Raw genomic sequence first — 53,805 nt, 5'->3', positions numbered from 1 at the left:
CCTCCTTGAACTCTGCACTTATCCCCTTAAGTACCTTCTTACCTCGGAAGTATTTATACAGATCTTCTACACGTATCATGGTCTTTTAGCAAGGGGTTCTTTATCTATGAGCGTGCTGGGGTTAAAAACAAGTTAACTAAAAAGCTGTCGTAGAAGAGTAAGCTGATGGGGTACTTTTCAAAGAGCACAGAGCTGTAGGACACAGGTCTGTAAGGAGCATCGCAGATGTTGTCCCTGTTTAAGTCTAAACAACTGATGAGTTTATCTTAAATGAGATAAATCATATTGACATCTAATATCAGTTTCTGCATAAATGAGATACAATCTCAAACTCTATAAAGGAGGTTGACATGAGAAAGGTGCTTCTTTTAGGAGCCCTCTTTTCCAGCTTTGCTTTAGCTCAAACCACAGAAGACAAAATCCGTCAACTGGAGGAACAGATAAAAGCCCTCCAGCATGAGATACAAAGGCTAAAGGAAGAACAGGAAAGGAGTAAAAAGGAAGCTTCTGAAGAGAGTGAGGTCTTAAAGGAGGAGATAAGGAAGCTCAGGCTGGAAATCGCCATGCCTTCTGTGGAGTTTAGATCTTACTCAGGGCTTGGACCCGCGGCCTCTAAGGCGCTGTTCAACCCAAAGGGCGTGTCCGTAGGGGGTTACGGAGAGCTCACCTTTGAACACAACGACGTAGACAAAAGAGGTGGTGCCAAAAGCATAGCCGACATGCAAAGGTTCGTTGTGTACCTTGGCTATGCCTTTACAGAAAGACTGAAGTTTACCTCTGAGCTAGAGCTGGAGCATGCTTCAACCAGCGAAGAGCAAGGAACTGGAGGAGAATACTTTAAGGCTGAGCTGGCCATGCTTGATTACGCCTACAGGCCAGAGCTTGGCTTCAGAGGTGGCTTGCTCCTTATGCCTGTTGGTATCATAAACGAGGTTCACGAACCACCTACCTTTCCAAGCGCCCAAAGGCCCTTCCTTGAAAGGACACTTATCCCATCCACGTGGGAGGAGATGGGCCTTGGAATCTATGGCACCATAAAGAACGTAGACTACAGGTTTTACGTGACTAACGGTCTTATGATAAACGGAAATGAAAAAACGTCAAACACACGTATAATGCAATCTCTAAAACAAAGGGGAGCAAGGGCTGTCGCCGACAGGCTCGGCTTTACAGGTAGGATAGACCTTAAACTCCCTTACAACCTTAAGCTGGGTTCATCGTTCTTCTATGGAGATGTGCAGTCCAAGGGTGGAATGGATTCAAGCCTTGGCTTAAGGCGTGGCAGCAAGGTAGGCTCTGTTTTCCTGCTCTCTCCCCACCTCTGGTGGCAGTATGCGGGCTTTGACATCAGGTTCGTAGGGGCTTTTGTCAACTTTACGGATGCTAAAAGGATAGGACAGGATGCGGGCATAAACGGTTTTCCGTCAAAACAGCAAGGCTTCTACGTACAGGTCGCTTACGATCTTTTTAGACTCTTTGATATGAGTAATCAGGAGCTTTACCTCTTTGGTATCTACGAGAACATAGACACACACAAGGAGGTTCCTGATGGTTTTATAAAGCCGGTGGGGCATAGAAGGGACATATACAACCTGGGACTGTCCTACAAACCTCATCCACTGGTGGCCATAAAGACAGACTACGTAAGGATAAACTACAAGGACAACAAGAAGGATGAAAACGAGTACAGGCTTACCCTTGGTTTTATGTTCTAAGGGTGTGCCATGGCCAGGGCTCTTGCTCATGTTCCCCTCCTGAAGGAGGGGTCTTTATATTTATCCTCTATGTGTAGATGTTGGTTTTTGTTGATTGTTCTTATCTTTTTCTCCTTCGGCGGTTCAAGGGAGTTCCAAACCTTAGACAGAGCCCTCGCTCAGATATTCCCAGGTGCCAAGGTGGAGGTGAAGAATGTAGTGCTTACTCCCGAGCAGGTTAATGCCATAGAAGAGGCCTCTAAGGTAAAACTAAACAGCAGGCTTATCTCTTGGTACATAGCCAAAAGGAATGGACAGATAGTAGGCTACGCCTACGTAGACGTGCATACTGTAAGGACGCATCCCGAGACAGTCCTTTACGCCCTTGATTCAAAGGGTAGGATCCTTGCGATTGAGGTCCTTTCCTTCAATGAACCCTTGGAGTACATGCCCGATGAGGAATGGCTAAGGCAGTTCAAAGGAAAGTCAGGGGCAGATCCTGTCAGGCTAAAAAAGGACGTAATAAACATGACGGGTGCTACCCTCACCTCAAGGGCCATAACGGACAACGCCAGGAAGGTGCTTCATATGTGGAAGGTGCTGTTTGGGGGTGCTAGATGAGGTTTTTCGTATCTTCCAACATAAAGGAAAATAGGATGCTCTACTACATGCTCCTGCTCTTCCTTCTCTTTTCCGTGCTCTACTGGGTAAGCTCGTGGCTCTTCTTCTACACCAAGTATGGTTTTAGCCATGAGAGCCTCCTCAGATACTACTTTCAAGATCCTGAATCTCCGGAAAGGATATCCTTGGCCCAACTTTCGGAGGATATGCATGTGCATACCTTTCTAGATTCAATGTTCCTTCTCGTACTCAGCTCCTTGTTTTTGCAGACAAACTTTCCTGAAACCTTCAAGAAAGTCCTTAATGCTACAGCCTTCCTTACTGCCATACTGTACCACGCGTGGGATATGGTGATCTACTTTTTGGGACCTCACTGGGTGCTACCCAAGCTAGTACTCTTTGTACTTTTACAGCTTACGGTAGCCCTTTTGATAATCCTTAACTTTTTATTTCTCTTTTCAAACTCCAAGGGAGAAAAGGTAGGGATTTCCACTATAAGACTTATCCTTGTTTTATTCTCCTTGCTCTCCCTGCTCTTTATAGCATCCAGCTTTATGGCCTTCTTCTCCAAGATGGGCTTTGACCTACAGGGCATAAAAGACTACTACCTAGGAAACCCAGAGAGGTACATGAAACCCAAAACATGGGAGGGTATGTGGAAGGTCTTCCACCCTCACCTTCTTTCCATGCCCCTTTATCTGCTGACCGTTGGCCACCTTGCCCTGTTCAGCGACAGGAAAAAATACATAAACCTAATGACTGCACTGTCTTTTGTATTTGCTTTCCTTGACAATACCTCAGGTATAGCTATAAGGTACCTAAGCCCGCACTTCTCTTACGTAAAGCTTACTGCCTTCTTTGGTCTTCAAGCAACCCTGCTTTTCTTTATCTACCTTCTTCTTAGGGATTAAATGGGGAAGGCCCCCATCACAGTAGGGCCTTTACCTTTTGGACCACTTCGTCATAGTTGGGTTCTTGAGTTATCTCAGGAACAAGCTGCTTGTAAGCTATCTTTCCGTTTTTGTCCACTACGAAGACTGCCCTTGCAAGTATGCCTTTAAGGGCTCCCTCAGCTATTAGAACTCCGTACTTCTCCATGTCCCTGTACCTAAAGTCAGAGGCTACCGTTACATTCCCTATGTTGAAGCTCTCACAGAACCTCTTCTGTGCGAAGGGTAGGTCCATGGAAACAACGGTTACGTCTACGCCCTGCATACCAGCCATAAGCTCGTTGAACTTCTTAGTCTCTGTTTCACAGACTGGAGTGTCCAAAGATGGTACTGTTATTATCACCTGAACAACGCCCTTTGCTCCACCTACGGCCTTTTCCTGGAGGTCCTTAGTCACAACTACCGCAACGGGAGCATCATCACCCTCTTTCAGAGAAGGACCGCATAGGGTCACAGGGTTTCCCTTCAGTGTTACTTGTTCGGCCATGGCTAAACCTCCTGCAAATTTTTCTTAGATTTTATCCTATCCTGTTAGAGAACCTTTATGATATGGGTCAACTACCTTCTTAGAAATTCCTTCAATATCTTGGCATGATCGAAGACTAAAGAGTCCCAGGGGATATCTTCTAAGGGGAAAAGGTGTACTTCCTTGGCATCGCTTGAAGCCTTTGGAGTACCTTCGGCATCTATGACAAAAACTACAGACACCACATGAAACCTAAGGTCCCTGTTTGGGTCTGAAAAGACTCCCAGCAGATAGGCTATCTTACCTTCAAGGGATGTCTCTTCTTTTACCTCCCTTAGTACTGCCTCCTCGACACGCTCACCTACTTCAACAAAACCTCCTGGTAGAGCATACCCGTAGGGTGGGTTCTTCCTCTCTATGAGTACTATACCCTTGAACCTTTCTCCCTCCCACAACCTTACTATACCATCAACGGCAAGATATGGAGTGTTAGGTCTAAACATACCTAAGTATGGTCATGTCTCTCTGAGAACTTATTATCTTCATTAGCGCTTCGTAAGCCAGCTGGTACTTAGTATAATCCATAATACTTTTAGAGAGGTCTGCATCTTCCAAGTCAGACTTTTCTTTGTTTAAAACATCCCCCCTGTTCTCCTGCATAGGTTGAAGGTTTTTCACCTGGGAAAGGACAGCACCCACGTTAGATCTTTGATAGTCTATCCTTTCGTAGGACCTCGTTATAGCAAACACGTCTGAGTCATCTGGATGTATGCCTGCGTTCAGCTTATCTGCAATCCTCTTTACAACCTGCATGATGTTAGGATTAGTAAAACCCGAAGAAAGGTCACCCGTAGCTGTAGCCGATATGGGTGTAGATACAGTAGCCGGAGATAACATCAGAGAGTAACTTCCATCGGCATTCTGAGATACAAAGGCTACGAGCTTGCCCGCGTAGTTGGAGTTTATATAACTGACAAGCTCCGAAAGGTTTTGAGGTTGGCCCATACCCCCGTAGTTTACGCTGATAACATCAGTCCCTACCTGGATTGTAAGCGTACCTGGTGTAGTAAACGCAGCGTTTGGGTCGTTGGTGGAATAGTTTGATAAAAGGATGTTTGTCCCGAATACATCCTTGCCGGGTAGGAAAACAGAAACTTTGGTATTCTCTGAGATATTGACTTCAAAAGGTGTGCTTGAGGCTACGTAGTTTAGATTCTCATCAAAAGGTTTTGTAGTTAGTGATGAACCACCGAAGAGGTAATTCTGCCCTATCTTGTCGTTGGCGGTGTCTAATATGAAGGAAAGGGCTTTGTAGAAAGCCTGTGAAGTGGATGTAAGGGAGTTCACATCTACGGTGCTGTTTTTAGCCTGCAAAGTAAGAGAGTAAAGATTTTTCAGCTCGTTTTCGACGTTTCCCAAGTTTTTGTCTATAAAGGAAAGGTTTGTGTCAGCAAAGAGCCTTTTTTGAGCGTACTCGGAAAGTTGAGCTATTTCCTTCTTGAGGTCTGTGATGTTTAAAAGTGCTCCAGGATCATCAGATATGTGCTGTAGCCTTCTTCCTGTTGATATCTCTAGAGTTTTTTCTTCAAGTTTTTTTCTTATACTTGCATCCTGCTCTACAAACAGAGAAAAGAGTAGATTATCTGGTACCTTCATAGCCTTTCACCTCAAACCATGTTTAAAGTAGTTCTTATGAGTTCATCCATAGCGTTCACAATCTTTGCTAAGGCCTCGTAGCTCCTTTGCAACTCCATAGCTCGCATGAACTCTGCATCTATGGAAACACCCTGCATCTCTTGAAGCTTAGCATCCAAAGAGTTGAGCAGCGCAGATTCCCTGTCCTGTCTGTTCTTGAGTGAGTTTAAGTTTGATGAGACATCGTTTAAAAGGTTTTGGTACTGTCCTTTAACAGTGTTCCACCACTCTACTGAAAAACTGTCAAACTCATCAGCAAGGGAATAATCCATGTTCTGCAGCATGTCTGACACGTTTGGATTTAGGTCTATATCCCTTACAGAGGTTCCAGTAAAAAGTCCTTCGGCTTTGAATAACTTACCGTTTTGGTCTTGTATAGTGTAGTTTGGATCAGAGGCAACTACCTTGAGTGTGTATGTACCATCCGGATTGGCTACTACGGAAGCTGTAAAGCCAACGGCTGCTGCATTTATAGTGTTTGCAAGGTCATTCAAGGAATCTGTGGGGGAAGGGGTTATTATAACAGAGGAGCTGCCGTTCAGCGTAATGGGTTTGCTAATACCCAATGGAGCTGTAGGATTGCTGACGTTTTGGATGTAGTAGAAGGTATTACCATAACCCTGTCTTAATGGCACTTTCACCTGGCTGATGAGAGCTTTAGCCACGCTGTCAAGCTTATTCATATAGCTGCTTATGTCTTGGGAGAAGTCAAGCAACCCTTTAATCTTCCCAGAGGTAAGAAGGGAGCTTATGTCTACTTTGCTTCCATCCTTTGAATTCCAGTAGACCTTCCTTGAACCCCCATCGTAAGAAAGATCCCAACTTGTACCGTCTTCCACCAACACAAAGCCCTGTGAGGTCTCTACCCTTACCCTTCCCAGATCATCCTCTTGGACTCTTATGTTTATAAGCTGAGAAAGTTCCTTCAAGTACTGGTCCCTCTGGTCAAGGAGGTTTTTGTAATCCTGACCATTTGCGTAAGTCTGTGCATACTGTATGAGTATATCTTTGTTGAGCTCCGCTATCTTCTTGGTAAGATCGTTCACTTGGGATATGTAGTTTCTTAGGTTGTAGTCTATACCGTTATTTATCCTGTCCAAATCGTTTATCCTGTCCCTTAGGTAGGATACTAAGCTTTTGGCAGAATTGATAAGCTGAGCCTTAGCTCCTTCATTGGTAGGATCCTTCATAAGATCTTGGTAAGCTCCAAAGAGATCATTTATGTACTCAGTACCGCCCAGACCCTGTGTAAACTCTTGGAATATGTCCTCCACTTGAGAGTTACCGCTTACCCTCTCTTTAAGGTAGTAAACAGTAGAAAGCTTGTCGTTACGCAGGGAAAGATAGTAGAAGTTCTGAATCCTTTTGATAGTCTGTAGGTTCACACCTGCAGGAGCAAAGTTGGTTATAACAGGCTCTTCCTGAGCGTAATCGGGGTTGTTCGCGTTTAGTATATTCCTGTTGGTTATGTCTATGGCTTTCCTAAATACTTCCAATCCAGCCGAGATTACACCGAAGGTATACCCAAACATGCTCACATATTATTATCGGATCATTCTTCAAAAGATAAAGACCTCTTCACTAGCCCATCTTCTATGAGCAGAAGGCCAGAATCTACAAGCTTTAGGTAAACTCCCTCTCTGAGCTTTATAAGTTCATGTTTTCTTCCCGTGTCTTCAAAGAGGCATTCGGGAGAGCTCTGTTCTTGAGCTATACTTTGTGCAAGATTCAAGGCTTCTTCAGGCAGTAGGTATGGACCTTCAAGGTCTAACATCTTGGAAAACTCTTCTACAAGAAGGGAAGCAACCTCTTCAAAGGATACCATCCTGTTTAGCTCCCTCTCCAGCCACGTTAGATTCTCCCTAAGCGCCTCCTCCACAAAGCTAACAAACTCCTTGGGTAATCTAAAAAGCCTGGCCATAAGGTGGGTGTCAAAGTTCACGAGGACGTTTCCCACGAACACAAACATTCTCCCCACATCACACGCCCCCTGACCGCTTATCTTCCTTCCTTCCTTGGTCACAAGGTCATTTATAGGCCTGTAGTAGACCTCAAGACCTAGCCTTCTGTAAACCTCTATGACTGGCTTGGAGAACTTCCTGTAGGCTTCTTCCACTTTGAATGGAGCCTTGTGTCTATCTATAACCAGTTGGTAGAAGACCTGACCCTTCGAGAGCAAAACAGCACCTCCTCCTGTAATACGTCTCATGATGGGCACCTTCAGTTTCTGACATTCGTGGATATCTATAAGGTACTTGAGGTTGTCAAAGTAACCGAGGCTGAGGAAGGTGTCTTTTGGTTCCGTTATTATCAAACATTCCTGCCCTAGTTGAGCCATTGCTTGGAAAAGGGTGGCTGGCAAGAAACCTTCCAGCTCTTTTACTACGTAAAGCTTCATTCAGGCCTTGGGAAAAGGACAAGCTTTTCTTTTACTGTGTATTGGCTGTAAGTGTAAGGTCCCATCTGTGTGGGTATCTGGATACCCCCGAGGTTTTCAAGGGCTCTTTGCATCTTTCCAGGCATGAAAGGATAGAGAAGGCATATCAGAAGGAAGACACCATCCGTCAGCGTATACAGGACTTTTTGAAGCTTCTCTTGGTCCGTTTTTGCCAGAGTCCAAGGTGCCTGCTGGTCTACGTACTTGTTCAAGAAAGAAGAGAGCCTTAACACCTCCTCCAGAGCGTTGTAGAAGTCTACCCTCTGCATGCTTCTGTGGTAGCTTTCTACGACATCAAGTGCAAGGGTTTGATACTGTATGTCCTTTTGCCCACTTACTGAACCGCCTAAGTACTTGAGGTCCATGCTCCAAACTCTGCTGAAAAGGTTTCCTATTTCATTGGCAAGCTCCCCTGACAACCTCTTGATTATGGAATCTCTCCTAAGATCTCCGTCATCCCCGAAAGGCATATCCCTCAAGAGGAAGTATCTTATTTCGTCAAGTCCATAGGTCCTAACAAGGTCTAGAGGATGTACCACGTTACCGAGGGATTTGGACATCTTATGCCCCTCTACCTTCCACCAACCATGAGCAAACACCTTCCTTGGTAGCTCGTAACCTGTAGACATTAGAAAGGCAGGCCAATAAACAGCATGGAACCGTAATATGTCTTTACCCACTAGGTGTAGGTCTGCAGGCCAGTAATGTTTTCCCTCCACCGCAGATACGTAGTTAAACAGGGCATCAAACCATACGTATATGGTGTGGTCTGGATCAAAGGGTACCTGTATGCCCCATCTTACCCTCTGTCTGGGTCTTGTTACCGACAGGTCCTTAAGGCCTTGCCTTACAAAGCTTACAACTTCATTGAACCTGTATGATGGAAGCACAAATTCCTTTTGGCTTTCATAAAGTTCTAAGAGCCTATCCTGGTACTTGGAGAGCCTGAAAAAGTAAGAGGGCTCTTTTATGTACTCGCAGGGTTTAAGATGCGTTGGGCATACGTTTCCTTCTAAGAGTTCGGCCTCACTCTTGAACTCTTCACAACCTACACAGTACCAACCTTCATATTCTCCTAGGTATATGTCCCCTCTCTCGTAGCTTATCCTGAAGACTTCCTGTACGAACTTCACATGGTATGGGTCCGTTGTCCTTATGAAGTGGTCAAAGCTTATGTTTAGCTCCTTCCATAGGTTAATGAAGTTCTGGGCATTCTGGTCTACCAGTTCTTTTGGATGTATGCCCTTCTCCTCTGCAGCCTTCTGTATCTTTAGCCCATGCTCATCCGTCCCTGTCAAGAAAAAGACATCAAAGCCTCTTAGCCTGTAGTAGCGTGCCAGAGTGTCGGCAGCTATGGTTGTGTAAGCGTGTCCTATATGGGGCACGTCGTTCACGTAGTATATGGGCGTGGTAACGTAAAACTTCTCCATAGTAGTTAAGAGATTATATTGTAAGTTGTTAAGTAGTCTTATAATCATCAACATGAAGGTAAAACTTTTTTTGTTGTTGGGTATCCTGTTTACGTACCTCGTCATGGTATGGGGAGGTCTTGTAAGGACCACAGACTCTGGACTCGCCTGCCCCAGCTGGCCTTTGTGCTACGGTGACTTTAGCATACCTAAGGACCTCTCTGCAAAGCTCGAGATGGGGCACAGAACCATAAGCGGATTGGCTGGTGTGTTTGTCCTGCTTAGCTTCATCTACGTGTGGAGGCAATACAAGGGACTTCCCAAACTGACTTCAGCCATAGCTTTGTTTTTTACCCTCAGCGCCGCTTTTACTGGTATGAGGATGATAAAGGAAGAAACTCCACACCTTAAACACCTCTCACACATGTTCATAGAGTCCTTTCACATATACGAGTCTATGCTTGTACTCTTTGGACTTGTGCTTACATACAGGTTTCTCTACTCGCAAAGGTGGACAAGGGGTAGCATACCTCTATGGGCTTACGCTTTTGCCATAGCTACGATGCTTACTGGAGTACTAGTAAGGTACACTGGCTCAGGTGAGGCCTGTGGACATGAGTGGCCGACCTGTAACGGTTACCTTATACCTCCTATGGAAGACTGGCGGGTAGCTCTACAGTTCATCCATAGGAACCTCGCCTACACCACATGGCTTGCCTTTTTGATAGTCTTTCTTGCAGACAGAAACAGGATAACACTTATTACCTTCTTGCTCATAAACCTTCAATTTGTCTTTGCCATAAGCATGGTTCTGTCTGGTTTCTTTACACCCCTTGTTTTCTTAGATACAGCCTCAGGCTTTTTCTTGTTTGTATGGCTCACTTACCATGTAAACCTGAGCTTGGGCTCTAAAAGAGAGGTAAGGTTAGCATGGTGAAGTTAACAAAGGCTATATCATACACAACCACCATTAGAGACTACATAGCGCTTACAAAACCAGGTATTGTGCTACTCGTACTCATAACTACCTTGACGGGTATGTACTTCGCCAAAAGGGGAATACCAAACTTAGACCTTGTCCTATGGACCCTTGTAGGTACTGGCTTAGCATCTGGAGGCTCTGCAGTGCTCAACCAAGTGTTTGAGAAAGATATAGATGCCATAATGAGTAGAACCTCCAATAGGCCTATACCTTTGGGTGCGGTTCCACCATCGCATGCCCTTGTGTTTGGTATAACGCTCATAGTCATAGCCCTCCTGGTTATGTTCTACTTTACAAACCCTCTGGCCACATTCTTTACAGCCCTTGCAGCCTTTTGGTACTCAGTAGTCTACACGCTTATGCTCAAGAGAAAAACTCCTCTGGCCACTGAGATAGGTGGTGTTTCTGGTGCTCTGCCACCTGTCATAGGCTATACGGCTGTGTCCAACAGTTTGAGCGTAGAACCTTTGCTTCTGTTTCTCATAATGTTCGTGTGGCAACCTCCACACTTTTGGGTGCTAGCCATAAAGTACCTTGAAGATTACAAAAAGGCTAACGTTCCAGCGCTGCCAGTGGTAGCTGGCATACATCAAACAAAGCTAAAGACACTGCTCTACACAGCCTCCCTTTTACCCATAAGCCTTCTTCCCTCTGTCTACGGTATGGCAGGGAAGCTTTACTTCTTCTGTGCCCTAATCCTCAGCCTTGTTTACATCGCGGTAACCATATACGCCTTCTTCTTCAGGAAGGAAAAGTACATGCTGGTATTCTTCTATTCTATAATTTACCTTGCTCTGCTCTTTTCTTTGATGGTGTTTGACATGGTGAGATAACATGGAGAGAAAGCTTTTCCTACTGGCTATAACCTCTTTGGGTGTTGGTGGTTTTTTAGCCTTTGTTGTGGCAATGGCCCGCACACCTGGCGTATACAAGTACTTCCCCCCTAATTACTTCTACCACGCACTCGTAGGACACGTAGACCTAGCCATAGTTGTATTCTTGCTTACCTTCACCATGGTACTATGGCAAAGGTACTACCAAACAGTTCCACGCTTTAGCTACTACCTAGCTCTTGCTGGCTTTTTCCTTATAGCTGCTGCAGCTCTTGCAGGTCAGGGAAAGGCCGTCTCTAACAACTACCTTCCCACCATAGTGCATCCCCTTTTCTTCCTTGGAGCTGGTTCTTTTTTTGCAGGTTTCTGGATAGCTACCCTTTCAACCTTACCTAGGGCTATGAAAGATATATCTTCCACATATCCTGAAAAACATACCCTTTCGTTGACTGTAGCTTTATCCTTCCTTATGCTAGTAGCTTTTCTACTTTCTACCTTTAAAACAGGCTCTCACGATGAGGTTTATCTCTTCTACGAGAGGCTTTATTGGGCACCAGGCCACATACACCAGTACATAAACGGTGCTCTTCTCCTCTTCTGCTGGTACTACCTCTCAAAGAAAGACATCAAAATAGACAAGTTAAGATGGGTATCTGTGAGCTTTTTGTTGTTTGGTTCACTCTTGGCCTTGGTTCCCGTTCTCTTCCAGGACCCAGTATCCAGAGAGGCTAAGGTGTTTACCGAGGTGGCCTACGCGGTAGGCTTGGGCATTCCCATGTTTGTGCACGCCTTCTTCATACTCAAGGAAGCAGGTCTAAAGCCGGAAGGATTACATAAAACTGGACTTCTTCTCTCTATGAGTCTTTACTTTTTAGGCATAGCTATAGCCTATATGGGTTTTGGCCAGGATCTAAGGGTTCCTGCTCACTATCACGGAGCCGTGACCAGTTTAACCCTCTCCCTTATGATACTATCCTACGACTATCTTGTAGGAGAAGGTAAAAGGATAAAACTAAGTCTCTCTAAGCTACAGACGATTATGTACGGTGTTGGGATGATCCTCTTCGTACTGGGTCTGTACTTTGCGGGCAAAAGGCACGCTCCACGCAAAACCTACGGCACTGCCTATACTGATGACCCCTTCGTTCTGTTTTCCTTAGCTCTTATGGGTGTGGGAACCCTTTTGGCCGTGATATCTGGGATAATATTCGTTGTATACGTTCTGAAGAAATCTTTAGAGGTATCTGACCATGGAAGGTAAGCTTCTGTTGGACACTCTTGGCGCTATAACCATAGGTATAAGTGGGCTTTGCATAATAGCGGGCCTTGTCTTCATAAAGAAGAACCTCAGGGAGTACCACAAGAGAAGTATGATCACTGCATCCTTCTTTGCACTCATCTTTGTAGCCCTATACCTCATAAAGAACGCCCTCTACCCGCCTGAGAAGTACATGGGACCTTACAGGGGGCTTTTCCTTACCATACTGTGGTCGCATACCATACTCGCCTTGGTAAACTTTCCTCTAGCTGTCGTTACCTTGTTTTATGGACTTAAAGGACTACACCACAAGCATAGAAAGGTTGCTCCTATAACCGCCTTTGTGTGGATCTATGTAGCCTTTACTGGATGGTTGATTTACGTATTCATGAGATGGCTAAACCCATGAAGGTGTTTTTATCTTTATTCCTACTACTCTTAGGTATATCCTTTGCTAAGGACCTTATAGTGGTAAGCACGTACCCACTCTACTATCCAGTAAAGAACATAGTAAAAGATAGTTACAGAGTGGACGTACTCATCAAAACTTCTGGAGATCCCCATCACTACGAGCTTAACCCAGACGATATGAGAAGGCTTTCGCAGGCATCTTTGCTCATAACCTTAGGCGTGGAACCATGGGAGAGGAAGCTTATGGGCTACGCTAAGAGAACACTGGAGGCGAGAAATTGGGTATTCCTTGAAAAGGCTTACGGGCAGACAGATCCCCATTTTTGGCTTTCTCCCAAAAGGACCATAGCCTACGTCCAGGGCCTCAAGGGAGACTTCGTGGATGAAAACAAGAAGAGGCAGTACCTAAAGAAACTCTACGCCTTGGATCATGAATACAGAAAAGGCCTCTCATCGTGCAAGTTCAACCTCCTTGTGTCTACTCACCTTTCCCTAGGCTACCTGAAAGACTATGGCATTTCTTCCGTGGGTATAGCTGGGCTACATGCAGAAGAAGAGCCAAGACCCAAAGACCTGGCAAGATTGATAGACCTTATAAAAGAGAAGGGCCTAAGGTATATCCTGGTGGAGAAGGGTTTTAGCTCAGATGCCGTCAATAAGATAGCAAAGGAAGCAAGAGTTGAGGTACTTTACATAAACACCTCCATGTTGCCAGAGGGTAACAAAGACTACATAGATTTTATGCTTGAAAACCTTCAAACTTTGCGCAGAGCTTTAGAGTGCAGATGAATGAGATAATAAGGGTAGAAAACCTAACCTTTGCCTACCGAAGGGGAGAGTATCTTTTTAAGGACCTTAGCTTCTCAGTGTACAGGGGAGACTTCTTCTGCATAGTTGGACCAAACGGTGCTGGAAAGACAACCCTCCTTAAGATAATACTCGGCCTGATAAAAGCGCAAAGTGGCAGGATTTTAGTAAATAGCAAAAGGGTTGGGTACGTACCGCAGAGAATTTCTGTGGAAAGGTTCTTTACTGGAACCCCGGCGGAACTCTTCAGGGCTGTAGCACCAAAGCAGAAGGTAGGCTGGATCATAAGCTTTCTCCACCTTGAGAATGTCCTCCACAGGCCTTACGTAAAGCTATCTGGAGGCGAGCAACAGAAGGTACTTCTTTCTATTGCCTTCCTTAAGGATCCAGACCTTCTTATCCTCGATGAGCCCACGACTGGTTTGGATATACATGCCCAGGAGCATGTGGAAGAGTTCTTAAGGACTGCCCGTAAGGACAAAACCCTTGTAGTAGTATCCCACGACCTTGGTTTTGTAGTGAGGAACGCCACAAAGGTACTATGCTTGGGTATGCAAGAGTGCAGGCTGGTAGAGCCTCAGGATTTAAAAACCATGCTGGTGGACATATACGGACTGCACTGAACATGAGTGACCTTATATACTTCTGGCAAGGGATAGTTTCAGCCATACTGGTGAGCGTATCTGCATCCTTCGTAGGTGTTTACCTGACCCTCAGAAGGCTATCCATGCTAGGAGCAAGCATATCTCACTTTGCTTTTAGCGGTATAGCCATAGCTATAGTGATGGATCTGGATCCCTTTCTGTTTACACTCCTCTACGTGCTAGTTGCTGGGCTTGTAACAGAGTACCTCATAGAAGACAGAAGATTGCCTGCTGACACAGTTCTGTCATTAATCTTCTCCTTCGGCGTTGCCCTTTCCATAGTCATACTCGGACTAAGTGGCAAGCTTGGTACACAAATAGTTTCGTACCTGTTTGGTAGCCTTCTGACCACATCCACAAACGAGGTGCTTTACACCCTACTGGCATCACTCCTGACCATAGCCTTTCTGACTTTTAACTACAGACGTCTAATGCTGATGGTCTTCAGCGAGGACATAGCCAAGGTACATGGGATAAAAGTAAGGATCCTAAACTACATGCTTGTAGCACTCGCATGCATAAACATAGTACTTTCTATGAAAGCCTTAGGTCTACTCCTGGCCACTTCCTTCATATCAATACCGCCACTTGCTGCCCTTATGGTGGCCAACGCTTTTCTACAGACAATAGTGTTTTCTATTCTATTCTCTTTGATAGCAACACTGCTTGGAATCTTCACATCCTTCACTCTTAACGTGCCACCCAGCGGTAGTATAGTGATGTTTATGGTGGGTTTGTTTGTTTTACTTGTTATGTTCAAATTTACGTCTAAAGTTGTGAGATCATGAGGGTTTATAGCTTACAGTTTAAAGTAGCCTTTGGAAAGGTGGAAGAAAACCTAAAAATAGCAGAGGGATTTCTGAATCAGGTAGAAGAAGGATCTTTGGTAGTCCTTCCTGAGATGTGGCAGTGTGGTTTTGACTACGAAAATATGTATGAACATGCAAAGGCTACAGATCAGATAATAGAAAAGCTAGTAGAATACTCTGGCAAAAGAAAGCTCACCATAGTAGGGACGTATCCCGTACTCAAGGATGGAAGGCTTTACAACAGCGCAGTAATTATATCGGAGGGAAAGCTACTAGGTCAAAGGTCGAAGATAAAGCTCTTCCCTTTGTACGAGGAGAATAATCATTTCTCCCCTGGAGATGAAAACCCTGTGTTTTATACACCACACGGCCCAATAGGTATTCTCATATGCTTTGAGCTCAGATTTCCAGAGCTTGCGTTAGATCTAAGGAGAAAGGGTGCCAAGATCTTGGTTGTTCCCTCCATGTGGGGGTTAAGGAGGAAAGAGCATCTAAGAGTTCTGACACTTGCAAGAGCCTTGGATACACAATCTTTTCTCATACTAGCAAATGCCTACGGAAAGATAGGAGAGGAAGAGTACGCAGGATGTAGCGCCATAGTAGACCCTTGGGGAAGGCTTCTTGCCTACTCAGACTGGGGTGATACTCTTCTCTCCTCCTTCGTGGATTTAAAGCTAGTGGACGAGGTTAGAAAAGGTTTACCACTGTCTTAAAATATTCTCCGTGGTTGTGGGTGTACTTACTGTAGACCTGTACTTTCCAGAAAGTAGGTCCATTAAGGAGAAAAGGCAGTACCTTAGGTCTATAAAAGAGAGGATAAAGAACTCTTTTAACGTGTCAGTGGCCGAGGTAGACGGGCAAGATCTGTGGCAGAGATCTCTGTTAGCTGTAGTATGTGTGGGCGCGGAGAGGAGCATCGCCGAAGAGATCCTCGCTAAGGTCAGAAACTTCGTAGACAAGAGCTACCCCGAGTTCATCCTCTCCACGAGGGTTGAGTTCATAAACCTCTAGGTGTATACCTCTTCTAGCTTTACCACCTCTTCTGGATGAGCTATCCTTCCTAGTACAGCACTGGCAGCTACTACAGCAGGATTTGCTAGATAGGCTTCACTCTTAGGGTGACCCATCCTACCAGGGAAGTTCCTGTTGGATGTGGATATGCATCTCTCTCCTTCTGCTAGTATACCCATATGACCACCAAGGCATGGCCCGCATGTGGACACAGATACTACACAGCCAGCTTCAAGGAATATATCTATCAGTCCTTCTTTGAGGGCTTGCATATAAACCTTCTTTGAAGCTGGGATGACTATACATCTCACGTAAGGGTGTACCTTCTTACCCTTTAGGACCTTAGCCGCTATCCTAAGATCCTCCAACCTTCCGTTGGTACAAGAGCCTATGAAGGCCTGGTCTATGGTTATATGGGTAGATTCAGTAACGGGATGGACGTTGGAAGGAAGATACGGCCAGGCTACCAAAGGCTCTATGCTTCCTGCATCCCACTCGTACACAGAATGGTAATGAGCGTCTGGATCACTTTGGTATATCTTCCACGGTCTTTTTGCCCTTTGAGAAACGTACTCTATGGTCTTTTCATCTGGGGCTATGATACCGTTCTTTGCTCCTGCTTCTACAGCCATGTTGGTTATGGTAAGCCTCTGATCTATGGAAAGCTCCCTTATAGCCTCTCCTTCAAACTCCATAGCTCTGTAAAGAGCACCATCCACACCTATCTGGCCTATAGTGTAGAGTATGAGATCCTTACCGAAAACCCAAGGTTTTGTCCTTCCGTAGAAAATGAACTTCATAGATTCAGGAACCTTTAGCCAAATCTCTCCAGTAGCAAAAGCGTAAGCTATGTCCGTAGAACCTACACCAGTGGCAAAGGCACCGAGTGCACCGTACGTACAGGTATGAGAGTCAGCACCCACAACAAGGTCTCCAGGTACTACAAGTCCTTCTTCTGGAAGTATGGTGTGCTCTATACCTTCACCTTCTTGGAAGAACCACTTTATGTTGTGCTTCTTTACAAAATCCCTGACCATTTTAGCTTGCTCTGCAGACTTTATGTCCTTCGCAGGCACAAAGTGAGAGAGCACTAGAGCTATCCTTTCAGGGTCAAAGACCTTGTCTATGCCGTACTTCTCAAGCACCTTGATGGCTAGGGGTGCTGTCACGTCGTTGGCCATGGCAAGGTCTATCCTAGCCGTTATGAGCTCTCCCGGATAGACCTCTTTCTTACCTGCATGATCTGCCAGTATTTTTTCAGTTATAGTCATACCCACGGCTTACCTCCTCCTTAAGCTTCTACCCTACGCTCCTCCTTTATCCCCTTTTTATACTCTTCCTTCTTGCAACCATTTTTAACTTCAACACCATGAAGGCTTAGTATCTCAACTACTTCTTCACAAGTCATAGTCTCCTTTTCCAGCAGCTTTTTGACTATGGCCCTTATAGCATCAGCGTTCTCTTGGATGATGCTTTTTGTCTCTTCGTAGGCCTGTGTTAGGATCCGTCTTACCTCCTCGTCTATCTCCCTTCTTAGCTCCTCGCTTATGTCCACGTAGGTGCTTATTCCACCCAGGAAGGGGTTTGCGTTGCGTCTGACGGCTATGGGTCCGAGCCTTTCGCTCATGCCCCACATGGAGACAATCCTGTAGGCAAGGTCTGTAGCTCTCTGTAGGTCGTTCTCAGCTCCTGTGGTTATACCCTCTTTCCCGTAGAACACCTCCTCTGCAGCTCTTCCACCCATTAGGGTCAATATTCTACCGTAAAGGTCCCTCTTGTCGTACATGTACTTATCGTCTATAGGAAGTTGCTGAGTTACTCCAAGAGCCATACCTCTAGGAATTATGGATACTTTATGCAAAGCTTCCGAGCCAGGAACCATAAGGCTCATTATGGCGTGGCCTACCTCGTGGTAAGCTATCTTCTCCTTCTCCTCCTGGGACATAACCATGCCTTTCCTTTCCAGTCCCATGGTTATCCTATCAAGGGCCTCTTCTATGTCAGACATCTCTATGGCCTCTTTACCCTTCCTCGCCGCCAGTAGAGCGGCCTCGTTTAGTAGGTTCTCAAGGTCTGCGCCTGTAAACCCTGGCGTAGCTCTGGCTACTATCTCAAGGTCTACATCTGGAGCAAGCTTTTTGTTTCTTGCGTGTACCTTCAGTATCTCGTACCTACCCCTTAGGTCTGGTCTTGGTATGTATATCTGTCTGTCAAAACGACCGGGTCTTAATAAAGCAGGGTCCAGGATGTCCGGCCTGTTGGTGGCGGCTATGACTATTATCCCTTCGGAGGTATCAAACCCGTCCATCTCTACAAGAAGTTGGTTTAAGGTTTGTTCCCTCTCGTCGTGCCCTCCACCTAGGTTGAAGGCTCCCCTTGACCTTCCTACAGCATCTATTTCGTCTATAAAGATGATGCATGGCGCATGTCTTTTGGCAGTATCAAAAAGATCTCTCACCCTGGCAGCACCCACGCCTACAAACATTTCAACAAAGTCCGAGCCGGAGATGGATATGAAGGGAACATGAGCCTCACCAGCTATGGCTCTTGCCAGCAGAGTCTTGCCTACTCCAGGTTCTCCAAAAAGGAGAACCCCCTTAGGTGGTCTTCCACCAAGCCTTTGGAACTTGAGAGGGTCCTTTAGGTATTCTATTATCTCCTTTACCTCCTCCTTCACCTCATCCATACCCGCCACGTCCTGAAGGGTAACCTTTGGCCTTTCCTCTATGTAAACTTTTGCCCTACTCTTTCCAAAGCTGAAGGCCCTTGAGTTTCCACCCGAGCTGAACTGTCTCATCATGTAGATCCATATGCCTATGAAGATTATTATGGGTAGCCACGAAACCAAGAAGGTGATAAGCCAGCTTGAACGTTCAGGGGGAACTACCTCTACTTTAACGCCCTTCTTGACAAGATCATCTATCAGGTTACCGGTAGGTGGTATGCCCGTCTCTATCCTCTGACCGTCCGTGGTAAGACCTATAAGCACACCGTCTTTGACCTTGACTTCTTTCAGCTTCCCTTCGTCTGCAAGCTGAAGCACGGTGTTTATGGATGTCTTTATAGAGTGCTCCCTTTCAACCTCTAACATGTTGAAGGCAAAAACCACCATAAGGATAAGAGCTATCCACACCAACAAACCTTTAGCCCATTGCATAGAGGATAAAGATAGCTGGATGGAGTTCCTAGACAAGGGGTAAACAAAAACTTGCCAAGTATAGAGTAAAAATCTATATTAATTAATCCCCAAACTTTTTTTAAGGAGGCCGGAGTATGTACTATGTGGCAGAGGTCATAAACGAAGAGTGCAGTAAGTACAACTGTAAGCAATGCACCCTTTTTTGTCCAGAGCCTAACACCCTGATGTACAACGATGCGGAGCATCACGCTTACGTGATAACTGAACGGTGTAAGGGGTGTGCTCTTTGCGTGTACGTGTGCTCTGACCTTCTTAAAAGAAATGCCATACGAATGGTAATGCCAGAAGTTCTTGCAGAAAAGTAAAGGAGGTATAGCATGGCAACCCTTGGACCATCTGGATACTCACCGTATCCTGTAGCCGTTTATGAAGGTGTTTTAAATCCACCACCTGGAAAGGCCCTTATGTTTAATCAAATAGTTGATGAAGAGATAGCAATGAGAGAGGCCGCAAAGGCCATGCTTACAAGACAGAATCCCACTATATTCCCAGGGCCACAGGTACTCTACGCGTGGAATGAAGAAGCAAAAGAAAAGGCTAAACTCGTAAAGAAGATGGCCGAGGTTCTAAACGCCAGGATAATCCCCATGTACGACTACAGGCCTAAGTATCCTAAGATAAACCCAGCCGTTGAGATAAACCCTAACCATCCAAATCTCACCATTTGGCACAACAAGATAAAAGCATGCATATTTGTAGGAGTCCATTGCCACTATGCAAACGTAGCCCTAAAGATAATAAGGGCCGAGACAGATTGCTTTACCATAGCCATGTGCGGCATGGCTGGACATGAGGATGCTATGATAACCCTTAGAGATCAGCACATAGAGGAGATGGAGAAGTTTATAAAGATAGCTGAGGAGGTAAAGAAGGAGTTAGGAAAATGAACATACATGATGATATAGATCCTTGTTTTCTTAAAGACCTCAAAGTAGATTTGAGTAGAAAACTTCAACGGAGGTAGGTCCATGCAAAAATCTGAGCTTGTACAATACAACAGGGCCGGGCAGAGGATAGTCTCACCAGACTATCTTCTCTTCGAAGCACCAAGGACAAAGCATTTCATGACAGGATCTGAGGCGGTAAAGGAAGCCGTTAAAAGAGCTTCCGTTGACGCTTCAGTCTCTTATCCCATAACTCCTCAATCAGAAGCTGCACACCTCATAGGTGAACTATGGGTAGAAGGTTACGTAGGAGTTTACTTCAGGGGAGAATCTGAATTTGGCGTTATGTCCGAGATAGCTGGCTGTGCCCTTGCGGGAGCTAGGTGCATCACAACCACATCAGGACCAGGAACCCTAAGGGCTATGGAGAACTTCCCCATGTGGGCAGGAACACGCATACCTGTCCAGCTTGTCCTCATGGCAAGAGGAGTAAACTCACCCCTGTCTATACAGCCCGACAACCTTGAGGTTAGCTTTCTGCTCGATACAGGATGTATGATCTGGTACGCAGAGAATGCCCAAGATCTCTTTGACATGATACTGGCAGGTTTTGTAGTCGCAGAACAACCAGATGTTCACGTTCCGGTGATTACAGTAGTAGACGGCTTCTTTGTATCTCATACTAGGGAAGCGGTTATGCTCCCACCAGATGACATAGCCCTACCACCTTATAACCCTTACAGAGCACCCATGCCTGTTATAGATGCAGAGGTTCCACCAGGCAGATTCCTGAGGGACCCCTTTGTGATGAAGTCCAACTACATATCTTACGCCACCCATGCAAGCTGGCAGTGGGAAGTTAGAGCTGCTATAGAGAGATCAAGACCATACGCCAAGCATTACCTCAGAGGGCTCATAGAGGAGTTTGGAGATCCAGAGGCAGACATAGTATTCGTCACCTGCGGAACGGCCGCAGCTCAAGCAAAAGAAGCATGCAGAATACTTGAAGACGAAGAGGGTATAAAGACAAAGGTAGTAAAGCTAAAGACCATAAGGCCCTTCCCTATACAGGAGCTTAGGGAAGCTGTCAAAAATGCCAGGTATATATTTGTACCAGAGTTCAATGTAGTAGGTTGGCTTGAAAGGGAAGTAAGAAGGTACCTGTACAAACACTCTGATGCCGAAATAATAGGATCTCCAAGGGTTGCTGGTGGTATGACCATGCCTCCTGAAGTCATAGTTAAGGAAGTTCTAAAGTTCGTAGGTAAGGAGGTAAAGCATGTCATTTAAGATCTACCAGATAAACGAGGAGTTTTTGGACGTCATGCCCCAGGAGATCAAGGACCTACAGTTTAAAGCTACCTGGGGCAATCCCAAAAGGGGTGTTATGGACCTGCCCTACGCTAAGGAGCTTATAGAGGAGCACTCCCTTTGTGCAGGATGTCCAGAGTCGGCCGCTCTTAGGTACATACTTGCCTCCCTGCCTAACCCAGAGGATACCATAATAGTTAACTCCACGGGTTGTACATCCCTAGTCTTCCCACACATAGCTCTGCACACTGTCCACTCACTCTTTGGAAACCAAAATGCTGTAGCATCTGGTATAAAGAGAGTACTCGAATGGAGGTTCCCAGATAAGGTAAAGGACGTAGTAGTACTTGCGGGAGACGGTGCTACTGTTGACATAGGATTGGACTGCACCCTCCAATCTTTCTTCAGACAGGAGAAGATAACCACCATATGTTTTGACAACGAAGTTTACGCCAACACGGGCGGTCAGGAGAGCGGAACCACTGTAAGAGGACATGTCTTTAAGATGGCACCAAAGGGCAAACAGTGGGACAAGGTCCCCATGTGGCAGTTAGCTATCGACTCTGGTTGCCACTACGTAGCAAGACTTACCGTCTCATCTCCCAAGAAGGTAGAACAGGTGGTCAAAAAGGCCATATACGTGGCCAGGGAAGTGGGTCCTACCTACATACACCTATACACTCCCTGCATACTTGAGATAGGTCTAAACTCAGACGACGGACTTGAAGAGATGAGGGCAAGGGATAAAGAGAGGTTTAGCTTCTTTGAATACATGACACCGCAAGCGGAGGAGGTCATAAACAGGAAGAAGGAGGAAGGCTTGCTATGATGAGGAAGAGGGTAAACATAAGGATGCCAGCTCTGGGTGGCCAAGGCGCGGTTACAGCCGCCCACATTATAGCAACCGCTGCAGACTACGAAGGTTATTACGCTGTTTCGAACCCCTTCTTTGGCGCTGAGAAGAGGATGGCGCCCGCCGAAAGCTATGCAAGGATAGGGGTAGAGCCCATCTTTGACAGGGGAGAAGTGGTCTATCCAGACGTCATTATGGTCTTTCACCCACAGGTCATAACCATGGGTAAATCCTACACCATGCCCTTCTACTCTGGCATAAAGAAGAATGGTCTGATAATCATAAACTCTGAAGAAGACCTTCTGACGGATGAAGACAAGGAGTTTCTAGCTTCCTTGAACGTAAAAGTGCTAAACTTTTCAGCCACCAAATTTGCCATAGACATAGCCGGAACAGAGCTCTCCACCAACATGGCCATGATAGGAGCCCTTTTTGGCGCTATAGGAAACATCAGTATAGAAGCTATAGAGGAAGGAATAAAGTCCAGGTTCCTCAAGAAGTTCGTAGCCTCTGGTGGAACGGCTTCATTGGACTCGGCCCTCGAAAGGAAGTTTAAGAAGAAGCTTGAGCTTATTCAGAAAAACCTGGAAACAGCTAAAGCCGCTTACGAGTTTGCCAAAAAGTGGGCCCAAGAACAGGGCCTAGAGCCCTTCCTACCGCCACCGCCAAAAAAGGTAGCTGTCTAAACCTTCTGGGGCCCCTGGCCCCTTCTATGTTTTGCAAGGTAGGGTGGCGTTCTAAAAGGCAGAGTTCTATGTACAAAGTAATATCTTGCTATATGATAGCTTGTGTCGAATCCGTAAAAGTTTAACTTCATCCTTGATAGTTCTTCCTCCCTGTAACAGCTGAGGGGTTTTTCCCTTTCATCTGCCTCCCTTATGAGTCTCTTTTTCATGAGTAACTCTTCTATTTTCCTTCATAGATAAGTTTTTTTACAGAATCCATGACCTTACTCCTAAACGTCTTAGGGTCCCCATCAAAGACAACATCAATAAGGCCAATCTCCTGAGCTTTTCTTGCGCTGATAGGCAGTCTATTTTCCATTATTTGTCTGCTGACATCCCAACCAACTCTTTTAGGAAGCAGATAAGTCCAAAATTCGGATCCGTAGAGGTTACCTATGTTCTTGTAATGAGGATTTAAAACTACAGAACTTCTCGCTATTACCAAGTCTCCAGCTAGAGCTAGGAATACACCACCCGCCCCAGCATTTCCCTGCATTGAGCATACAAAAAACTTATCCACACTTCTGATCATCTCTTCACATAGGTCATCCATAGCGTTTATGTTTCTCCACGACTCATCGGCTGGACTTTCTGCGTTTTCAATGGTGTTTAAGTTCATACCGTTTGACCAAAAGTCCTCCGAACCCCACAGTATGATTACATCCACCGGCCTCTTCTTGGCATATCTTATAGTTTCCAAAAGTCTTTGGCACTGCTCTGTACTCATGGCTCCGTTGTAGAAGTTAAACTCAATGTTTCCTATGCCCTTTTCTTCCCAGTAGATTATCTCTCTGTATGTCCTCCCTTCATAGCTCTCCCAAGGTTTTAGCGGTATTTCTTTAGCATACACATCATGTAACACCCTTAACGCTGGCAGCTTTATAGAATCCCTACCCTTCTCTCTTAGATGGGTTATCCAAACGGCTCCATCCAGGGTTGCTATGCATACAGTCTCATCTCTAACGGCTAAAACCTTACCCGGTGGCTCACCTTTCAAAAAGTCTTATGTCCACCGCAGAACTCCATTATGTGAATAGGAAGGTTTGGAAGGTCCTGTAGTTCTCTCTTTATATCCTTCACAAGCTTTTGGAATATCTTCGTATCCCTGTAGGTATTTAAAAGACTAGCTGAGGTGTTCTGCACGAATAATAAATATACGTTCATTAATTTTCCTGTCAAGAAACCTTATAATTCTACCCATGCTGGACCCAAAGACCTTAGAAAATTGGGACAAGACCTATTTCTGGCATCCTTTTACTCAGATGAAGGTCTACAGGGAAGAAGAGAATCTTATTTTTGAAAGAGGAGAGGGCGTATACCTATACGATATATATGGGCGGAGGTTTATAGACGCCATATCTTCTCTATGGTGCAACGTCCACGGACATAATCACCCTAAGTTAAACCAAGCACTTATAGAACAACTTCAAAAAGTGGCTCACACTACAACCCTTGGAAGTTCAAACGTACCTGCCATACTCCTCGCCAAGAAGCTAGTAGACATAACACCTTCTTGCCTTACCAAAGTCTTCTACTCAGAGGATGGAGCTGAAGCCGTGGAGATAGCCATAAAGCTCGCATACCAGTACTGGAGAAACCTAGGAGAGAGAAGGAAGGTTTTCGTAACTTTGTCGGAAGCCTACCATGGAGACACTATAGGCTCTGTGAGCGTAGGCGGTATAGATCTATTCCATGGCACATACAAAGACCTTCTGTTTGAAACAGTAAAGATTCCTTCTCCTTACTTATTCTGTAAAGAGAAGTACGGAAGGCTATGCGATGAGTGTAAGGAAGAGCTTCTGTCCATTCTAGAAAAGGTGCTAAAAGAGAGGTCTGATGTGGTGGCTGTTATATTGGAAGCTGGCATACAGGCAGCCGCTGGCATGTTACCCTTCCCAAAAGGATTTTTAAAAGGGGTAAGGGAACTCACTAAGAAGTACGGTGTGTTGATGATAGTGGACGAGGTGGCCACAGGTTTTGGAAGGACGGGTAGCATGTTTTACTGCCAGCAAGAAGATGTGTGCCCTGACTTTATGTGTCTCGGGAAGGGAATAACGGGGGGTTACTTACCACTGGCGGCAACCCTGACCACCGAGGAGGTCTTTAATGCCTTCCTGAGTGAGTTTGGCGAGAAGAAACATTTCTACCATGGGCACACCTATACAGGTAACAACCTAGCATGCGCCGTAGCACTTGCCAACATAGAACTCTTTGAGGAAGAAAAAACCCTGGAGAAGCTCCAGCACAAGATAGAGTATCTTACAAAAAGGCTTGAGGAGTTTTGGGATCTGGACCACGTGGGGGACGTGCGCCAACTTGGCTTTATGGCAGGTATAGAGTTAGTAGAGGATAAGAAGACAGGTAGGCCCTACCCATATGGAGAAAGAACAGGCTTTAAAGTGGCCTACAAGTGTAGAGAAAAGGGAGTTTTCCTAAGACCTTTGGGAGATGTCATGGTACTCATGATGCCTTTGGTGATAAATACCGACCAGATGGACACCGTGATAGATGCACTAAAGTGGGCCATAAGCACCCTTTGAGTTTAAATTTTTCTGTATGGTTGCAGGTTCTGTAGACTACCTTAAGATACAGTTTGATTACTCAAGAAGGTACTTCAACGAGTTTATTTCCGACAGGCCTCATCTTAAGGACTACCTTAAGCCTGATGAAACCCCTACCCTCCTTATAGACCTCAAAGGTGTAAAGAGTAGATACATAGAAATAAAGTACCACCTGCCTTTTGTTAAAATTTACTATGCAGTAAAGGCCAACGACCACATATCCATAATAAGCTCCCTGGCCGAGCTCGGTTCTGGGTTTGAAATAGCCTCCACAGAAGAGCTCAAGAAAGTTCTTTCTTTTGGTGTATCACCCGACAGGATAATTTCTAGCAATCCCATAAAACCCATGGACTTTATAGAGTACGCATACAGACATGGTGTGGACAGGTTTGCGGTGGATTCCTTTGTCGAAGTGGACAAAATATCAAAAGTAGCAAAACGTTCAAGGGTTTACGTACGTATAGTAGTACCTAATGAAGGCAGTGAATGGCCCCTTTCTAAGAAATTTGGTTTAGACATAGATACAGCTCTTGAAGTACTTGAATATGCCAAAGACAAAGGTCTCATCCCGTATGGAATAACCTTTCACGTAGGTTCTCAGTGCAACAATTACAGAAACTGGTTCATAGCTATAAAGCTGGCCAGCGAGCTATGGGAGAAGGCAAGAAGGAAGGGTATAAACCTTCAAGTGCTAAACATGGGTGGTGGACTGCCCGTAAGGTACATGTACGAGGCCTTAAGGGTGGAGGATATAGCCTATTACGTGAAGGGACTTCTTCAAAAGTATTTCCCTAAGTTACCCCACGAGGTGCAGATGGAACCTGGAAGAGGTGTGGTGGGAGACCAGGGCATCATGATCACTAGGGTCATAGGAAAGGCCAAGAGGGGTGAAGAGCATTGGCTCTACATAGATACGGGTGTCTTCAACGGTCTTGCCGAAGCTCTGGGTGGTATAAGGTATCCCTTCTACGTAGAGAGGGAAGGTCCTTTAAAAGAGTGGACAATAGGGGGTGTATCATGTGACAGTATGGACGTGGTGGCCAAAAGCGTAGCTCTACCTGAGCCTGAGGTAGGGGACTACGTTTACATCCTATCTGCCGGAGCTTACACGAACGTCTACGCTTCTAACTTTAACGGTTTTCCCGCTCCAAAGATAGTTGCAGTCTAAGAACCGATAAAACTTGTGCTATAATATACAAGCTTGTATTAAGTCTTGTATTTTAACGAGGAGTGATGTGCCATGATACAGAGGCAGACTTACTGTAATGTTGCAGACAACTCTGGTGCCAAAAAAGTACAGGTTATAGGTATACCCTATGCGCCTAGGAAGTATGCCACCCTTGGTGACGTGGTAACGGTCACCGTCAAGAGCGCTGCCCCCAACAGCCCTGCCAAGAAGGGAAACATTTACAGGGCTGTTGTGGTCAGGACCAAGAAGGAGGTAAGGAGACCTGACGGAAGCTACATAAAGTTTGACGATAACGCGGTGGTGCTTCTCAACCAGTACGGAGAGCCCCTAGGAACACGTATCCTGGGACCAATAGCCAGAGAGGTCAGAAACAGAGGTTTTACTAAGCTTGCATCCTTGGCACCGGAGGTAGTCTGATGGCGTCTAAAATAAAGCAGGGAGACAAAGTGGTAGTTATGAGGGGTAAAGACAAGGGTAAGGTTGGAGAAGTCCTTAAGGTTATCCGGGAGAAGAACAGGGTTCTGGTTAAGGGTGTGAACATAGTCAAAAAGCATGTTAAGGCTATACCCAACGTAAGGGAAGGTGGCATATTTGAGATGGAAGCTCCAATTCACATAAGCAACGTGATGCTCCTATGTCCCAAATGCGAAAAACCGACGAGGGTGGGCTTTAGGATAGTACAAGAAGGAAATGTAATGAGGAAGTACAGGTACTGTAAAAAATGCAATGAAAACATAGACCTTGTTAGAGAAAAAGCCTTAGAGAGGGTTAAAGCATGAGCACGCAGACCAAGTACGTACCAAGGCTGTACATAAAGTACAAGGAGGAGGTAGTACCTAAGCTTATCCAACGTTTCGGCTACAAAAACCCCATGCAGGTACCCAGGCTGGTGAAAATAGTGGTCAACATGGGCGTTGGAGAGGCGGTAAGCGACATAAAGTACCTTGAGAGGGCTATGGAAGACCTCAAGGCCATAACAGGTCAGCATCCTTCCATAAGAAGAGCTAGGAAGTCAGAGGCTGGCTTCAAGCTTAGGAAGGGAATGCCAGTAGGCCTGAAGGTAACCCTACGTAAGGTCAGGATGTGGGAGTTTTTGGACAAACTTATAAGCGTAGCTCTACCAAGGGTTAAGGACTTTAAGGGTCTTAACCCCAGATCCTTTGACGGTAGAGGTAACTACGCCTTTGGTATAGCTGAGCAAATAGTCTTCCCAGAGATAGACTACGAGAAGGTGGATGCTATCAGGGGTATGGATATAATCATCCATACAACTGCCAAGACAGACGAAGAAGCCCTTTGGCTTCTTTCTTTATTAGGATTACCCATAAGGAGCGTGTAACATGGCTAGGAAGTGCAAAGTAGCTAAGGACCTTATGCATTTTCCTAAGTATAAGGTAAGGCAGAAGAACAGATGTCCTCTGTGTGGAAGGCCAAGAGGATACATAAGGTACTTCGGTATGTGCAGGATATGCTTCAGGGAAAGGGCCCTTAGGGGTGAACTCCCTGGAGTGAGAAAAGCAAGCTGGTAAGGAGGTGATAGAATGGACCCGATAGCGGACATGTTTTCCGCAATTAAAAACGCCCTTATGCAGAAGAAAGATTACGTGATAGTTCCTTCTTCTAAGCTAAAGGAAGCAATACTAGAGATACTCAAAAAGGAAGGTTTCATCAAAGATTGGGAAAGACTAGAAGAAGAAAGAAAGGGCACCCAGTATATGCTCAAGATACATTTGAAATATCTTGATCCCAAGAAGGAAGTAAGTCCGCTCACCGAAATAAAGAAAATATCAAAGCCAGGAAGAAGGGTTTACGTACCCAAGCACAGGATACCTTACGTAAGAAGAGGACTGGGTATAGCCATACTTTCAACAGACGCTGGTGTGGTTACAGACCACGAAGCCAGGAAACTCGGAAAGGGTGGCGAAGTAATAGCTTTTGTTTGGTGAGGTGAAGCCATGTCAAGGATAGGTAAAGCACCCATAGAGATACCTTCAAACGTGAAGGTAAGCATAGCTAACGGTGTTATAACCGTTGAAGGACCAAAGGGCAAACTCTCCATGAATGTACACCCTGACATGAAAGTAATACAAGAAGGAAACGTCATAAGGGTAGAAAGACCTTCAGACGATCCATTCCACAGGGCACTTCACGGAACCACAGCAGCCCTTATAAGGAACATGATAAAGGGTGTTACAGAAGGCTATACGGTGGTACTTGAAGTAGTAGGTCTAGGTTACAAAGCTGCAGTTAAAGGGAATAACCTAGAGTTAAACCTTGGATATTCACATCCAATAGTGTATCCTATACCACCGGGTATAAAGATTGAAGTTAAGGAAAACAAGATATACGTAAGTGGCATAGATAAGCAATTGGTTGGACAAGTGGCTGCCGAGATAAGATCCTTCAGGAAGCCAGACGCCTATAAAGGTAAGGGTATAAGGTACGAAGGTGAGGTTATAAAGCTCAAAGCTGGAAAAGCTGCAGGAAAGGGTAAGAAGTAAGGAGGTTTTCCATGGCCAAGTTGACAAGACAAGAAAGAAGGGAAAGAAGGCACAAGAGGATAAGGAAGAAGATCTTTGGTACCCCTGAAAGGCCAAGACTTTGCGTATACAGGAGTTTAAACGCCTTCTACGCTCAGATAATAGATGATACTAAAGGTATCACCTTAGTATCTGCATCCTCTATAGACAAGGATTACGTCCAGATGTTTGGGAAAAGAGGTGGAAAGTCTATCGAGGATGTGAAGAAGGTTGCCCAACTTTTGGTAAAGAAAGCAAAGGAAAAGGGCATAACAAAGGTAGTCTTTGATAGAAATGGGTTCTTGTACCATGGGAAGATAAAAGCCTTTGCAGATGCTTGCAGAGAGCTAGGTCTTGAGTTCTAAAAAGGAGGTAGAGAATGGGTGGTAAGTCCATAGAAAAACTCATAGACAGGAGAAGAAGAGAACAAGGTATAAGTGCCTTGGAAGATGAACTACAGATAGAAGAAAGGCTTATCTACGCCAAAAGGACTGCAAGGGTTACAAAGGGTGGTAGGAGGTTCTCCTTTAGCGCTCTTGTGGTGGTAGGAGATAGAAGAGGCTTTGTCGGTTTCGGATTGGGTAAAGCAAAGGAAGTACCCATAGCCATAGCAAAGGCTATAGAGGATGGGAAAAAGCATATAATAAGGGTTCCCATAGTAAACGGAACAGTACCCCATGAAGTCATAGGTCACTACGGCCCCACACAGATAAAGATCCTCCCAGCCAGGAGAGGAACGGGTATAGTAGCCGGTGGAGCTGCAAAACCCATTTTAGAACTAGCAGGTTATACAGACGTACTTACCAAACTACAAGGTAGCACCAACCCCAACAACGTAGTAAGGGCTGTATTTGATGCGCTGTTACAGCTTAGAACTCTTGAAGAAGTAAGCAGGATGAGAGGCATACCAGAAGAAGAATTAAGAAAGAGATACAACCTATACGCGAGAGAGGTACAGCTGCCATGAAGAAGCTAAAAGTGACCTTAGTTAGAGGCTTAGCTGGAAAGAGAGAGGAACACGTAAAAGCTGTACATAGCTTAGGCCTTAAAAAAATTGGACAAAGTAGGATACTGCCTGACAACCCTATGGTAAGGGGTAATATAAGAAAAGCCTTCTATCTTCTAAAGGTGGAGGAGGTAGAAGATGAAGCTTCATGAACTTGCTCCACATGAAGGAGCTACAAAGGAAAGAAAGAGAGTAGGTAGAGGCATAGGTTCTGGACATGGAAAAACCGCCGGTAGAGGACACAAAGGTCAAAAGTCAAGATCAGGCGATAGGAAGATGCCTTCATGGTTTGAAGGTGGCCAGACACCTCTGCATAAACGCATACCCAAAAGAGGTTTTAACAACCCATCCCGTAGAGAATACACAGTAGTAAACCTAAAGACTATAGATAGGTACTTCTCCGAGGGCCAAGAGGTAAACCCTGACACACTATACGATAAGGGTCTTGTGAAGAAAGGAATGCCTGTAAAGATCTTAGGTGACGGTGAGCTTACCAAAAAGCTACACATAAAGGCCCATGCTTTTTCCAAGAGTGCCATAGAGAAGATTCAAGCCTCAGGCTCCACCTACGAGGTACTAAAGTGATAAATATCCTAAAGGAGATCTTCTCCTCAGAGGACCTCAGAAAGAGGTTTTTCTACACCCTCTTTATGTTTGCTGTCTACAGGTTTGGTAGCCACGTACCCATACCGGGTATAGATACTACGGCCCTTGAAGAGTTTTTCAAGAGCTTTCAGACCACCATCTTTTATCTGTACGACATATTCTCCGGCGGGAACCTAAGCAGGATGACTCTTTTTGCTTTAGGCGTTATGCCTTACATATCAGCTTCCATAATGATGCAACTACTCACAGTAGCCATTCCAGAGCTTCAAAGACTGGCAAAGGAAGAGGGTGATTATGGACGTTACAAGATAAACCAATACACAAGGTACTTAACCCTTTTCGTAGCCTTAGTTCAGTCTACAGGCATAGCCATATGGTTGCAAAATCAAACGTCTCCGAAAGGTACTCCCATAGTGGTGGAGAAAGGTCTTCTATTCACCTTCACAACAGTTATAGCCCTTACAGCATCCACCATGTTCTTAGTTTGGGTAGGAGACAGGATAACACATAGAGGATTAGGAAACGGGATGTCCCTCCTTATATTCGCAGGAATAGTAGCAGGTTTTCCTAACGCTTCCATAAGAGTGTACAGTATGCTAACCTCCGGAGAACTTTCTCCCTTTGCTGTAGTAGGCGCCGTGATCTTCGTGATAGCTATCATATTTGCCATAGTCTATCTACAAGAGGCCGAAAGGCGTATACCAGTACAGTACCCCAGAAGACAGGTAGGTAGACAGGAGATAGTAGGTGGATCCACCTACTTACCCTTCAAGATAAACCCAGCCGGAGTAATACCCATAATATTCGCCCAGTCCTTATTACTCATTCCTTCTACAATAATAGGCTTTATAAAGCATCCCATAGCTCAAGCGATACACGAAGCTTTTAATCCCACGAGTCCCTTGTACAACGTACTTTACGTAATGCTCATAGTATTCTTTACTTACTTCTACACGGCCGTCCTCATAAACCCCATGGATGTGGCGGATAACTTAAAGAAAGCTGGTGCTTTCATCCCAGGCGTAAGGCCCGGTAAGGATACACAAGCATTCTTAGAAGGTGTAATCAACAGACTGGCCTTCATAGGAGCTCTGTTCCTTAGCGTGGTAGCTACCGTTCCTCTATTCATAAGCATATGGCTTAAAGTACCTTTCTACTTTGGTGGAACTACAGCCCTTATAGTTGTGGGTGTGGCGCTCGATACCATAAATAGGATAGAAGCTCAACTTCTTCAGAAGAAATACACTATGGGTGCCATAAGGAGGAGGAGATGATACTTGTGTTTTTAGGTCCACCCGGAGCTGGAAAAGGGACGCAGGCGAAGATGCTTTCGCAAGAGTGTGGATTTTTACACGTCTCCACAGGAGATCTTCTCAGAGAGGCTGTGAAGAACGGGACGCCTCTCGGCCAAAAAGCCAAGGAATACATGGATAGAGGTGAGTTGGTACCCGATGAGCTCATCATAGCACTCATAGAAGAAGTATTCCCCAAGGACAATAAAGGAGTTATACTTGATGGATTTCCAAGAACTGTAAAGCAGGCTCTAGCTCTTGACGAATTCCTTAAAAAACATTCCAAGGAACTTTATAGGGTAATCTTCTTTGATGCTAAAGATGAGGTGATAGTAGAGAGACTTTCAGGTAGAAGGGTATGTTCTAAGTGCGGAGCTGTTTATCACATTAAGTTTAACCCACCGAAGGTAGAAGGAGTATGCGACATATGTGGTGGTACCCTTATACAGAGAGAGGACGATAAAGAAGATGTGGTAAGGCGTAGGCTAGAGGTCTATAGAGCCCAAACCAAAGAGCTTATTGACTTTTACAAAAAAAGAGGTATACTATATAGTTTGGACGCATCTAAGAGTATGCAGGAAATCTACGAAGAGTTAAAAGGCTTGGTACATGGCTGTTGAGCTCTACTCTTTCAAAGAAATTGAGAAGATAAAGAAGGCATGTGATGCTGTAGTTTACGTGCTTAAGGAGGTGGCTAAGCTAGTGAAGCCAGGCATAAGTACATGGGACCTTGAGGTAAGGGCAAGAGAGCTATGTAAGGACCTTAGAATAAAGCCGGCATTTTTAAACTACAAGCCACCCTTTAGTGACATTAAGTACCCTGCGGCCTTATGCGTATCGGTGAACTCTGCAATAGTGCATGGTCTTCCCAAGGAAGAAGAAATATTAAAGGAAGGAGATATAGTGAGCATCGACTTTGGAGCTTTCGTAGACGGCTATGCAGGTGATTCGGCGATAACGGTTCCAGTAGGTCAAGTAGATGAACAGAAAGAGCTGCTTATGAAGGCTACAAAAGAAGCCCTTGAAGAAGCCACAAAAGCCTGCGTAGCCGGAAATTGGCTTTCCGACATAACCAATGCCATAGCAAATGTTGCAAATAAGTATGGGTTTAAGCCTGTAAAAGGTCTAGGTGGACATGGTATAGGCAGGCGTGTACACGAAGATCCATACGTGCCTAACAATCCTGCAGACTTTGACGGTAAAAGAGTCAAAGATTTAAAGCTAAAGCAGGGCATGGTACTTGCCATAGAACCTATGATAGCTGTAGGATCTGATGAATACGTACACGAAGAAGACATCAAAAAGGACCCTTGGACAGTAAGGACAAAAGATAACAGTCCATGTGCTCACTTTGAGTATGTGGTAGCTGTTACCAAGGAGGGACCTATAGTGCTTACGGAGTTTGGCCATGGGTAAGAAGAAAGATGAACAGCAACATAAGGAAAAAGGTATAGTACTTGAAGGTGTTGTTGAAGAGGTGCTACCAAACGCTATGTTTAGAGTAAGGTTGGATACGGGTCATCTAGTACTCGCACATGTCTCTGGAAAAATGCGTGTTAACTTTATCCGTATACTTCCAGGAGACCGTGTGAAGGTAGAGCTATCACCTTATGACCTCACACGGGGAAGGATAATATACAGATACTAAGGAGGTGCTCAGATGAAGGTAAAACCCTCAGTAAAACCTATATGTGCCAAATGTAAGGTCATCAGGAGAAAGGGTAGAGTTATGGTCATATGTGAGAACCCAAAGCATAAGCAAAGGCAGGGTAATTAAGGAGGTAGAGTTATGGCAAGGATAGCTGGTGTAGACTTACCCGATCATAAGAAACTAGAGGTAGCGCTGACCTACATCTATGGTATAGGCTGGTCAAGAGCTAGAGAGATTTGTCAAAAGACTGGAATACCCTGCACGAAAAGAGTGGGGGAACTTTCTCCCGAGGAGCTAAACACCATAAGGAAGTTCATAGAACAGAACTACAAGGTAGAGGGTGACCTCAGGCGTGAAGTGCAGATGAACATAAAGAAGCTCATAGATATGGGATGTTACAGAGGCATAAGGCATGCAAAAGGCCTCCCTGTAAGAGGTCAGCAGACTAGAACAAACGCGAGGACTAGAAAGGGTAAGAGAAAGACCGTAGGCGGCACTAAGAAGAAAATAGTAAAGTAAGGAGGTAAAGTATGGCTAAAAAGCAAAAGAAGCAGAAGAGAACAGTAACCAAGGGTATAGTGCATATACTTAGCACCTTCAACAACACCATTGTTACAGTCACCGATGAGCAAGGAAACACATTAGTTTGGGAAAGCGGTGGTACTGTAGGATTTAAGGGCACCAGGAAAAGCACCCCTTATGCAGCACAACTCGCTGCACAAAAGGCCATGAAAAGAGCCATACAAGAGTATGGTCTCCAGGAGGTAGAAGTTAGGATAAAAGGTGCTGGTGCTGGAAGAGAGTCTGCTCTTAGAGCTGTCTTTGCCTCAGGTGTGAAGGTAAACGTGATAAGAGACATAACGCCCATACCTCATAACGGTTGTAGACCACCCGCCAAGAGGAGGGTCTGATATGGGAAGATACATAGGACCTTGGTCTAGACTAGACAGAAGGTTTGGCGTCATAGTATCTGGGAAGAAAAGCGCCGGTAGGATACTCTCAAGAAGGAACTTCCCGCCTGGACAGCACGGAAGGTTAAAAGGCAGAAGGAGGAAGCTTACAGAGTACGGTCTGCGCCTTATGGAGAAGCAGAAGCTCAAATTCCTCTACGGCGGCCTTAGAGAGAAACAGTTCAAAAGATACTTTGAAGAAGCTTCTAGGGCAAAAGGAAACACAGGCCAGGTTCTCCTACAGCTACTGGAAAGAAGGCTGGATAACGTAGTCTACAGGCTCGGTTTTGCCTCCACAAGAAGACAGGCAAGGCAGTGGATAGTTCATGGGCACTTCCTCGTGAACGGAAAGAAGGTAAACATACCCTCTTACCGTGTTGAAGTGGGGGACGTGATAGAGGTAAAGCCATCCTCTAGGGACATCCCTCAGCTCTTGGAGAATTTAGAGAACATAGATCCAAGGAGCATACCACCATGGCTTGAGCTCGACAAGGAAAACTTTAGAGGCAAGGTCATAGACCTACCCAAGGACGTACAGCTCGAAATTCCTATAAACCTGCAGTACATTATAGAGTTCTACTCGAGGGTCTGATGGAGGTACAGTATGAGAGAGTTTCTCTATCCTTCTAAGATTTACTGGGAAGAGCAGACAAAAACTTATGGCAGGTTTGTTGTAGAACCTTTAGAAAGGGGCTTTGGTACCACCATAGGCAACTCCCTTAGACGTACGCTCCTTTCTTCCATCCAAGGAACGGCCATTACTGGAGTAAAGATATACGGTTGCTACCACGAATTTTCTCCTATAGAAGGTGTTATGGAAGATGCTCTGGAAGTCATAGCAAACCTCAAGAAAGTCCTCTTTGTACTTCATGAAGGTTCTGTGGAAACTCTGTACCTCAAGAAGAAGGGTCCTGGAGAAGTGTACGCAAAGGACTTTTCACTGCCACCAAACGTAAGCATCCTGAACCCAGACCAGAAGATTGCTACCATCACCGATCCAGAAAAAGAGCTCAACATAGAGGTACGTATAGAAAACGGTTTTGGTTATCTACCCACAGAGGAGATGGAAGTCATAGGTGAGGTAGGATGGATACTCGTGGACGCAGACTTTAGCCCCGTAAAACAGGTTGCCTTCAGGATAGAAAAAACCAGGGTAGGAAAGAGAAGCGATTATGACAGGCTCATAATGGAAGTGTGGACAAAGGGAACAAAGACACCCGAAGAGGTGGTAAAAGAGGCAGTAAGCATACTTGTTAATCACTTTAGCAAGTTAGAGAAGATATCCTATGAGTATCCAAGGGTAGAAGAACCGGTAGTATCCGTAGATGAGCTCGCCGAGAAGCTATCGTTGCCTGTGGAAGAACTCGATATATCTCAAAGGGCCCTTAACTCCATAAAGAAGATGGGTATAACCACGATAGGAGAACTAGTGGTTCTCACAGAAGAGGATCTTAAGAGTACGAAGAACGTAGGTAGAAAGGCAATAAACGAAATAAAAGAAGCTCTTAGAAAGATGGGGCTATACCTTGGTATGGAGGTAGGAAGACCATGAGGCACAAGGTTAAGAAGAAACACTTTGATAGGACAAAGGAACAGAGGTTAGCTCTCTACAGATCTCTTGCTAGAGCTTTGATACTGGAAGAAAGGATAGAGACATCTTTACAGAGAGCAAAAGCTGTAAGGTCTTTTGTCGAAAAGCTTGTAACCCTTGGCAAAAGGGGAGACCTTGCAGCAAGAAGAAGAGCTTTGGCACTCTTGCCAGACAAGAAAGCTGTAAAGAAACTCTTTGAAGATATAGCTCCCAGGTATGAGAATAGGAACGGTGGTTATACCAGAATAATAAAACTTCCTCACAGACGAATAGGCGATTCCTGTGAGCTTGCCATACTTGAGTTTGTAGAATGAGGGGGCTTTTTTCCCTCCTCGTTAACCTACTTATCATCCTCGTCATCCTGCATGCCATAGGCTCGTGGATACCTGCAGTCAGAGAGAGTAAATTTTACGAAAGTCTAGACAGGCTCCTCTCTCCATTTCTGGATCCTATAAGGAAGCTTATACCACCCTACAACGGGCTTGACTTCTCCCCTGCTGTACTTTTATTCATCCTCTACCTTGTAAAGATAGCTTTCAAACTTTGAAGGAAAGGCTTGATAAGCTTCTTGTAGAGCTTGGCTACGCACCCACTAGGGAAAAGGCACAAGCTTTGATAATGGCTGGTCTCGTTCTGGTGGATGGTAAGGTAGTGGACAAACCAGGGCATCAGGTAAAAAGAGAACAGAGGATAGAAGTAAAAGAACCCATCAAGTACGTTTCCCGGGGTGGTTACAAGTTAGAACACGCGCTCGAGAACTTTGGCTTGGACGTTCACAAAATGGTGGCTTTGGATGTAGGTTCCTCTACGGGTGGATTTACTGATTGTCTTTTGCAAAGGGGTGTAGATAAAGTCTACGCGGTGGACGTAGGTAAAGGTCAGATGGACCCAAAGCTAAGACAGGATCCACGGGTAATCCTGTACGAAGAGACGGACATAAGAGAAGTAACTCAGGAGCACATACCGGAGAAGGTAGACATAGCCGTTGTGGACGTATCCTTTATCTCGGCTACAAAGGTCCTTCCTCACGTGGTACCTTTTCTCAAGGAGGAAGGACTTCTGCTCGTTTTGGTAAAACCTCAGTTTGAAGTAGGGCCTAAGTTTGTAAAGAAGGGAGTGGTAAAAGACAGAGAGGCTAAAAGACAAGCTATAATCAAGGTTGTAAACTTTATAAGAGAGCTTGGCTATAAAATAGGGGGAATAATAAAGTCGAAACCTAAAGGCTCAAAAGGGAATGAAGAGTTTTTTGTGCTTGCCGGTAGAAGTATTCCAGAAGTGGAAGATATAAATAAGGAGGTAGACCGTGCCCTTGAACAAGTTGTTTGAAGGTTCAAGCATAAGAGGTACGGCCGGGGTGTATCCTCTCACGGCAGAAAATCTCTTAAGGGTTGGACTCGCTCTGTGTATACTTATGGTTATAGAAGAAAGAGAGCCGCTCATGTGTGTAAACGAGCTAAACTTTTGCACCATGTCCCTGGCGGTTGGTTTTATGAACGGTGGCGGTGACGTTATTGTAGGCACACAAGATTGCTCACTCAACGTTATATACAAACAAGAAGAGAACTTTCAAGAGCTAGTCTTTATAGGACTTTCTGAAGAAGATAAACTAAAGCTTGAATCAATACTCTATAGTAGGTATAATATGCCTAAGAAGGAGGGAAACCAGGTAGGAAGATTATGGATACAAGAGAGCAGGCCTTAAAACTGTCCCATGAGGTAGTAAAGGATCTTATAGATTGTGGTACTAAGATAGATGAGTACTACAGGCGCTTTAGAGAGTTGAGAGTATTGGAAGACAGTCTTTCTTTCCAAGCAGCCTTGTTGAACTTAGAGCATGCCTTTTTTATGGTAGTACAATCCATGATAGTCCTTAAAGATCAGATCGGTAACTTACAGATAGCTGCTAGAAAAGAGGAGATCTACTGATGGGTATAAGCTTTCTCCTTTTTGATAAGGAAAGAAAATACTCTTCTACCTTAGGAGATATACTTACTATCACTGGACATAAACTGCTTATAGCCCTCGAAGAAGATAAGGCTTACGAACTTCTGAAGATAATGCCTGTAGATGTATTCTTAGCAGATATTAAATACCTAAATTTCTGGGTTGAGCTTTTAAAACAAAATTACTACTTATTTCCTATATTCTTTGCAGAAAGCTACGACAGACTAGAAGATCTAAAGAAATTTGGCCTTTCGGATTATAACATAGCTGTTGTACCCTTTAATCCCCTTGACTTTCTTGCTAAGGTCCTTCACCTTGTAAGAAAAGATCTTTTCTTAATGGAAGATAGAGGTCCTATGAACGAACTTCTAGATGTAATGAGAAGAGATTTATCTACAGCTTTTGAAATCAGTGCAAAGGGTAAAAGTTGTAAGGTTTACATAAAAGATGGAAAGATAAAAGGCTTTAGCTGCAATCCAGAAGTATTAAGAGATCTGTTTCAAAGTCAAGAGTATATTATGGAATTCTTTCCATACGAAGAAGACGTCAAGTTGGAAACATACGTAAAAAACAATTCGGAGTTTTTTAGTCTTATTTTTGCTCCTGAAGAAGTCCATAAAGAAGCTCCACAAGTTCAGGCTGTTGTCCCTGTGAAAGAAGACCTGAATCAGGCTGTTGTATTAGCAGACGATGCCCTCTATTGGGTAGGTAATGTTAGATACGATTCCCTCCTTCAAAGGAATGCCTACCTTAGGGTATACAAAAAGGAGAATGTGAGCTTTGCTATGCTTTATGGTTGTAGTAATCCTACGGATTATTCAACCCTTAGACTTAAGATAGAAAGCGTTATAGGCCCTGTGGAGCTTCTAAAGGCGGTAGTTGTGTTTGGTAATAGGCCTGAGGATTACGTAAATGCTTTCAATCTTCTCAGGGATAATCCAAGGCTTTACATAATAACAAGCGTAAACTTTATAAATGATTTCCTTTCACTTGGAGTACCCGTTAATAGGATCAGGTTTATAGAAAGCTTTGTAGACGGCCGCGTTAAGCTGTCAACTGGAGATGTACTTAGATTCATAAAGATATCCTATGTACCAGACAAAGGGAGTTTTGTCGTTTATGAGGAAAATACAGGCTTTCTATTTACGGGAGAGCTATTTAGTTCTTACGCTAGCGCAGAAGACTTTTCTCTATCGCAGGATCCAGAAAAGGAGATGCTTCTTATGTTTAATGCTTCTCACTTACCTTGTACTTCCTCTCTGAGAAACGCTCTTTCTATTCTTAAAAAATTACATATAAAAAGGGTTTTCCCCAAGATGGGGAATCCTGTAAGCAGCGAAGGATTACAGGCGATCATGGATATGCTCCTGAACATGCCTGTAGGGTCAGACAGGATTCTTCAAAAGACAGATATGGATCAAAGGCAACTGTTCCAAGAGCTTATACAGATATACAAAAATAGCATGTCCGCAGAGGACTTTAAGGAATTTCTAGAAAGTCTCAACGACTTGGTTTATGTATCGGACGATGGAGTCTTAGAAGAGGTTTATGTAAGCGAAGGAGAACTTGTAGATCTACTAATATCTAAATCCTTGGAGCAAAAGGTGCCTCCGAACCTTTTAAAGGAACTTCTCTTAACAGCTTTTAGGAAAGGTTCAAAAACCGTATAAGCTACAGTTTTAGCAAGTAGTCAGCTTTATTTTCCGCATCCCTTGCTATATCTATAAGCCGCTCTACTGGTATGCCAAGTAAACGCTCTAACTCTTCTAGTTCGTATCCTTTCAAGTCATACATCTTTTCTTCTAACAACGTAGCTGCGTATAGAAGGTTTTTTAGAAGTGTATTCTTTCCAGTAAATCCATCTATTATCGCATGGTCAACTTTAACTTCTTTTAGAAAATCTATCTTATCCACACCCAATATTTGGTCTATAAGAGAGAAGAGTCCCATAAGGTATGCCTCAGAGTAATAGTTAGGAGCTATCATTCCCGTCAATTCTGAAGCTATTATAGCTCTTATTAGAGATTTTCTCCAGAGCTCTGGATTCTCTATACTCATATAGTCGTTTATTGAAAGTACTAAAAGGAGATTCTTGAGATTCTTAAGACCGAGCATAGCACAGGCCTGCTCTATACTCTTTATCTCGCTGACGGGTGAAAAGTATGCTGAATTCACCAACCTTAGAATCTTAGCCGACATACCTACATCTGTAGCTATAACCTGGGCTATTTCCTTAGTGCTTTGTGCTGTATGTACCATAGCTAGCAGTTTTAAGAGAGTACTCTTAAGATAAGGTGCAGTATGAAACTCCTTTATCACATAAGGTCTATCTAAATAATTCCCCTGGAAAAAATCAGCTTTTATTTCTTTAGCTTTTTTGTACTCATCCTCCGATTCTATCATGGTAATCAAAACTCTTTTGTTATTTGCTTTACTAAAATGTAATACATTTTCATCTATATACTTAACACTCATCGATAAGATATCTACAAGATTTGCAAGTTCCTTATAGCGGTCTTCTTTAAAGACCCACGGACTGGAGATAAACAAAACACCTTGCTCCTTCATGTTATTTATAACTTTTATAGTTTGCTTATAGACCACATCACCTACAAACACCTGAGGTTCTAGTATATCTATTATAAGGTGTTGATAATCCAACGAACTAAGGGTCTTATTGATTATGGAATCTAAGGCCACATTTATAATAACCTTTTTCCCTTCTCCTATTCTGGCAAATCCGTATTCAAACAACAATTCTACTATGATAAAAGTTGCTCTGTTGTAGGGTACTTCCTTTGGGTATTCGTTTATATTCTCTTTTTTCCTCAGGTAGACTTCAAAGGCTACAACGCTACCCTTTTTATCAAATACGGGTTGTTTTGCTATCAGAAAGCTCATGTATGGCCTCCCTCAACTCGGGATAGAGGGGGAACTGTTCACACAGACTTATAACTTCTTGTCTCACTTCCTCTATCACCTTCTGGTCGTCTATGTTTTTTATGACCCTTGATATGAGTCTTGCTATTATTCTCATCTCATCTTCTTTCATACCCCTTGTGGTCATGGCGGGTGTGCCTATCCTGATGCCGCTTGTCTTCGTGGGTGGTAGTGGGTCAAAAGGAACAGCGTTCTTGTTCACCGTTATGTTAGCCTTCCCTAACGCCTCTTCTACTTGCTTACCTGTGAGGCCTGTATTTCTAAGGTCTACAAGGACTATATGACTATCTGTGCCACCGGAGACTATCTTGAAGCCTTCCCTCATAAGCTCTTCGGCAAGAGCCTGTGCATTTTTAACCACCTGTTTTGCATAATCCTTAAACTCCTCGGACATGGCTTCCTTGAAAGCAACGGCCTTTGCAGCTATCACATGCATGAGGGGGCCACCCTGTATACCTGGAAACACGGACTTGTCTATGTCCTTGGCAAACTCCTGCTTGCAGAGTATAAAACCTCCTCTTGGACCCCTCAGGGTTTTGTGTGTGGTAGATGTTACAAAATGCGCGTATGGTACTGGATTTGGATAGACCCCGCCGGCCACGAGACCTGCGTAGTGGGCCATGTCTACCATAAATAGAGCTCCTACCTCGTCGGCTATATCTCTGAACTTTGCCCAGTCTATTACCCTTGGGTATGCTGAAGCTCCAGCTACGATGAGCTTGGGCTTGTGTTCCTTTGCTAGTTTGTAGACTTGATCGTAGTCTATGAGCTCTGTTTCTGGGTTAAGGCCATAGTATACTGCGTTGTATACCTTTCCTGAAAAGTTTACCTTTGCACCATGGGTCAGGTGCCCACCATGTGCCAGGTCCATACCAAGGATAGTGTCACCAGGCTTTAGCACGGCCATGTAGACAGCCATGTTTGCTTGGCTTCCCGAGTGTGGTTGCACGTTGGCGTGTTCAGCTCCATAAAGGGCTTTAACCCTTTCTATGGCTAAGCTTTCTGCTATGTCTACAAACTCACATCCGCCGTAGTACCTTTTTCCAGGAAGACCTTCCGCGTACTTGTTGGTGAGCACTGATCCTTGTGCTTCCATCACAGCCAGTGATGTGTAGTTTTCGGAGGCTATGAGCTCAAGATGGTAAAACTGCCTTTCGTACTCCTTTACTACAGCCTGGAAGATTTCCTTATCCACCTGGTAAAGATGTCTCATGGTGGTAAAAATTTTAACGCACCTTTGAGCTTTTGTATGGGACTGGTATGTACTGAACTGATGGAACTTGAGAGCCCACAGGTTGTGGATAGAGTTCCATGAGCATGTAGACCTCTTCTGGAACGTCTGTAGACACATTCAGCCCCAACTTCTTAAGGTGTTCCACGGTTAGAGGATAGTCATGAGTGTACTTTCCAGTGGCCAGCTCCTCTGCTATCCGCTCTGCCCTTTGATGATCCATTCCGTTCTGGGTAAGAAGCCACACAAGGTATTCCTTCATCTGGTTTATGGCCTTTGAAGCCACGTCCGCTAGTATTAGAGTTTGATCATCCATATCCTTTGGTTCCTTCATCTCCAGGACCTTAAGTATGGAGGCAGCCGGCATGTTACCTATCTGTGGATCCACAGGTCCTAAGACAGCATTGTGATCCATTATTATCTCATCCGCTGCTAGGGCTATAAGAGTTCCACCGGACATGGCGTAATGGGGTATTATAACCCTCACAGGTCCCTTATGCCTTACAAGCGCGTTGGCTATCTGTGTGGCCGCCAGAGCAAGACCCCCAGGGGTATGCACTATGAGGTCTATGGGCATGTCCTCTGGGGTCATCCTTATGGCCCTTAGTACTTCCTCCGAGTCCTCGATGTCTATAAACCTAAACATGGGTATGCCAAAAAAGCCCAAGCTTTCCTGTCTGTGTATCAGGGTTATTACCCTGCTGTTTCTCTTCTTTTCTATCTGGCTTATCATCTCCTCCCTTGCTTTGTTAAGAGCATATCTTTTCAAGAAAGGAAGCATAAAGAACATAAAGAGGAAGAAGAACCACAGGATATTAAATAGGTAAGCAAAGGGGTTAACGTAAGGTTCCATAGCATTTCCTCCTAAACCATTCTATCGTCCTCAAAAGGCCTTCTTCCAGGTCAACCTTTGGTTCCCATCCTAACAACCTTCTTGCTTTGCTTATGTCCGGACACCTCCTCCTCGGGTCGTCAACCCTACCTTCTGTATAGGTAATCCTAGACTTACTTCCTGTGAGCATTATTATAATCTCGGCGAGCTGTTTTATGGTAACCTCCTGAGGGTTTCCTAGGTTTACCACTTCTCCTACAAGGCCTTCCTCCACAGAAAGCTTGTAAAGCCCTTCTACCATATCTGAGATGTAGCAGAAGCTTCTAGTCTGGGAACCGTCCGAGTGGATGGTAATGTCTTTACCCTCCAGAGCCTGCTGTATGAAAGTGGGGATAACCCTTCCATCCCCTATTCTCATACGTTCCCCATACGTGTTGAATATCCTGGCTATCCTGACATCAAGGGAGTGTTCTCTGTGATAGGCCATACACATAGCTTCGGAAAACCTCTTGGCCTCATCGTACACACTTCTAGGACCTATGGGGTTTACGTTTCCCCAGTAGTCTTCTCTTTGCGGATGCACCAGTGGATCCCCGTAGACTTCAGAGGATGAGGCAAACACATACCTGGCTCTTTTTAACTTGGCAAGGCCTAGGGAGTTCAAAGTCCCTAGAGAGTTAACTTTCATAGTGTGTATAGGGTTGTTCAGGTAATCCACAGGGGAGGCAGGACAGGCCAGATGAACCACTAAATCAATAGGGCCATCTACGTATAAGAAGTTGACCACGTTGTAGTGTATAAACTTAAACCTTGGGTGCCCAAAGAGGTGGGCTATGTTGTCGGGAGAGCCTGTTAGGAAGTTGTCAAGACCTATGACTTCATGACCTTCATCTAAAAACTTCTCACACAGATGAGAGCCTATAAACCCCGCAACACCTGTTATTAAAACCCTCATCAGTCCAAGATCAATTTTAAACCTTGGGACTCTTTGAGAGCTTGGATGTGCTCTTCTTTTGTTATCCTCCTTGAAAGCTCTGGATACTCAAAAGCTTTGTACGCAGGATAATACTGACTCATCACATTCACCGCTATCCTACTGTCTAAACTCCTTATGAAGTCCATGCACTCCTTGGTACCAGCTATGTTGTTGGGAAGCACCAAGTGTCTAACAAGTAGCCCCCTTACTGCTATACCCCTTTCGTCTATCACCAAGGAACCTACCTGTCTGTACATCTCCTTTATGGCTTCTTTGGCCACATCAAAGTAGTTCTTTACCTTGGAATACTTCCTTCCCATCTGATTGTCAGAGTACTTTATGTCTGCAAGGTATATGTCCACGATACCTTCCAGAAGCCTAAGAGATTCCAACGAGTCAAAGGAGGATGTGTTATAAACTATGGGAATCCTTAAGCCCTTCCTTACTGCTACGTAGATGGCCTTTATTATCTGCGGGACCACGTGAGAGGGTGTCACAAGGTTTATGTTATGACAGCCCATACGTTGAAGGTTCAGGAACATATCTGCCAGCTGTTCTTCATCCACCTCTCTACCTTCTCCGAGTTGGCTTATCTGGTAGTTCTGACAGTAAACACACTTAAGGTTGCAGTTGGAGAAAAACACAGTACCGCTACCCTTGTAACCTCTGATGGGCCTTTCTTCACCTAGGTGAGGGAAATAGCAGTCTACTACCGCGTACCTACCCGTGTTGCATACACCCTTCTCCCCTTTAAGCCTGTTTACTCCGCAGTTGTGTGGGCAAACTCTACAGTTTTCCAGCATACTGAAGGCCTTTTCTATACGCTTATGCCACTCTTCCTCCGATAGGTTCAAGTAGGACAGCATGCCCATACAGATAAAATTAGTATGGGGGATTGGATATGGTTAGGGTGCTTGTGTACTTGTTGGTCTTGTTTGTCTTTTCTCTCGGCAATGAGATGAAGCTTATAAGGATCAAAAAGGATGTTTACATGGTTAGAGGCTTGGATGCTCTGCCTTCTGTGGAGAACAGGGGTTTTATCTCTAATGCATACGCAGTCCTTACAAAGGAAGGATGGGTGGTCATAGATGCTCTTTCGACACCTGAACTTTCCAAGGAGTTTATCCAAAGGTTACAAAAGGTCAAGAAACTTCCTGTAAGGTACATTATAGTCACCCACTACCATCCTGACCACTACTTTGGCACCAAAACCTATAGGGATATAGGAGCCAAGCTGATAGCCCACAAGAAGATGCTTGAGATGTATGACTCTGGTGAGTTAAACAGCTACATAAACACTATAAAAGAACGTTTCCCTAAACTCTATGACAGTGTGGTAGTGGTAAAGCCAGACCTAGTGGTAGACACAGAGACCATCTTGAAGGTAGGACAGAAGACCTTCCTCATAAGGGCAGTGGCACCAGCTCACACCAACAATGACATAGTGATTTACATGCCTGAAGATAAGATACTCTTCGCTGGAGACTTGGTTTACGAGAAGAGGATACCCTTCATGGGTGATGCTGGAGCAAACTCCAAAAACTGGGAGAAGGTTCTGAAAGAGCTCAAGAGCTTAGACACTCAGGTCATACTCGGTGGACACAACATGCCTATGGATAAGTCAGCCATAGATTACACACTGGGCTACATAACCTACCTAAGAGAGAACATAAAAAAGTTAAAGGAAAAGGGTATGTTCTTGGATGAGATAAAGCAAACCTTAAAAGAAAGCCCTTACAAAAACCATGTTATGTACGATACCTTTCACAACGCCAACGTGAGCAAGGTTTACATGGAATTGGATCTTGAAGAGTGAACTATGCTCTTTGTTCTCCTTTTTAACCTTTCATTGCTCGTCTTTCGCCTGCTTTACATCCTTTACTATCCTCTTGATCTAACTCCAGAAGAAGCTCAATACTGGGACTGGTCAAGACATTTGGACCTTAGCTACTACTCCAAACCCCCTATGGTAGCCTACCTTAACTTTCTAAGTACAAAGCTTTTGGGTAACACAGAGCTGGCTGTCAGGATCTGGCCAGTGATGTTTTCCTTCTTACTTTCCATACTCACCTACAGGTTTATCCGAAAGCTCTATGACGAAAAGACTGCTATAGTAGCCTCGACCCTCCCCCAACTCAGCGTTGGCCTTTCTATCAACTCCATACTCATGACCACAGACGCGCCCTTTATCTTCTTCTGGAGCTTGTCTGTTATCATCTTGTACTTTGCTTTTGAGAAGAATACCACTTTCCTCTGGCTTTTGGTAGGCCTTACCTCAGGCCTTACCTTCTTGAGTAAGTATACGGCTGTATTCCTTTTGCCGTGCTCTTTGCTGTACGCATACTTTGTAAAAAAGCACATCCTGAGGGACTCAAGGCCATACCTTGCCCTAGCTGTAGCCTTTATGTTGTCCAGCCCCGTTTTGTACTGGAACTACATCCACGGATTCGTGTCCTTTAAACATGTGTCTACCCTTGCCACAAAAGGTTCTGGGCTCTTTAACGTGGAGAACATATTGGAATTTCTTGGTGGACAGGCACTGCTTACGTCCCTAATTCCATTTTTCTTCATGCTATGGGGTTGGTTAAAAGCTTACAAGGATCAAAAGCTTTTCTTTTTCTTTAGCTATTCCTTCCCAGTGTTTGTCTTCTTCATGCTTCTAGCTGTTAAAAAACGAGTAGAGGCCAACTGGACTGGTTTTGCATACTTTGCTGGCTTTATCCTAGCATCCTACTTTATCGCAAGGAATACCAGATGGATTCTTCCTTCCTATGTTCTTTCTAGTGTCCTGTTTGTGCTGATCCACTTTACTCCAATCCTGGACAAGCTTGGTCTAACTAGGCTACTACCACCTGAGAATGATCCTGTAAAGGTGGGGATAGGCTGGAAAGCCTTAGGGCTGGAGGTAAGCAAGATGTACACGGGAAGGGAGCTTGTCTTCTCACCACAGTATCAAATCTCTGCAGAGCTTGCCTTTTACGTTAAAGGGAATCCAAGGACTTACTGCATAAACCTGGGCAGGCGCATGAACCAGTATGATCTCTGGAGAAAGGGTATGGAAGAATACATAGGAAAAGATGCCATATTCGTTGACATGGCCCCTGTGGATGGAAGGGTCCTAAAGGCCTTTGAAGGTATAATAGAGGAAAGGACTCTTCCGGTAGTCTGGAGGGGTAAGGTAGTAAAGACCTTTTACATATACAAGCTGAGGAACTACAGGGGTGGTATTGAGGAAGCTATACCCGCAGGCTATTAGGTGGTTTCTGAGCCTTTACACAGCAGGCTTTCTTCTGTACCATTCTCTTCCTGTGGCATACTTTCCAGTGATAAATTACTCAGCCAGCCCAGAGGCTCCACTTCTGAACTACAAAAGATGCAGCTTTGTGGCCGGTGTAAAAACATATGAAAACTGGCACCTTGGAAACCCAAAAAAGCTAAAGACCATATTGCAGCAGAGAGGTGTAGACTTTTATATGGATGTCCAGAAGGGTGTAAGCTACAAAGATTTTGTCCCCTTTAAACTCCTCTCCTACCTGACCTTTGAGTACGCTCCAAAGGTACTCTTAGGAAAGACACCTTCTGACCTGTACTCTCTGGAGTACGGAAGATGTTCCATACTTCTCTCCGACATGCCCATAATCTTTTCCTTCTTAGGGTGGGACTTTCCTTCTTACTCCTTCATACTTGGAAGTAGGAGAAATGTCTACTACTCGGAAGTATGTCAACCCTCTGAGGAAGCTATAGAAGAAGCCTTTCCATCCACCACAGACAGACGTGTGGATGTGTACGTTTTCTCTAAGAAGGGCTTTTACTTTAACAACTCTACTATTAAGGAAGAATCCTTCCTCGTAGCAAACGTGCCAAAAGAAAAGGTCCTCATGGTCCTGGAGAAAGACGACAAGGTGCTAGGAGTTTTCCAACAGACAAACATTAAGGAACCTATAGTCTCCAAAGGAAACTACAGACTAACCATATACACTTACGAGTTTAGATTTTGGAACTTTTACTTTGGACTTAGGTTTTTGTCATGTTTTAACTTATACATGATCTAAATCCTTGTATTTGTGTTTTTGAATGTCTATGCTATACATCAACATGAGGGATAAGACAAAGTTATGGTTAACGGGCGCTTTGCTATGGATTGTGGTGATGTTTAGTTTTATGGCAGGTTTTTTAGGCATGATGTTCTCGGAAAAGAACAGAGAGCATTTTGTACACATGCTTAAGAACATAAGGAACGAACCACCTTTTCCTGTACCCAAGAAAAATGCAGATAGATGAAAAGGGTCTTATAGTACTTGCCTCCTCAAGGGTCTTTGAGATAGTGGAAGTGTTTCTGGCCATAGGTTTGATGCTCAAAGGTGTAGCCATAAGGTACGTGATCTTGATAATAGGCATAGCCCTTACCTTCTTTATGGTTTCTATCTTCGGTTTTTTTATGAAGCTCTTTCCTTTGGGTTTCTCTTTCGTATGGGACTCCCTTGGGTTTTCCCTCACCCTATTGGTAGCTTATTACTCCTTAAGACGGATGAGGTTGGAACCCCCACCCCTTCCCAAAGGGTGTAGATGTGCTGTGTGTTCTGCCTTCATAAGAGAGGATCATGCCTTTGCGGCGTTAAAGTCTGGTAGTATTATCCTCTTCTTCGACTCTGAGGAGCACATGAAGAGCTTCTTGGAAAACTTTGAGGAATACAAAAAGCTAAGGGGACTAAGGATTGAAAGGGTTGAGTGGGTATACTCAAGAGCTTTGGGCAAGTGGCTTTCTCTTGAAGAGTACCAAAGGTTATAATTGTTAGTCTAACCCTAGCCTGGAGGTTTGTTATGAAGACCCTTGCCTATGGTTTTCCAAAGCTTGGAGAGAAAAGGGAGTTTAAAAGCCTACTAGAGAACTTTTGGAAAGGAGCCATGACCGAGGAGGATTTAACCAAGGGTATAGAAAACTTAGAACTGTGGAGGGCAGGACTTTACTCCAAGTACGTGGATCTATATCCATCGGGTGAGATGTCTCTCTACGACTTTATGCTGGACATGGCCGTGACCGTGGGCAACATCCCCTCAAGGTTCGGTCAGTACTCGGGACTGTCTACTTACTTTGAGATGGCCAGGGGCAAAAGTGCCCTTGAAATGACCAAGTACTTTAACACCAACTACCACTATCTCGTACCAGAGCTTGAAGGTAAAGAGTTCCAGATATTGGAAAACCTACCCCTAAGGTGGTATACATTCCTAAAGGGTAAAGGCTTTGACCCGATCCCAAGGCTTATAGCTCCCTTCACTTTCCTAAAGCTCTCTAAGGCATACATGCGTGTGGAAGGACCTTTACCCATGTACGAGATGGACAAGTTAAGCAAAAGAGAGGACTACGAGAAGTATCTTCCCTCCCTTATTAGGGTCTACAGGGAGCTTTTTGAGTCTCTAAAGTTGGCAGGGGCTCACACTGTCATCCTTGAAGACCCAGCTCTAGTGTTTGAACTGGATGGTTGGGAATGGGACATAGTAGAGGAGACATACAGATCCTTGCAGGGTATCCTTGACGTTTACCTTATCACCTACTACGACAGCGTGTCTGATTACAAAAGATACGTGTCTTTGCCCGTCAGAGCGCTGGGTTTTGACCTTGTTTCCAACTCGGAGAACCTGCAAAACCTTATGAAGGAAGGTTTTCCAAAGGATAAAGCGCTTATAGCCGGTGTAGTTAACGGAAGGCAAGTCTGGAGGACAAACCTTAAGGATAAGCTAAAACTCCTTGAAGACCTCTCAAAGCTGTCCCAGGAGCTAGTCATATCCAACTCTTGCCCTCTCTTTCATCTGCCTGTAACCATAGAACCCGAAGATGCACTTCCAGAGGGTCTAAAAGAAAGGCTATCCTTCGCAAAGGAAAAACTCAGAGAGCTCAAGGTACTAAAGGAGGCCTTCCTGGGTGAAGAACAGGCCCTTAAGGAAGTGGAAGACATAGATGCCCTTCTGTCACAAGCTTTCGGTAGGTCCGAGGAAGTACAAAGAAGGCTAGCCTCTCTCACAGATAAGGACTTTCAGAGGGATCTTCCCTACAAGGAGAGGGTAAAAATCCAAAGGCAGATACTAAACTTACCACTCTTCCCTACCACAACCATCGGATCCTTCCCGCAGACGCAGGAAGTCAGGAGCATGCGTACAGCATACAGGAACGGGAAGATCTCCGAAGAGGAGTACAAGAAGTTCATAAGGGAACAAATACAGCACGTCATCAAGATTCAGGAAGAGATAGGGCTTGATGTGTTAGTCCATGGAGAGTTCGAAAGGACAGACATGGTAGAGTTCTTCGCAGAAAAACTAGAAGGTATCGCCACCACTAAACACGGATGGGTCCTCTCTTACGGTTCAAGGGTATACAGACCCCCTATCATTTACGGAGACGTAGCAAGGCCAAAACCTATGACCTTGGAGGAGATAACCTACGCTCAGTCCTTGACAGAAAAACCTGTAAAGGGCATGCTTACAGGTCCCGTAACTATACTCACCTGGAGTTACTACAGGGAAGACGTTCCCAAGAAGGAGATAGCATACCAGATAGCTCTTGCCTTGCTCGACGAGGTGAAGGATCTGGAGGAAGCAGGTATAAAGGTAATACAGATAGATGAACCTGCCTTCAGGGAAGGCGCGCCCATAAAGAGGAAACATTGGGAAGAGTACTTTGACTGGGCCATAAAGGCCTTCAGACTGTGCTCCAGGGCAAAGCCCGAGACCCAGATCCACACCCATATGTGCTACTCAGAGTTTAATGAGATAGTCCCTTACATTTACCAAATGGACTTTGACGTTATATCCATAGAGGCTTCCAGGAGCAAGGGCGAGATAATAAAGGCCTTTGAAGAGTTTAAAGAGTGGGACAGGCAGATAGGTATAGGCGTCTACGACATACACTCACCTGCTATACCATCAGAAGAGGAGATAAGGACCATCTTAGAGAGGGCTATGCGGGTACTGGATAAAGAACTCCTGTGGGTCAACCCAGACTGTGGTCTCAAGACAAGAAGATGGGAAGAGGTCATCCCAGCCCTTAAGAACATGGTAAAGGTGGCTAAAGACTTAAGGGAGGAGCTTGTAAAGGCATGAGCAGGGATGAGCTTCTTATAAACACCATAAGGTTTTTAAGCGTTGACATGGTAGAAAAGGCCAAGTCTGGCCACCCTGGTATGCCCCTTGGTGCCTCCCACATAGCCTACCTCATATACGACCGGTTTATGAGGTTCAACCCAAAAGATCCTAAGTGGTTAAACAGGGATAGGTTTGTTCTGTCTGCCGGTCATGCCAGCGCCATGCTCTATTCTCTTCTCTTCGTGATGGGTTATGATGTGAGCTTGGATGACCTTAAGGCCTTCAGGCAGTTAAACAGCATAACGCCTGGTCATCCAGAGAGCTTTCTAACGCCTGGTGTGGAAGCCACTACAGGACCCTTGGGTCAAGGTATAGGAAACGCGGTAGGTATGGCTCTGGCCGAAAGGTATCTCTCCTCTTACTTCAACAGAGAAGGCTTCCCTATAATAGATCACTACACCTTTGCCTTAGTTAGTGACGGAGACTTGATGGAAGGAGTTTCCTGCGAAGTAGGTGAGCTAGCTGGCCACTGGAGGTTGAATAAACTCATAGTAATATGGGACAACAACAGGGTTTCCATAGATGGTCCTACATCTTTGGCCTGGTCCGAGGACGTGCTCAAGAGGTTTGAAGCCTTCGGTTGGTACGTGGATGAGGTAGAAGACGGATACAACCTAGATCTTTTGGAGAAGGCTATACGTAAGGCCATAGAGCAAGGACAAAAGCCAGCCTTTATATCTGTAAGGACTCATCTAGCGTACGGTAGCCCCAAGGAGGATGATGCTTCCGCTCACGGTGCACCGTTGGGTAAGGAGGTCGTCCTTGAGACCAAAAGACGCTTTGGGTGGCCAGAAGAAGAGTTTTATGTTCCTCAGGAAGTCTACTCCTACAGGCAGGAGAAGATAGAAAAAGGCAAAAGGCTTCAGTCTGAGTGGGAGCAAACCTTCAAAAGGTATCAAGAAGCCTATCCTGAGTTAGCCAAGGAACTCCTGAAAGCTCTAAACAAGGAATGGATTGACCCTTTGGACAGCATGGAACCTTTTAAAGAGCCACTTGCCACAAGGCAAGCAAGTCACAGAGTGTTGAACTTCATAGCCAAACACAATCCCACTATGGTAGGCGGTTCTGCAGACCTTACCGAATCCACAGGAGCACACATAAAGGATTCGAAAGCCTTCTCACATGAGAACCCTACAGGTAGAAACATTCACTTTGGCGTGAGAGAGCACGCCATGGGTACCATCCTAAACGGCATGGCTTACCACGGTGGTATACTCCCCTTTGGTGGAACTTTCCTAGTCTTCTCGGACTACATGAGGCCCTCCATAAGGATGGCAGCCATGTCCCAGCTGCAGGTTATCTACATATTCACCCATGATTCCATAGGCCTTGGCGAAGATGGTCCTACCCATCAGCCCGTGGAGCACATATCCTCCCTCAGGCTTATACCCAACCTATGGGTGATAAGACCGGCAGACGCCAATGAGGTCATCTATGCTTATAGACTAGCATTAAGCAGAAAGGATGGACCTACAGCTCTCATACTCACAAGGCAGAAACTCCCTCTCATAGACAGAACTAGGTATGCCCATCCTAGTGGAGTGCTCAAGGGGGCTTACATCTTAGCAGACTCCGAGGACCCTCAGGTAATCCTTATAGCCAGCGGTTCAGAAGTACATCCCACCCTGAAAGCGTGGGAGAGGTTGACCTCCATGGGGATAAAGGCAAGGGTCGTTAACATGGTGAGCTTTGAAGTCTTTGAACTCCAACCTAAAGAGTACAAAGATCAAATCCTTCCGAAGGGTGTAAAGAAGGTAGCTATAGAGGCAGCTAGAGGTATGTGCTGGCATAAGTACGTGGGTGAGGATGGCCTTATCATCTCCATGGAGACCTTCGGCAAGTCTGCACCGGGTGATGTGCTCATGGAGTACTTTGGCTTCACCGAGCAGAACATAGTGAACTCGGTTCAAAGTTGGATAAAATAATAGTTATATAAGGAGAGGTGGCCGAGTGGTCGAAGGCGCAGCACTGGAAATGCTGTGTAGGGTTAACAGCCCTACCGCGGGTTCGAATCCCGCCCTCTCCGTAAGCTTAACTTACCTTCTGTAGTATCTCTTCTAGCTTTGTAAGGTGCTCCCAGGGTAGCTCCTCTTTACCAAAGTGTCCATATACAGCCGTCTTCTTGTAGATGGGATTCCTAAGCTTTAAAAAGTCTATTATTCCTTTGGGTGTTAGAGGGAACACGCTTCTTAGAATCTCCTTTATCCTTTCCTTGGGTATCCTCTCGGTGTTGAAGGTCTCTACGTCAAAGGCTATAGGTTCTGGAACTCCAAAGGCATAAGCTATTTGTACTAGGCACCTCTTGGCCAGACCGCTTGCTACTACATGTTTTGCCATACACCTGGCCATGTAGGAGGCGGATCTGTCCGTCTTGGAAGGGT

Annotated in this window: 68 protein-coding genes and 1 tRNA gene (1 of these 69 cut by a window edge); 52 read left to right on the top strand and 17 right to left on the bottom strand. The window is 44.9% G+C overall.

Translation table 11 applies throughout. The features are described 5' to 3' along the window. Positions 1-350: 350 nt before the first annotated feature. The 3 genes from B5444_RS04270 (at position 351) to B5444_RS04260 (ending at position 3,226) form a co-directional block, all read left to right on the top strand. Entirely contained in the window at positions 351-1,715 is a 1,365-nt protein-coding gene (locus B5444_RS04270) for a cell division protein ZapB (protein WP_079653999.1), read from the top strand. A 69-nt stretch (positions 1,716-1,784) separates the two neighbouring features. After that, positions 1,785-2,315 carry an FMN-binding protein gene (locus B5444_RS04265; protein ID WP_079654650.1) on the top strand — a complete coding sequence of 177 codons (531 nt, stop codon included), beginning with the start codon at positions 1,785-1,787 and terminating at the stop codon, positions 2,313-2,315. Continuing rightward, a complete protein-coding gene (locus B5444_RS04260; protein ID WP_079653998.1) occupies positions 2,312-3,226 on the top strand; it encodes a hypothetical protein in 915 nt (304 codons plus the stop codon). Before B5444_RS04265 ends, B5444_RS04260 begins: the two co-directional genes overlap by 4 nt. Before the next feature lie 16 nt (positions 3,227-3,242). Here B5444_RS04260 and tpx read toward each other — a convergent pair whose 3' ends face one another. The 6 genes from tpx to metG form a co-directional block, all read right to left on the bottom strand. Next, on the bottom strand, positions 3,243-3,752 hold the full coding sequence (gene tpx / locus B5444_RS04255; protein WP_079653997.1) for a thiol peroxidase: 510 nt from the start codon (positions 3,750-3,752) through the stop codon (positions 3,243-3,245). A gap of 71 nt (positions 3,753-3,823) precedes the next feature. Further along, positions 3,824-4,234 (bottom strand): NUDIX domain-containing protein, encoded by a 411-nt coding sequence (locus B5444_RS04250; RefSeq protein ID WP_079653996.1) that lies wholly within the window; start codon positions 4,232-4,234, stop codon positions 3,824-3,826. Further along, positions 4,227-5,387: a flagellar hook-associated protein FlgL gene (gene flgL / locus B5444_RS04245; RefSeq protein ID WP_079653995.1), complete on the bottom strand. Its 1,161-nt coding sequence runs from the start codon at positions 5,385-5,387 to the stop codon at positions 4,227-4,229. Before flgL ends, B5444_RS04250 begins: the two co-directional genes overlap by 8 nt. A gap of 11 nt (positions 5,388-5,398) precedes the next feature. After that, positions 5,399-6,958: a flagellar hook-associated protein FlgK gene (gene flgK, locus B5444_RS04240; protein WP_154021735.1), complete on the bottom strand. Its 1,560-nt coding sequence runs from the start codon at positions 6,956-6,958 to the stop codon at positions 5,399-5,401. A gap of 20 nt (positions 6,959-6,978) precedes the next feature. Continuing rightward, positions 6,979-7,824 carry a lipoate--protein ligase family protein gene (locus B5444_RS04235; RefSeq protein WP_079653993.1) on the bottom strand — a complete coding sequence of 282 codons (846 nt, stop codon included), beginning with the start codon at positions 7,822-7,824 and terminating at the stop codon, positions 6,979-6,981. Continuing rightward, entirely contained in the window at positions 7,821-9,293 is a 1,473-nt protein-coding gene (metG, locus tag B5444_RS04230) for a methionine--tRNA ligase (protein WP_079654649.1), read from the bottom strand. Before metG ends, B5444_RS04235 begins: the two co-directional genes overlap by 4 nt. 52 nt (positions 9,294-9,345) lie before the next feature. Here metG and B5444_RS04225 point away from each other — a divergent pair, with 52 nt between their 5' ends. From B5444_RS04225 to B5444_RS04185, 9 genes are read left to right on the top strand one after another with little or no spacing between them, the layout of a single operon-like run. Continuing rightward, the gene (locus B5444_RS04225) at positions 9,346-10,209 is read left to right on the top strand and encodes a COX15/CtaA family protein (protein ID WP_079653992.1); all 864 of its coding nucleotides are present in this window, start codon (positions 9,346-9,348) and stop codon (positions 10,207-10,209) included. Beyond that, on the top strand, positions 10,203-11,087 hold the full coding sequence (gene cyoE / locus B5444_RS04220; RefSeq protein WP_079653991.1) for a heme o synthase: 885 nt from the start codon (positions 10,203-10,205) through the stop codon (positions 11,085-11,087). The genes B5444_RS04225 and cyoE overlap by 7 nt, the downstream gene beginning before the upstream one ends. A gap of 1 nt (position 11,088) precedes the next feature. Further along, the gene (locus tag B5444_RS04215; RefSeq protein WP_079653990.1) at positions 11,089-12,348 is read left to right on the top strand and encodes a heme-copper oxidase family protein; all 1,260 of its coding nucleotides are present in this window, start codon (positions 11,089-11,091) and stop codon (positions 12,346-12,348) included. Further along, positions 12,338-12,754: a DUF420 domain-containing protein gene (locus B5444_RS04210; protein ID WP_079653989.1), complete on the top strand. Its 417-nt coding sequence runs from the start codon at positions 12,338-12,340 to the stop codon at positions 12,752-12,754. Before B5444_RS04215 ends, B5444_RS04210 begins: the two co-directional genes overlap by 11 nt. Then, positions 12,751-13,545 carry a metal ABC transporter substrate-binding protein gene (locus tag B5444_RS04205; protein WP_172838428.1) on the top strand — a complete coding sequence of 265 codons (795 nt, stop codon included), beginning with the start codon at positions 12,751-12,753 and terminating at the stop codon, positions 13,543-13,545. The genes B5444_RS04210 and B5444_RS04205 overlap by 4 nt, the downstream gene beginning before the upstream one ends. Next, entirely contained in the window at positions 13,542-14,186 is a 645-nt protein-coding gene (locus B5444_RS04200) for a metal ABC transporter ATP-binding protein (RefSeq protein ID WP_231967075.1), read from the top strand. The genes B5444_RS04205 and B5444_RS04200 overlap by 4 nt, the downstream gene beginning before the upstream one ends. 2 nt (positions 14,187-14,188) lie before the next feature. Next, positions 14,189-14,995 (top strand): metal ABC transporter permease, encoded by an 807-nt coding sequence (locus tag B5444_RS04195; RefSeq protein WP_154021734.1) that lies wholly within the window; start codon positions 14,189-14,191, stop codon positions 14,993-14,995. Continuing rightward, the gene (locus B5444_RS04190) at positions 14,992-15,729 is read left to right on the top strand and encodes a nitrilase-related carbon-nitrogen hydrolase (protein ID WP_079653985.1); all 738 of its coding nucleotides are present in this window, start codon (positions 14,992-14,994) and stop codon (positions 15,727-15,729) included. Before B5444_RS04195 ends, B5444_RS04190 begins: the two co-directional genes overlap by 4 nt. 10 nt (positions 15,730-15,739) lie before the next feature. After that, positions 15,740-16,027 carry a DUF503 domain-containing protein gene (locus B5444_RS04185; RefSeq protein WP_079653984.1) on the top strand — a complete coding sequence of 96 codons (288 nt, stop codon included), beginning with the start codon at positions 15,740-15,742 and terminating at the stop codon, positions 16,025-16,027. Here the strand turns inward: B5444_RS04185 and leuC are convergent. Both leuC and ftsH read right to left on the bottom strand, forming a co-directional pair. Next, the gene (gene leuC / locus B5444_RS04180) at positions 16,024-17,304 is read right to left on the bottom strand and encodes a 3-isopropylmalate dehydratase large subunit (protein ID WP_079653983.1); all 1,281 of its coding nucleotides are present in this window, start codon (positions 17,302-17,304) and stop codon (positions 16,024-16,026) included. The two genes, B5444_RS04185 and leuC, sit on opposite strands and share 4 nt — an antisense overlap. 14 nt (positions 17,305-17,318) lie before the next feature. Beyond that, positions 17,319-19,184: an ATP-dependent zinc metalloprotease FtsH gene (ftsH, locus tag B5444_RS04175; protein WP_079653982.1), complete on the bottom strand. Its 1,866-nt coding sequence runs from the start codon at positions 19,182-19,184 to the stop codon at positions 17,319-17,321. Positions 19,185-19,300: 116 nt separating this feature from the next. Here ftsH and B5444_RS04170 point away from each other — a divergent pair, with 116 nt between their 5' ends. The 5 genes from B5444_RS04170 (at position 19,301) to B5444_RS04150 (ending at position 22,960) form a co-directional block, all read left to right on the top strand. Next, positions 19,301-19,531: a ferredoxin oxidoreductase gene (locus B5444_RS04170; protein WP_079653981.1), complete on the top strand. Its 231-nt coding sequence runs from the start codon at positions 19,301-19,303 to the stop codon at positions 19,529-19,531. A gap of 12 nt (positions 19,532-19,543) precedes the next feature. Beyond that, complete coding sequence (locus tag B5444_RS04165; RefSeq protein WP_079653980.1) at positions 19,544-20,113, top strand: carbon monoxide dehydrogenase beta subunit family protein; 570 nt, start codon at positions 19,544-19,546, stop codon at positions 20,111-20,113. Between the two features lie 81 nt (positions 20,114-20,194). After that, the gene (locus B5444_RS04160; protein WP_079653979.1) at positions 20,195-21,400 is read left to right on the top strand and encodes a transketolase C-terminal domain-containing protein; all 1,206 of its coding nucleotides are present in this window, start codon (positions 20,195-20,197) and stop codon (positions 21,398-21,400) included. Then, positions 21,390-22,250, top strand: a complete 861-nt coding sequence (locus tag B5444_RS04155; protein WP_079653978.1) for a thiamine pyrophosphate-dependent enzyme — start codon at positions 21,390-21,392, stop codon at positions 22,248-22,250. The genes B5444_RS04160 and B5444_RS04155 overlap by 11 nt, the downstream gene beginning before the upstream one ends. After that, complete coding sequence (locus B5444_RS04150; protein WP_079653977.1) at positions 22,247-22,960, top strand: 2-oxoacid:ferredoxin oxidoreductase subunit gamma family protein; 714 nt, start codon at positions 22,247-22,249, stop codon at positions 22,958-22,960. The genes B5444_RS04155 and B5444_RS04150 overlap by 4 nt, the downstream gene beginning before the upstream one ends. Here B5444_RS04150 and B5444_RS07775 read toward each other — a convergent pair. The 3 genes from B5444_RS07775 to B5444_RS07655 are packed head-to-tail and all read right to left on the bottom strand — an operon-like array spanning position 22,957 to position 24,163. Further along, complete coding sequence (locus B5444_RS07775; RefSeq protein ID WP_231967072.1) at positions 22,957-23,169, bottom strand: hypothetical protein; 213 nt, start codon at positions 23,167-23,169, stop codon at positions 22,957-22,959. The genes B5444_RS04150 and B5444_RS07775 overlap by 4 nt on opposite strands. An 11-nt stretch (positions 23,170-23,180) precedes the next feature. Then, positions 23,181-23,996 (bottom strand): enoyl-CoA hydratase-related protein, encoded by an 816-nt coding sequence (locus B5444_RS04145; RefSeq protein WP_231967071.1) that lies wholly within the window; start codon positions 23,994-23,996, stop codon positions 23,181-23,183. Then, on the bottom strand, positions 23,993-24,163 hold the full coding sequence (locus B5444_RS07655) for a hypothetical protein (protein WP_172838427.1): 171 nt from the start codon (positions 24,161-24,163) through the stop codon (positions 23,993-23,995). Before B5444_RS07655 ends, B5444_RS04145 begins: the two co-directional genes overlap by 4 nt. Positions 24,164-24,198: 35 nt before the next feature. Here B5444_RS07655 and bioA point away from each other — a divergent pair, with 35 nt between their 5' ends. From bioA to B5444_RS04010, 27 genes are all read left to right on the top strand, one after another. After that, positions 24,199-25,539 carry an adenosylmethionine--8-amino-7-oxononanoate transaminase gene (gene bioA, locus B5444_RS04140; RefSeq protein WP_079653976.1) on the top strand — a complete coding sequence of 447 codons (1,341 nt, stop codon included), beginning with the start codon at positions 24,199-24,201 and terminating at the stop codon, positions 25,537-25,539. Positions 25,540-25,555: 16 nt separating this feature from the next. Then, entirely contained in the window at positions 25,556-26,728 is a 1,173-nt protein-coding gene (locus tag B5444_RS04135) for a type III PLP-dependent enzyme (RefSeq protein ID WP_079653975.1), read from the top strand. A 72-nt stretch (positions 26,729-26,800) separates the two neighbouring features. Further along, a complete protein-coding gene (gene rplN, locus B5444_RS04130; RefSeq protein ID WP_079653974.1) occupies positions 26,801-27,166 on the top strand; it encodes a 50S ribosomal protein L14 in 366 nt (121 codons plus the stop codon). Next, positions 27,166-27,528 (top strand): 50S ribosomal protein L24, encoded by a 363-nt coding sequence (gene rplX / locus B5444_RS04125; RefSeq protein ID WP_079653973.1) that lies wholly within the window; start codon positions 27,166-27,168, stop codon positions 27,526-27,528. Before rplN ends, rplX begins: the two co-directional genes overlap by 1 nt. Further along, positions 27,525-28,088 (top strand): 50S ribosomal protein L5, encoded by a 564-nt coding sequence (rplE, locus tag B5444_RS04120; protein WP_079653972.1) that lies wholly within the window; start codon positions 27,525-27,527, stop codon positions 28,086-28,088. The genes rplX and rplE overlap by 4 nt, the downstream gene beginning before the upstream one ends. A gap of 1 nt (position 28,089) precedes the next feature. Beyond that, on the top strand, positions 28,090-28,278 hold the full coding sequence (locus B5444_RS04115) for a type Z 30S ribosomal protein S14 (protein ID WP_079653971.1): 189 nt from the start codon (positions 28,090-28,092) through the stop codon (positions 28,276-28,278). Positions 28,279-28,290: 12 nt separating this feature from the next. Then, positions 28,291-28,695, top strand: coding sequence for a 30S ribosomal protein S8 (gene rpsH, locus B5444_RS04110; RefSeq protein WP_079653970.1), 405 nt, complete (start codon positions 28,291-28,293; stop codon positions 28,693-28,695). Positions 28,696-28,704: 9 nt separating this feature from the next. Continuing rightward, positions 28,705-29,250 carry a 50S ribosomal protein L6 gene (gene rplF / locus B5444_RS04105; RefSeq protein WP_079653969.1) on the top strand — a complete coding sequence of 182 codons (546 nt, stop codon included), beginning with the start codon at positions 28,705-28,707 and terminating at the stop codon, positions 29,248-29,250. 11 nt (positions 29,251-29,261) lie between these two features. Further along, complete coding sequence (gene rplR / locus B5444_RS04100; RefSeq protein WP_079653968.1) at positions 29,262-29,633, top strand: 50S ribosomal protein L18; 372 nt, start codon at positions 29,262-29,264, stop codon at positions 29,631-29,633. Between the two features lie 14 nt (positions 29,634-29,647). Further along, positions 29,648-30,235, top strand: a complete 588-nt coding sequence (gene rpsE / locus B5444_RS04095) for a 30S ribosomal protein S5 (protein ID WP_079653967.1) — start codon at positions 29,648-29,650, stop codon at positions 30,233-30,235. Further along, positions 30,232-30,426 carry a 50S ribosomal protein L30 gene (gene rpmD, locus B5444_RS04090; RefSeq protein WP_079653966.1) on the top strand — a complete coding sequence of 65 codons (195 nt, stop codon included), beginning with the start codon at positions 30,232-30,234 and terminating at the stop codon, positions 30,424-30,426. Before rpsE ends, rpmD begins: the two co-directional genes overlap by 4 nt. Next, the gene (rplO, locus tag B5444_RS04085; protein ID WP_079653965.1) at positions 30,413-30,859 is read left to right on the top strand and encodes a 50S ribosomal protein L15; all 447 of its coding nucleotides are present in this window, start codon (positions 30,413-30,415) and stop codon (positions 30,857-30,859) included. The genes rpmD and rplO overlap by 14 nt, the downstream gene beginning before the upstream one ends. Continuing rightward, positions 30,856-32,154, top strand: coding sequence for a preprotein translocase subunit SecY (gene secY / locus B5444_RS04080; RefSeq protein WP_079653964.1), 1,299 nt, complete (start codon positions 30,856-30,858; stop codon positions 32,152-32,154). The genes rplO and secY overlap by 4 nt, the downstream gene beginning before the upstream one ends. Further along, entirely contained in the window at positions 32,151-32,792 is a 642-nt protein-coding gene (locus tag B5444_RS04075) for an adenylate kinase (protein WP_079653963.1), read from the top strand. Before secY ends, B5444_RS04075 begins: the two co-directional genes overlap by 4 nt. After that, a complete protein-coding gene (gene map, locus B5444_RS04070) occupies positions 32,782-33,588 on the top strand; it encodes a type I methionyl aminopeptidase (protein ID WP_079653962.1) in 807 nt (268 codons plus the stop codon). The genes B5444_RS04075 and map overlap by 11 nt, the downstream gene beginning before the upstream one ends. Next, positions 33,581-33,820 carry a translation initiation factor IF-1 gene (gene infA / locus B5444_RS04065; RefSeq protein WP_079653961.1) on the top strand — a complete coding sequence of 80 codons (240 nt, stop codon included), beginning with the start codon at positions 33,581-33,583 and terminating at the stop codon, positions 33,818-33,820. The genes map and infA overlap by 8 nt, the downstream gene beginning before the upstream one ends. A 12-nt stretch (positions 33,821-33,832) precedes the next feature. Then, complete coding sequence (rpmJ, locus tag B5444_RS04060; RefSeq protein ID WP_079653960.1) at positions 33,833-33,949, top strand: 50S ribosomal protein L36; 117 nt, start codon at positions 33,833-33,835, stop codon at positions 33,947-33,949. A 12-nt stretch (positions 33,950-33,961) separates the two neighbouring features. Then, a complete protein-coding gene (gene rpsM / locus B5444_RS04055) occupies positions 33,962-34,342 on the top strand; it encodes a 30S ribosomal protein S13 (protein ID WP_079653959.1) in 381 nt (126 codons plus the stop codon). A gap of 11 nt (positions 34,343-34,353) precedes the next feature. Beyond that, positions 34,354-34,734 carry a 30S ribosomal protein S11 gene (gene rpsK, locus B5444_RS04050; RefSeq protein WP_079653958.1) on the top strand — a complete coding sequence of 127 codons (381 nt, stop codon included), beginning with the start codon at positions 34,354-34,356 and terminating at the stop codon, positions 34,732-34,734. Between the two features lies 1 nt (position 34,735). Further along, positions 34,736-35,365: a 30S ribosomal protein S4 gene (rpsD, locus tag B5444_RS04045; protein WP_079653957.1), complete on the top strand. Its 630-nt coding sequence runs from the start codon at positions 34,736-34,738 to the stop codon at positions 35,363-35,365. A gap of 12 nt (positions 35,366-35,377) precedes the next feature. Further along, complete coding sequence (locus B5444_RS04040; protein WP_079653956.1) at positions 35,378-36,325, top strand: DNA-directed RNA polymerase subunit alpha; 948 nt, start codon at positions 35,378-35,380, stop codon at positions 36,323-36,325. Next, a complete protein-coding gene (gene rplQ, locus B5444_RS04035; protein ID WP_079653955.1) occupies positions 36,322-36,678 on the top strand; it encodes a 50S ribosomal protein L17 in 357 nt (118 codons plus the stop codon). The genes B5444_RS04040 and rplQ overlap by 4 nt, the downstream gene beginning before the upstream one ends. Continuing rightward, a complete protein-coding gene (locus B5444_RS04030; RefSeq protein ID WP_079653954.1) occupies positions 36,675-36,911 on the top strand; it encodes a YggT family protein in 237 nt (78 codons plus the stop codon). The genes rplQ and B5444_RS04030 overlap by 4 nt, the downstream gene beginning before the upstream one ends. Continuing rightward, positions 36,908-37,690 carry a TlyA family RNA methyltransferase gene (locus B5444_RS04025; RefSeq protein ID WP_079653953.1) on the top strand — a complete coding sequence of 261 codons (783 nt, stop codon included), beginning with the start codon at positions 36,908-36,910 and terminating at the stop codon, positions 37,688-37,690. The genes B5444_RS04030 and B5444_RS04025 overlap by 4 nt, the downstream gene beginning before the upstream one ends. Next, complete coding sequence (locus B5444_RS04020) at positions 37,668-38,066, top strand: hypothetical protein (protein WP_079653952.1); 399 nt, start codon at positions 37,668-37,670, stop codon at positions 38,064-38,066. Before B5444_RS04025 ends, B5444_RS04020 begins: the two co-directional genes overlap by 23 nt. After that, positions 38,042-38,290, top strand: coding sequence for a hypothetical protein (locus B5444_RS04015; protein ID WP_079653951.1), 249 nt, complete (start codon positions 38,042-38,044; stop codon positions 38,288-38,290). The genes B5444_RS04020 and B5444_RS04015 overlap by 25 nt, the downstream gene beginning before the upstream one ends. Then, a complete protein-coding gene (locus B5444_RS04010; RefSeq protein ID WP_079653950.1) occupies positions 38,290-39,978 on the top strand; it encodes an oxygen-binding di-iron domain-containing protein in 1,689 nt (562 codons plus the stop codon). The genes B5444_RS04015 and B5444_RS04010 overlap by 1 nt, the downstream gene beginning before the upstream one ends. A gap of 1 nt (position 39,979) precedes the next feature. Here the strand turns inward: B5444_RS04010 and B5444_RS04005 are convergent, their stop codons facing one another. From B5444_RS04005 to B5444_RS03985, 5 genes are read right to left on the bottom strand one after another with little or no spacing between them, the layout of a single operon-like run. Further along, positions 39,980-41,209: an EAL and HDOD domain-containing protein gene (locus B5444_RS04005; RefSeq protein WP_079653949.1), complete on the bottom strand. Its 1,230-nt coding sequence runs from the start codon at positions 41,207-41,209 to the stop codon at positions 39,980-39,982. Beyond that, complete coding sequence (locus B5444_RS04000; protein WP_079653948.1) at positions 41,175-42,461, bottom strand: serine hydroxymethyltransferase; 1,287 nt, start codon at positions 42,459-42,461, stop codon at positions 41,175-41,177. The genes B5444_RS04005 and B5444_RS04000 overlap by 35 nt, the downstream gene beginning before the upstream one ends. 13 nt (positions 42,462-42,474) lie before the next feature. Beyond that, positions 42,475-43,332 carry an SDH family Clp fold serine proteinase gene (locus B5444_RS03995; protein ID WP_079653947.1) on the bottom strand — a complete coding sequence of 286 codons (858 nt, stop codon included), beginning with the start codon at positions 43,330-43,332 and terminating at the stop codon, positions 42,475-42,477. Further along, positions 43,316-44,266 (bottom strand): UDP-glucuronic acid decarboxylase family protein, encoded by a 951-nt coding sequence (locus tag B5444_RS03990; protein ID WP_079653946.1) that lies wholly within the window; start codon positions 44,264-44,266, stop codon positions 43,316-43,318. Before B5444_RS03990 ends, B5444_RS03995 begins: the two co-directional genes overlap by 17 nt. Next, entirely contained in the window at positions 44,266-45,153 is an 888-nt protein-coding gene (locus tag B5444_RS03985; RefSeq protein ID WP_231967070.1) for a radical SAM protein, read from the bottom strand. Before B5444_RS03985 ends, B5444_RS03990 begins: the two co-directional genes overlap by 1 nt. A 35-nt stretch (positions 45,154-45,188) precedes the next feature. Between B5444_RS03985 and B5444_RS03980 the strand changes: the two genes are divergently transcribed. The 8 genes from B5444_RS03980 to B5444_RS03945 all read left to right on the top strand — a co-directional run bounded on the left by B5444_RS03980 (position 45,189) and on the right by B5444_RS03945 (position 53,450). After that, entirely contained in the window at positions 45,189-46,103 is a 915-nt protein-coding gene (locus B5444_RS03980; RefSeq protein WP_079653944.1) for an MBL fold metallo-hydrolase, read from the top strand. A 3-nt stretch (positions 46,104-46,106) separates the two neighbouring features. After that, entirely contained in the window at positions 46,107-47,543 is a 1,437-nt protein-coding gene (locus B5444_RS03975) for a glycosyltransferase family 39 protein (protein ID WP_079653943.1), read from the top strand. Continuing rightward, positions 47,509-48,339: a hypothetical protein gene (locus B5444_RS03970; RefSeq protein ID WP_172838426.1), complete on the top strand. Its 831-nt coding sequence runs from the start codon at positions 47,509-47,511 to the stop codon at positions 48,337-48,339. Before B5444_RS03975 ends, B5444_RS03970 begins: the two co-directional genes overlap by 35 nt. 97 nt (positions 48,340-48,436) lie before the next feature. After that, complete coding sequence (locus tag B5444_RS07810) at positions 48,437-48,568, top strand: hypothetical protein (RefSeq protein ID WP_269456706.1); 132 nt, start codon at positions 48,437-48,439, stop codon at positions 48,566-48,568. Then, a complete protein-coding gene (locus B5444_RS03960; RefSeq protein WP_079653941.1) occupies positions 48,555-49,076 on the top strand; it encodes a hypothetical protein in 522 nt (173 codons plus the stop codon). The genes B5444_RS07810 and B5444_RS03960 overlap by 14 nt, the downstream gene beginning before the upstream one ends. Before the next feature lie 32 nt (positions 49,077-49,108). Then, positions 49,109-51,382: a 5-methyltetrahydropteroyltriglutamate--homocysteine S-methyltransferase gene (gene metE, locus B5444_RS03955; protein ID WP_079653940.1), complete on the top strand. Its 2,274-nt coding sequence runs from the start codon at positions 49,109-49,111 to the stop codon at positions 51,380-51,382. Then, a complete protein-coding gene (gene tkt / locus B5444_RS03950) occupies positions 51,379-53,349 on the top strand; it encodes a transketolase (protein WP_079653939.1) in 1,971 nt (656 codons plus the stop codon). Before metE ends, tkt begins: the two co-directional genes overlap by 4 nt. Before the next feature lie 11 nt (positions 53,350-53,360). Beyond that, positions 53,361-53,450: transfer RNA gene (locus tag B5444_RS03945), tRNA-Ser, on the top strand. 5 nt (positions 53,451-53,455) lie between these two features. On the opposite strand, the gene metK is transcribed toward B5444_RS03945, so the two are convergent. Further along, on the bottom strand, positions 53,456-53,805 hold the 3' end of the coding sequence (gene metK / locus B5444_RS03940) for a methionine adenosyltransferase (RefSeq protein WP_079653938.1). It continues 781 nt past the right edge of the window; the window shows 350 of its 1,131 coding nt (coding positions 782-1,131); its start codon lies beyond the right edge, outside the window; its stop codon occupies positions 53,456-53,458.

It is taken from the genome of Thermocrinis minervae, from assembly GCF_900142435.1.
Lineage (GTDB): Bacteria > Aquificota > Aquificia > Aquificales > Aquificaceae > Thermocrinis_A > Thermocrinis_A minervae.
Note: the sequence above shows the minus strand (reverse complement) of the source record. Positions and strands in the feature narration are given on the sequence as shown.

What these genes read in the sequence shown, in the direction of transcription:
- B5444_RS04270 (WP_079653999.1), top strand. Translation starts at nt 351, where the DNA reads ATGAGAAAGGTGCTTCTTTTAGGAGCCCTCTTTTCCAGCTTTGCTTTA.
- B5444_RS04265 (WP_079654650.1), top strand. Translation starts at nt 1,785, where the DNA reads ATGTGTAGATGTTGGTTTTTGTTGATTGTTCTTATCTTTTTCTCCTTC.
- B5444_RS04260 (WP_079653998.1), top strand. Translation starts at nt 2,312, where the DNA reads ATGAGGTTTTTCGTATCTTCCAACATAAAGGAAAATAGGATGCTCTAC.
- tpx (WP_079653997.1), bottom strand. Translation starts at nt 3,752, where the DNA reads ATGGCCGAACAAGTAACACTGAAGGGAAACCCTGTGACCCTATGCGGT.
- B5444_RS04250 (WP_079653996.1), bottom strand. Translation starts at nt 4,234, where the DNA reads ATGTTTAGACCTAACACTCCATATCTTGCCGTTGATGGTATAGTAAGG.
- flgL (WP_079653995.1), bottom strand. Translation starts at nt 5,387, where the DNA reads ATGAAGGTACCAGATAATCTACTCTTTTCTCTGTTTGTAGAGCAGGAT.
- flgK (WP_154021735.1), bottom strand. Translation starts at nt 6,958, where the DNA reads ATGTTTGGGTATACCTTCGGTGTAATCTCGGCTGGATTGGAAGTATTT.
- B5444_RS04235 (WP_079653993.1), bottom strand. Translation starts at nt 7,824, where the DNA reads ATGAAGCTTTACGTAGTAAAAGAGCTGGAAGGTTTCTTGCCAGCCACC.
- metG (WP_079654649.1), bottom strand. Translation starts at nt 9,293, where the DNA reads ATGGAGAAGTTTTACGTTACCACGCCCATATACTACGTGAACGACGTG.
- B5444_RS04225 (WP_079653992.1), top strand. Translation starts at nt 9,346, where the DNA reads ATGAAGGTAAAACTTTTTTTGTTGTTGGGTATCCTGTTTACGTACCTC.
- cyoE (WP_079653991.1), top strand. Translation starts at nt 10,203, where the DNA reads ATGGTGAAGTTAACAAAGGCTATATCATACACAACCACCATTAGAGAC.
- B5444_RS04215 (WP_079653990.1), top strand. Translation starts at nt 11,089, where the DNA reads ATGGAGAGAAAGCTTTTCCTACTGGCTATAACCTCTTTGGGTGTTGGT.
- B5444_RS04210 (WP_079653989.1), top strand. Translation starts at nt 12,338, where the DNA reads ATGGAAGGTAAGCTTCTGTTGGACACTCTTGGCGCTATAACCATAGGT.
- B5444_RS04205 (WP_172838428.1), top strand. Translation starts at nt 12,751, where the DNA reads ATGAAGGTGTTTTTATCTTTATTCCTACTACTCTTAGGTATATCCTTT.
- B5444_RS04200 (WP_231967075.1), top strand. Translation starts at nt 13,542, where the DNA reads ATGAATGAGATAATAAGGGTAGAAAACCTAACCTTTGCCTACCGAAGG.
- B5444_RS04195 (WP_154021734.1), top strand. Translation starts at nt 14,189, where the DNA reads ATGAGTGACCTTATATACTTCTGGCAAGGGATAGTTTCAGCCATACTG.
- B5444_RS04190 (WP_079653985.1), top strand. Translation starts at nt 14,992, where the DNA reads ATGAGGGTTTATAGCTTACAGTTTAAAGTAGCCTTTGGAAAGGTGGAA.
- ftsH (WP_079653982.1), bottom strand. Translation starts at nt 19,184, where the DNA reads ATGCAATGGGCTAAAGGTTTGTTGGTGTGGATAGCTCTTATCCTTATG.
- B5444_RS04170 (WP_079653981.1), top strand. Translation starts at nt 19,301, where the DNA reads ATGTACTATGTGGCAGAGGTCATAAACGAAGAGTGCAGTAAGTACAAC.
- B5444_RS04165 (WP_079653980.1), top strand. Translation starts at nt 19,544, where the DNA reads ATGGCAACCCTTGGACCATCTGGATACTCACCGTATCCTGTAGCCGTT.
- B5444_RS04160 (WP_079653979.1), top strand. Translation starts at nt 20,195, where the DNA reads ATGCAAAAATCTGAGCTTGTACAATACAACAGGGCCGGGCAGAGGATA.
- B5444_RS04155 (WP_079653978.1), top strand. Translation starts at nt 21,390, where the DNA reads ATGTCATTTAAGATCTACCAGATAAACGAGGAGTTTTTGGACGTCATG.
- B5444_RS04150 (WP_079653977.1), top strand. Translation starts at nt 22,247, where the DNA reads ATGATGAGGAAGAGGGTAAACATAAGGATGCCAGCTCTGGGTGGCCAA.
- B5444_RS07775 (WP_231967072.1), bottom strand. Translation starts at nt 23,169, where the DNA reads ATGAAAAAGAGACTCATAAGGGAGGCAGATGAAAGGGAAAAACCCCTC.
- B5444_RS07655 (WP_172838427.1), bottom strand. Translation starts at nt 24,163, where the DNA reads ATGAACGTATATTTATTATTCGTGCAGAACACCTCAGCTAGTCTTTTA.
- bioA (WP_079653976.1), top strand. Translation starts at nt 24,199, where the DNA reads ATGCTGGACCCAAAGACCTTAGAAAATTGGGACAAGACCTATTTCTGG.
- B5444_RS04135 (WP_079653975.1), top strand. Translation starts at nt 25,556, where the DNA reads ATGGTTGCAGGTTCTGTAGACTACCTTAAGATACAGTTTGATTACTCA.
- rplN (WP_079653974.1), top strand. Translation starts at nt 26,801, where the DNA reads ATGATACAGAGGCAGACTTACTGTAATGTTGCAGACAACTCTGGTGCC.
- rplX (WP_079653973.1), top strand. Translation starts at nt 27,166, where the DNA reads ATGGCGTCTAAAATAAAGCAGGGAGACAAAGTGGTAGTTATGAGGGGT.
- rplE (WP_079653972.1), top strand. Translation starts at nt 27,525, where the DNA reads ATGAGCACGCAGACCAAGTACGTACCAAGGCTGTACATAAAGTACAAG.
- B5444_RS04115 (WP_079653971.1), top strand. Translation starts at nt 28,090, where the DNA reads ATGGCTAGGAAGTGCAAAGTAGCTAAGGACCTTATGCATTTTCCTAAG.
- rpsH (WP_079653970.1), top strand. Translation starts at nt 28,291, where the DNA reads ATGGACCCGATAGCGGACATGTTTTCCGCAATTAAAAACGCCCTTATG.
- rplF (WP_079653969.1), top strand. Translation starts at nt 28,705, where the DNA reads ATGTCAAGGATAGGTAAAGCACCCATAGAGATACCTTCAAACGTGAAG.
- rplR (WP_079653968.1), top strand. Translation starts at nt 29,262, where the DNA reads ATGGCCAAGTTGACAAGACAAGAAAGAAGGGAAAGAAGGCACAAGAGG.
- rpsE (WP_079653967.1), top strand. Translation starts at nt 29,648, where the DNA reads ATGGGTGGTAAGTCCATAGAAAAACTCATAGACAGGAGAAGAAGAGAA.
- rpmD (WP_079653966.1), top strand. Translation starts at nt 30,232, where the DNA reads ATGAAGAAGCTAAAAGTGACCTTAGTTAGAGGCTTAGCTGGAAAGAGA.
- rplO (WP_079653965.1), top strand. Translation starts at nt 30,413, where the DNA reads ATGAAGCTTCATGAACTTGCTCCACATGAAGGAGCTACAAAGGAAAGA.
- B5444_RS04075 (WP_079653963.1), top strand. Translation starts at nt 32,151, where the DNA reads ATGATACTTGTGTTTTTAGGTCCACCCGGAGCTGGAAAAGGGACGCAG.
- map (WP_079653962.1), top strand. Translation starts at nt 32,782, where the DNA reads ATGGCTGTTGAGCTCTACTCTTTCAAAGAAATTGAGAAGATAAAGAAG.
- infA (WP_079653961.1), top strand. Translation starts at nt 33,581, where the DNA reads ATGGGTAAGAAGAAAGATGAACAGCAACATAAGGAAAAAGGTATAGTA.
- rpmJ (WP_079653960.1), top strand. Translation starts at nt 33,833, where the DNA reads ATGAAGGTAAAACCCTCAGTAAAACCTATATGTGCCAAATGTAAGGTC.
- rpsM (WP_079653959.1), top strand. Translation starts at nt 33,962, where the DNA reads ATGGCAAGGATAGCTGGTGTAGACTTACCCGATCATAAGAAACTAGAG.
- rpsK (WP_079653958.1), top strand. Translation starts at nt 34,354, where the DNA reads ATGGCTAAAAAGCAAAAGAAGCAGAAGAGAACAGTAACCAAGGGTATA.
- rpsD (WP_079653957.1), top strand. Translation starts at nt 34,736, where the DNA reads ATGGGAAGATACATAGGACCTTGGTCTAGACTAGACAGAAGGTTTGGC.
- B5444_RS04040 (WP_079653956.1), top strand. Translation starts at nt 35,378, where the DNA reads ATGAGAGAGTTTCTCTATCCTTCTAAGATTTACTGGGAAGAGCAGACA.
- rplQ (WP_079653955.1), top strand. Translation starts at nt 36,322, where the DNA reads ATGAGGCACAAGGTTAAGAAGAAACACTTTGATAGGACAAAGGAACAG.
- B5444_RS04030 (WP_079653954.1), top strand. Translation starts at nt 36,675, where the DNA reads ATGAGGGGGCTTTTTTCCCTCCTCGTTAACCTACTTATCATCCTCGTC.
- B5444_RS04015 (WP_079653951.1), top strand. Translation starts at nt 38,042, where the DNA reads ATGGATACAAGAGAGCAGGCCTTAAAACTGTCCCATGAGGTAGTAAAG.
- B5444_RS04010 (WP_079653950.1), top strand. Translation starts at nt 38,290, where the DNA reads ATGGGTATAAGCTTTCTCCTTTTTGATAAGGAAAGAAAATACTCTTCT.
- B5444_RS04005 (WP_079653949.1), bottom strand. Translation starts at nt 41,209, where the DNA reads ATGAGCTTTCTGATAGCAAAACAACCCGTATTTGATAAAAAGGGTAGC.
- B5444_RS04000 (WP_079653948.1), bottom strand. Translation starts at nt 42,461, where the DNA reads ATGAGACATCTTTACCAGGTGGATAAGGAAATCTTCCAGGCTGTAGTA.
- B5444_RS03995 (WP_079653947.1), bottom strand. Translation starts at nt 43,332, where the DNA reads ATGGAACCTTACGTTAACCCCTTTGCTTACCTATTTAATATCCTGTGG.
- B5444_RS03990 (WP_079653946.1), bottom strand. Translation starts at nt 44,266, where the DNA reads ATGAGGGTTTTAATAACAGGTGTTGCGGGGTTTATAGGCTCTCATCTG.
- B5444_RS03985 (WP_231967070.1), bottom strand. Translation starts at nt 45,153, where the DNA reads ATGCTGTCCTACTTGAACCTATCGGAGGAAGAGTGGCATAAGCGTATA.
- B5444_RS03980 (WP_079653944.1), top strand. Translation starts at nt 45,189, where the DNA reads ATGGTTAGGGTGCTTGTGTACTTGTTGGTCTTGTTTGTCTTTTCTCTC.
- B5444_RS03975 (WP_079653943.1), top strand. Translation starts at nt 46,107, where the DNA reads ATGCTCTTTGTTCTCCTTTTTAACCTTTCATTGCTCGTCTTTCGCCTG.
- B5444_RS07810 (WP_269456706.1), top strand. Translation starts at nt 48,437, where the DNA reads ATGTTTAGTTTTATGGCAGGTTTTTTAGGCATGATGTTCTCGGAAAAG.
- B5444_RS03960 (WP_079653941.1), top strand. Translation starts at nt 48,555, where the DNA reads ATGCAGATAGATGAAAAGGGTCTTATAGTACTTGCCTCCTCAAGGGTC.
- metE (WP_079653940.1), top strand. Translation starts at nt 49,109, where the DNA reads ATGAAGACCCTTGCCTATGGTTTTCCAAAGCTTGGAGAGAAAAGGGAG.
- tkt (WP_079653939.1), top strand. Translation starts at nt 51,379, where the DNA reads ATGAGCAGGGATGAGCTTCTTATAAACACCATAAGGTTTTTAAGCGTT.